We start from the raw sequence: 57,139 nt of genomic DNA, 5'->3' as shown, positions 1-57,139 counted from the left end.
CCGTGCTGTCAACCTGCCGCATGCGATGCCCGCGATCTTCTCCGGCCTGAAAGTGTCGGTTACGCTGGCGGTGGTTGGTACCGTCGTCGGCGAGTTCGTCGGCTCCAATTCCGGCATCGGCTATGTGATGCAGCGCTCGATCGGAACCTTTGACCTGCCCACGATGTTCGCCGCGCTGGTGATCCTGGCGCTGCTCGGCGTCATCCTGTTCTGGATCGTCGACCGCATCGAACGCCTGGTTATTCCCTGGCATGTCAGCCAGCGCGAGGACATTATTTTCGCTTCGTGAGTTATCCGGAAGGACAACAACAAGAGGTTTCGCCCGCAATGACGGGGAGAGGGAGGAGAACAAGATGCGATTGATAGCTGTGGTCTTGGCGACGCTGACCTGGACGGCGATGTCGGTGCTTCCGGCATCGGCCGCCGACAAGGTGGTGCTGATGCTCAACTGGTATGTCTATGGCGAGCACGCGCCGTTCTATTACGGCAAGGCCAAGGGCATCTATGCCGCCGAGGGCATCGATCTCGAGATCCAGGAAGGCCGCGGCTCGGCCGCGACCACGCAGGCGGTGGCCGCCAAGACCGCCAATTTCGGTTATGTCGACATTCCCACCATGATGCGCGCGGCGGTGAAGGGCGCGCCCGTCATCGCGACCGGCGTACTCCTGCAGACCAGCCCGATGTCGGCGATGGGCTTCGTCGACAAGAACATCAGGAAGCCGGAGGATATCAAGGGCAAGACGGTTGCGATCACGCCGGCCGATTCGATGACGCAGATTTGGCCGCTGTTCCTGAAGAAGACCGGCCTGAAGGAGAGCGACTTCCAGACGGTTGCCGGCGACGGCCAGACCAAGCTGAATGCGGTCATCAACGGTCAGGCCGATATGTTGCTCGGCTATGTCATGGACCAGTCGATGAAGATCAAGGACGCCACCGGCAAGGACGTCTATCCGATCAAGTTCGCCGATTACGGTATCCATCTGGTCTCCTCGGGCATCATCGCCAACAGCGACTATGTCAAGGCGAATGCCGATCTCGTTCGCCGCTTCATGTCGGCGACGACCAAGGCGGTGGAAGCCGCCGAGAAGGAGCCGAAGGCGGCGGCGCAGTCGATCCTCGATGCCAACCCCAAGGGCGGCAAGATCGACACGCTGACGCAGGGCTTTGAACTGACGATCCCGCTCTATCGCACCGATGAAACCAAGACCAAGCGGCCGTTCCAGGTCACCGACCAGAACATGAAAGACTCCGTCGACCTCATGGTCGAATATGGCGGGCTCGATGCCAAGGCCAAGGACAATCCGAAGGCCTTCTACACTAACGACTATCTGCCGAAGGGCGACTCGTGAAAGCACCTGCAATGAAGCCGGCGACACAGAGCCAGGTGGATCAACCAGCCGCGCATCTGCGGCTGGTGTCCGACCGTGCCGCCGCCGAGACGTCCGGCATCAAGCTGTCCGGAGTCTCCAAGACCTACCGCTCGCGCGACGGCGATGTGCCGTCGTTGCGGCCGCTCGATTTCCACATCAACCAGGGTGAATTCTTCGTCGTGGTCGGCCCGTCCGGCTGCGGCAAGTCAACCTTGCTGAAGATGATCTCCGGGCTGCTGCCGCCGACGACGGGCGAGATCCTGGTCGAGGGCGAGCCTGTGACGAAGCCGCACGGCAATGTCGGCATCGTGTTCCAACACGCGCTGCTGCTGCCGTGGCGGAACATCCTCTCCAATGTGATGCTGCCGATCGACATGAAGAAGCTGCCGCGGGAAAAATACCTGCCGCGCGCGAAGGAGCTTCTGAAGCTGGTCGGCCTCGAAGGCTTCGAGAAGAAGCTGCCGTGGCAGCTCTCCGGCGGCATGCAGCAGCGTGCCTCGATCTGCCGCGCGCTGGTGCATGACCCGAAGATCATGCTGATGGACGAGCCGTTCGGCGCGCTGGACGCGATGACGCGCGAGCGCATGAATGTCGAGCTGATGCGGATCCAGCGCGAGACCGGCAAGACGGTGCTCTTGATCACGCACTCGATTCCCGAGGCGGTTTTCCTTGCCGACCGCGTGCTCGTGATGACCGAGCGTCCCGGCGCGATTGCGGCGATCTACGACGTGCCGCTGCCGCGGCCGCGCTCGCTGGATGCAATGTCCGATCCGGTCTTCACCGAGCTGGTGCAGCGCATCCGCAAGCACTTCTTCACCCAGGGATCGCTGGACTAGGACATGCAGGGATCGAGTCACCCTGGCGCGGCATCCTCCCACCTCTCCCCAGCGGGGAGAGGTGGGGGCCCGCGGATCCGTTCATCCAAAATGCATCAGACTGCCGAGGTTTGAAGCTGATGCCGCCCCGTCTCGTTGTCCGAGATATTGCCCTGTTCGAACGTCCGGTCAGCTTTGCCCGGCCGTTCCGCTTCGGCGCGATCGTGGTCAATGCGACGCCGCAGGCTTTCGTGCGGGTCGAGATCGAGGTGGAGGGGAAGAGCCGGGCGCTAGGTGCGAGCGCCGAATTCCTTGTGCCGAAATGGTTCGACAAGCGGCCAGAGCTTACGCCGGACGAAACGGTGCAGGAGCTGCGGCGGTCGCTCTTGATCGCGCGCGAGTTCTATCTCGCCCATTCCGGTTTTGACACCGCGTTCGGCCTGCATGCGGCCTGCATCGGCGCGCAAGTCGCGGCGTGCGCACGCGAGGACATTCCACCGTTGGCGGCAGCCTATGGACCGGCGGAAATCGACAAGGCGATCCTGGATGCGCTGCTCCGCTCCGTCGGCGTCAATTTCTTCGACGGCATGGCGCAGAACGTTGCCGGCATCGATGCACGGCTATCGCCCGATCTGGCTGACGGTGAAATCGCGGCTTTCCTCGCCGGGCGCAAGCGGCTTGAGCGGGTCGCGATCCGGCACACCGTTGGTCTCGACGACAAGATCGAAGGCGAGGGCGGTGTTGCCGACGCAAGAGAAAACGCCGGCGCGCGCTATTTCAAGCTCAAGCTCAACGGCGATCCCGAACATGATGCGGCGCGGCTGATCCGGATCGGCAATGAGCTGGCGACGCTTCCTTACGACTACGAGGTTACGCTCGATGCCAACGAGCAATATGCCGACCTTGCGGCGCTCGCCACTCTGGTCGACCGCCTCGACCGCGATCACGCAATGCAGCCGATCGCTGCAAAGCTGCTCTATATCGAGCAGCCGATGCCGCGCGACATCACCAAGGCCTCGCCGCTCGGCGCGCTGGCTAAAGGTGGCTTCATCATTGACGAGGCCGATGATTCCTACGATGCGTTTCCGGCGGCGCGGGCGCTCGGCTATCGCGGCATCTCCTCGAAATCCTGCAAGGGCCTCTACAAGTCGATCGTCAACGCGACGCGCGCGGCGAAATGGAGCGCGGATGGCGATGCGTTTTTCGTCAGCGGCGAGGACCTGACCTGCCAGGCGGGGCTTGCCGTGCAGCAGGACCTCGCGCTCGGCGCGCTGATCGGCGTCACCCATGCCGAGCGCAACGGGCATCACTATGTCGACGGCTTTGCCGAGACGCCCACTGCCGAGGCAGAGGCATTCCTGTCGGCGCATCCCGATCTCTACGTCCGCGACCGCAAAGTGCGCCTCGCTATCCATGACGGCGATCTCATGACGGGATCGCTGACGACGCCGGGCTTTGCCACATCAGTGCATCCGGACTGGTCCACCCTGTCGCCGCTGGCGCCGCCAATAGCAAGAATTCTGCAGGAGCAAGCATTATGACCACCAAACGTCTCGGCCTGATCATGAACGGCGTCACAGGCCGGATGGGGCTCAACCAGCATCTGATCCGCTCGATCGTCGCGATCCGCAACCAAGGCGGAGTGCTGCTGTCGAATGGCGACCGCATCATGCCCGATCCGATCCTGGTCGGCCGCGACGCCGAAAAGGTCGGCGCGCTTGCCAAGCGCTTCGATATCGCGCGGGTCACCACCGACCTGGACAAGGCGCTGGCGGATCCCAACGACACGGTGTTCTTCGACGCTGCGACCACCCAGGCGCGGCCCTCGCTGCTGGCCAAGGCGATCAATGCCGGCAAGCATGTCTATTGCGAGAAGCCGATCGCGACCAATCTGGAAGAGGCGATCGCGGTGGTGAAGCTCGCCAACGCCAAGGGCCTCAAGCACGGCACGGTGCAGGACAAGCTGTTCCTGCCGGGCTTGAAGAAGCTCGCCTTCCTGCGCGACTCCGGTTTCTTCGGCCGCATGCTCTCGGTGCGCGGTGAGTTCGGCTACTGGGTGTTTGAGGGCGGCTGGCAGGAAGCGCAGCGACCGTCGTGGAATTACCGCGCTGAGGACGGCGGCGGCATCATCCTCGACATGGTGTGCCACTGGCGCTACGTGCTCGACAACCTTTTCGGCGAGGTGCAGAGCATCTCCTGCCTCGGCACGACAGATATCCCCGAGCGCTATGACGAGAAGGGCAAGGCCTACAAGGCCACCGCCGACGATTCCGCCTATGCGACGTTCCAGCTCAAGGGCGGCGTGATCGCGCATATCAACATGAGCTGGGTGACGCGCGTCTATCGCGACGACCTCGTCACCTTCCAGGTCGACGGCACCCATGGCTCGGCTGTGGCGGGGCTCACCGACTGCGTGATCCAGGCGCGGCAGGCGACGCCGCGGCCGGTGTGGAATCCGGATGAGAAGCGGCTGCACGATTTCTATGCCGACTGGCAGAAGCTGCCTGAGAATGCCGTCTACGACAACGGCTTCAAGGAGCAGTGGGAGATGTTTATCCGCCACGTCTGCGAGGACGCGCCCTATAAATACACGCTGCTCGAAGGCGCCAAGGGCGTGCAGCTCGCCGAATGCGCGCTTCGGAGCTGGAAGGAGCGGCGCTGGATCGACGTCGAACCGATCAGGCTGTGAGGACAGGATCATGAACAGGATCGTCCCGCCGATCTCTTCGCTCTCCCTGAAACTGCCGACCTCCGGCGGCGGCCTCGAGACCTATCGTCTCGCGGCGTCGCGGACCTTTCCCGCCAAGCTCGAGGGAACGCTGAGCCGCGTCGCGTTCTCGGCGGCGCATGTCGTCGCCGACCCGCGCGCCGATGTCGATCCGTGGCTGACCGCCGCGGTCGACTGGGACAGGACGATCGCGTTCCGCGAACATGTCTGGGATCTGGGACTGGGCGTCGCGGAGGCGATGGACACCGCGCAGCGCGGCATGGGACTGGACTGGAATACCTCGCTGGAATTGATCCGGCGCTCGGTGAGCGCGGCGAAGGCCAAAGGCAATGCGCTGGTGTTTTCCGGCGCTGGCACCGACCACCTCGCGGTGGAGGACGCCAGGACGCTGGACGATGTGATCCGCGCCTATGAGGAGCAGATCGCCGCGATCGAGAAGGTCGGTGGCCGCATCATCCTGATGTGCTCGCGGGCGTTGGCAAAGCTCGGGCGGAGTGCGGACGACTACGCCAAAGTCTACGGCCGCGTGCTGTCGCAGGTCCGCGAGCCCGTGATCATCCACTGGCTCGGCGATATGTTCGATCCGGCGCTTGCGGGCTATTGGGGTACGAGCGATCTCGACAAGGCGATGGACACCGCGGTTGCCATCATCAACGCTCACGCAGGCAAGGTCGACGGCGTCAAGGTTTCGTTGCTCGACAAGCAGCGCGAGATCGACATGCGCCGGAGGCTCGATCCGCGCGTCAAGATGTATACCGGCGACGACTTCAACTATGCCGAACTGATCGCCGGCGACGAGCAGGGTTTCTCGCACGCGCTGCTCGGCATCTTCGATGCGATCGCTCCGGCTGCATCCTATGCGCTGTCGCGATTGGCCGCGGGCGATGAAGCCGGCTTCCACGACGTGCTGGGGCCGACGGTGCCGCTGTCGCGCCACATCTTCAAGGCGCCGACGCGGTTCTACAAGACCGGCATCGTGTTCATGGCCTATCTCAACGGTCACCAGGATCACTTCACCATGATCGGCGGGCAGGAGAGCACGCGCTCGACGCTGCATCTCGCCGAACTGTTCCGCCTCGCCGATGCTGCGGGTCTGCTCGCCAATCCGGAATTGGCGACGCGGCGGATGAAGACGGTGCTGGCAACGCGCGGCGTTGAGCCCTGATGCGCGATTTTTCTTCCGATCACCGCTGGCTGTCGCTGAACACGGCGACGGTCCGCAAGCAGCGCAACCTGGTCGAGATCATCGAAGCCTGCGCGCGCCACGGCATCCGCGCCATCGATCCCTGGCGCGATCAGGTCGCGTCGATCGGCCTCGATCGCGCTGTGCGCGCGCTGCGCGACGCGGGGCTCGAATTGTCGGGCTATTGCCGCGGCGGCATGTTCGTTGCCGACGCTGCGCATCGGCTTGAGGCGCGCGACGACAACCGCCGCGCGATCGATGAGGCCGCCGCGCTCGGCGCCTCCTGCATCGTCCTTGTGGTCGGCGGCCTGCCGCAATATTCGCGGCCGGGCAGCGCGGCCTCGAAGGACATAGCGGCAGCGCGCACGCAGGTGCATGACGGCATCGCCGAGATGCTGGAATATGCGAGAGGGGCAAAGCTGCCGCTTGCAATCGAGCCGCTGCACCCGGCCTATGCCGGCGACCGCGCCTGCGTGAACACCACCAGGCAGGCGCTTGATATCTGCGACGCGCTGGACCCGCAGCGCAGCGGCATGCTCGGCGTCGCGCTCGATGTCTATCACATCTGGTGGGATCCGGAGTTGATGGGCCAGATCGCACGTGCGGGCAAGGACCGGTTGCTTGCGTTCCATGTCTGCGACTGGCTGGTGCCGACCAAGGACATCCTCAACGACCGCGGCATGATGGGCGACGGCGTGATCGACATCAAGTCGGTGCGCGCGGCGGTCGAAGCACAAGGGTATGCGGGCTATTCGGAGATCGAGATCTTTTCCAACGACTGGTGGAGCCGGCCGATGGACGAGGTCTTGCGGATCTGCATCGAGAGGCACCGGACCGCGGTTTAGGGGCGGTACTCAAGGCTCCCTGAAAGCGTGGTCATTGGCCTGCAGTCTGCTGCAGCGTGTTGAACCGCGCTTTCTGCTCGCTGCTCAGCGTGGCATAGAACTCGTCCAGTCTGGCTTGCACCCAATCGGCTGCCTCCAGCATGGCCTCTAGCCGCTTTTCCATCGCCTCAAGCCGTCCGACCGGCGTCAGTGGCACCTCGTCCGGGCAGGCAGCTTGCAGCCCTGCAACCGCTTTCTTCGTCGCGTTGCTCAAGCGGTCGAGCGCATCCTTTTGCTTGCCTGCGGGGCGTATCACCGCTTCGATCCGTTCGATCGGCAGCTGCGTCAGGCTGGACTTCGGATCGCCGCAGGCCTCGGACGCTTCCCGCGGCGGCTGCTGTTGCGAACGATCGCCGACATTGGGACCGAGCGCATTGAAGCGCGCCTTTTGCTCGTCGCTCAGCGAGTCATAGAACCTCTCCAGCGCCGGCCGCACGATCTTCACCGCCTCGAGCGTGGCGGTGATGCGGTTCGTCATCGCCCGCAAGCGGCCGGGCGGCGTCAGCGCATAGGATTCGCTGCAGGATTGCTTGAACACATCGGCAGCCTTTGCCGCCGCAATCTTCAATTCATCGAGCAAAGCACGCTGCTCCGGAGTCGGTTGGACGGCCCGCGTGATGTCGGCGATCGGCCAGGCGGTCACGCCCTTGTCCGGTGCTTCGCACACTTGCCGCAGAGTCTCTGGGCTCGCGCTTGGGCGTTGGCGGCCTCGGTAACCGGTGATCGCCTCGCCGGGCTCCGGGTATCGGGCGTAGGCGGAATACGGACTGTCCGCACCCCAGAATACGGTGTCGACGAAGTCGTCGTAAGCGTAAGCCCAATAGCCGGGCTCGTAGGCATAGGGCCAGAACGTGTAGTTGAAGATGTCGGAATAGGCATAGGGCCAGAACACCGGGCCGAGCCAGGCAACAAACACCGCGTGCTCGCCGTGCCGCCAGGCACGGTGGGGCGCCCAGGCCTGCTCCCGGGCCGCGAGCGCCGCTTGGGCTTGCAGAGCATCACTGCGGAAGTGCGCGGCAAATCGTCCGCGTGCTGCAGCCTCAAGGGCCGCGGCAGCGGCAGGTCGCTCGGCCGAAGGCTGCGGTGCCAACCGCTGCAGCCGCGCCTGATCACGTTGCTGCATAAGCTGCTCGCGCTGGATCTGGCGGTTCTGGGTCTGGAGCAACCGCTCTTGCGCGCGTTGCGCCCGCACGCCTTCCGGCTTTTGCGACTGCAATTGCTGCACGCGCTGCTGCAGGCGATCGATGCGGGTCTGGCGCTCTGCGCTCTGGCGCGAAAGCATCTCACGCTGCCGTTCCTGCACCATCTGCTGTTGCTTTTGGATTCGCTGCTCACGCGTTTCGATCTGCTCCTGTGGCGACGGCCGCGCGCCCACAGCGGGCGATGGGGCCGGGCGCGACGGTGCGGCGATGTCGGGCCCGTGACGCCCTGCCGTGGCCGGACGCTGCGGTGGCGCAGCCGGGCCAGGACGGATGTCGGGTCGGCGGATCTCAGGTCGTGGCCCGGCTACGCGTGGTGCGGCCGCGCGCGGAGGTGCGGCAATATGCAGCGCCGGACGCGGTGCCATGGTCGGCCGCTGTGGCGGGGGAGCGGCACGGATCGCCGGTGCGGCCGGCCGCGCCATCGCCGGAGGTCGCGCCATCGCCGGCGGCGGTGCGGGGCGGGCCATGGCGGGGGGTGGTCCTGCTGGTCGGGCTGCTGGTGCAGCCCCGCCACCCCGGAAAGCCTTGGTCCCCTGGGCGAACGAGCCGCCGCTCCAAGCGATTGCGCAGACACCAACTAAGAACGCTGTAAGGCGAACGCCGTGCGGAAGCATGATGGCAGCTCCCTCCTACTGGCTCTGGTCGCCCGCAAACATCAACGCGCAAGCGCAGACATCGTTCGTTTATCGCTTGTATGGCCCACATCGATTGCAATGCAGGGTGACGGGCGAGCACAAGCCGCGCACGCGGCACCGCAAGGGGAGGGCTGGCTCACCCCCAGATGCTCCTCGGAGTGCACTATTCCGGCGAGGCCACGGGGCGGCGGTGGGACGGTGTTGAAGAATGGGTCGCAGAAAAGCTGCAGCCCCAGCTGATCAGCCGCTAGGCATTGACCGTGCACGGCACGCTGAGGAATCCGCGGAAACGGACGCGGCCGCCGCGCACTGGTTCGCCGGCGAGTACATAATTCGGGAAGCGGGCAAGGAAGCGCGAGATCGCGATGGCGCCTTCGAGCCGCGCGAGCGCCATGCCGGCGCATTGATGCGCGCCGGTGCCGAAGGCGAGATGGCGGTTCGGCGTACGCGCGATGTCGAAACGCTCGGGGTCCGGGAACTGCGCGGGATCGCGGTTGGCGGCGCCGATGCAGAGCGTCACCGGCGTGCCCGCGGACATCTTGATGCCGCCGAGCTCGACCTCTTCCACGATCATGCGGTTGCCGAGCTGGTTCGAGCTCTCGTAGCGCAGCATCTCCTCGACCGCGGTCTTGATCAGGTCGGGCTGCGAGATCAGCCGCTGCTTTTCCTTGGGATAGCGCAGCAGCGTCACCAAGCCGTTGCCGATCAGATTGGTCGTGGTCTCATGGCCGGCGTTGAGCAGAAAGATGCAATTGTGCAGCAGTTCCTGCTCGGTCAGTCGCTCGCCATTGTCCTCACCATTACCTTCGCCTTGGATCAGCCGCGTCAGCACGTCGCGTTCGGGATTGCCCGGCTTGGCGCGCCGTCGCTCGACCAGCGTCTCCAGATAGGCGAGGAAGTCCTTCACGGCCTTGTTGCCGCGCGCAAATTGCTCCGATGAGATCACCGGCTCAAGCGCGCCCAGGATCGCGAGCGACCAGTCACGCAAGGGGCCGCGCTCGTCGTGGGGCACGTCGAGCAGATTGCCGATCACCTCGACTGGGATCGCAGAGGCGAAATCCTCGATCAGCTCGACCTTGCCTTTGGCGGCGATCGCATCGAGCAGGCCGTCGATCAGGCAGATCAGGTCGGGCTCCATTGCGGCGATCGCGCGCGGCGACAGCGCACCCATGATCAGGCGCCGCACGCGGGTGTGCGCCGGCGGGTCGTTGAAGACGAGGCTCGTGGTGTGATGCTCGTAGAGGAGGGAGTCGCCGTATTTCGGCGAAAACTCCTTCTTCTTGTCGGAGGAGAACGCTTTCGTGCTTTTATAGGCGGTGACGAGGTCGTCGTAGCGGGTCAGGAAGTAGGAGCCGTTGGGCAGGCGCTTGACCGGCGCGTTATCCCGCAGTGCACGATAGGTCGGGTAGGGGTTGGCATAGAATTCCGGCGTCAGCCGTTCGAGGTCGAAATTCTCCGCCAGTTCTCGTGCGTTTCCTGTCATGCTGCCATTCTCTTTTTGAGAACTGATATGCCGTTTTTGTTCTTCCGGAAAGTGCTGCCCGCTTTACAGTCTGCTTGCCTCGCTTATTCCTTCGGAAACGCCCATGCATGCCCGCACTGAAACTGCCTCCGATAGCCAGCCGGCCTGGCCGGAAGAGATTTTCTCGACATTGCAGCGCTTCGATGTCCGCCAGGTGCCTTACGTGCCCGACGCCGGGCACTCGCAACTGATCGAGCGCGTGCTCGGCTCCTCCACCATGCGCGGCATTCCGCTGACGACGGAGGAGGAGGGCATCGCACTGCTGCTCGGCGCCTGGGCCGGCGGCCAGCGCGGCGTGCTGTTGATGCAGTCGAGCGGTGTCGGCAATTGCATCAACATGCTGTCGCTGACGCAGATCTTCCGCTTTCCGTTCCTGACGCTAGTGACGATGCGCGGCGAATGGGGCGAGTTCAATCCGTGGCAGGTGCCGATGGGATCGAACACGCAAGCCGCCTTCGAGCTCTGCGGCGTCAAGGTATTGCGGGCGACGCATCCCGAGGAAGTGCGCGAGGTCGTCGAGGCCGGCGCGGCGCAGGCCTATAACGCGTCGACGCCGACCGCTGTGCTGCTGTCGCAGCGGCTGATCGGGGCAAAGGTATTCGTGAAATGAGCAAGGCCAATCTTCTGGACCGCCGCGCAGTCGTCGCCCACCTGCTGAAGGACCGTAACGGCGCGATCGCGGTCGGCGGCCTCGGCGCCTCGACCTATGACATCGCCGCCGCCGGCGATGATGCCCGCAATTTCTATCTCTGGGGCGCCATGGGCGGTGCGGTCATGATTGGACTCGGGCTCGCGCTGGCGCAACCCAAGCTGCCGGTGATCGTCATCACCGGCGATGGTGAGATGCTGATGGGGCTCGGGAGCCTCGCCACCGTCGGCGCGCAGAAGCCCGCCAACCTCTCCATCGTCGTGCTCGACAACGAAGCCTATGGCGAGACCGGAGGACAGGTCAGCCATACTGCCACTTCGGTCGACCTGGTCGGCGTCGCCAAGTCCTGCGGCATCGCCGACAGCCGCGCGATCACCACCATGGCCGAGGTCGAAGCGTTCGCGCTGTCGTTGAAGGAAGCGGACGGTCCGCGCTTCGCCAATGTGAAGATCGACGGCGCCAATCTGGAGCGGGTGTTGTCGAACCGCGACGGCACCTTCGTCGTCAACCGCCTGCGCGGCTCGCTGGGCTACCAGCCGATTTAGGGAGTTTCGTAACCCGGATGGAGGGCAGCGCAACCCGGAATCCCTGAGTCAACGTTGAGGGAGCGGCCCCGGGTTATGCTGGCGCTCCACCCGGGCCACGGCATTCGTTCAAATTGCTTGCGACTCGACCCTCTCCGTGGGAGGAGTACGGTTCCCGTAGCGGTCGGCGGGCGCGCCTGCCGATTTTTGTCAAGTGTGACATCGCGTTATCTTCCTGACGGTACAAGACCTTATCGGGAGGTGGGGGCGTAACCCAACCTTAAGTTCTATTTTTGCACTGCCGTAAATTCTTGACAATCTTTAAGGTGAGTGATTACTCACGCGCATGTCTACCCTGCGCATGACAAGTGACTTGCGGCGTCAGCTGATCCTCAGCGCCGCCAAGCGGTGCTTCGCCCGCCATGGCTTTGCCGGCACCACGACCAAGAGCGTGGCGGCCGCCGCTTCCATTTCGGAAGGGCTGTTGTTCAAGCACTTCCCGTCCAAGGCGGCGCTTTACGCCGAGATCCTCGCCGAAGAGTGCGAGGCCGATCCGGATCTCGCGCACCTGCTCGGGCAGGACCCCTCGACCGCAACCCTGGTCGAACTTGTGAAGGGCATGGTCGGGCATTTCCTGGAGGTATCACAGGGGCCGGACGAGCAAGAGGCGCAGCGGTTGCGGCTGATGACCTCCAGCCACCTCGACGACGGTGAGTTCGCGCGCCTGCTATACGGCAAGGTCGGCGAACTGATCGCGCCGGTCTTCACCGCATCGATGGAACGCGCCGTCGCCGCCGGCGACGCCACCCGCATCGGCAGCGTGCCGCTCAACCTGTTCTGGTTCGCGCACCACGTCGTGCTGATGTCGGCGCTAACGCGGTTGCCGACGACGCCGTGCCTCAGCTACGGCGACGCGCCCGACCTCGAGCGCCAGCTTTCCGAATTCATCCTGCGCGGCATCGGGCTCACCGAAGCCGCGATTTCCTTTTATTTGAACCGTCAGCCGTCACCGAGCCGGGGACAATCGGTAACAGCAGAAAGTGCATGACATGAACATCGTCACCGAAACCAACATCAAGGGCGAACCGATCGATAAAAAGCCGCACAAGCGGCCGGTCAGGATGGGGCGCTGGTTCATCATCGTTGGATTGCTGCTGGCGCTCGTCGTCGGCGGCCTGGTCTGGTTCAACTATTTCCGCGCCAAGATGATCGGCGAGTTCTTCGCCAACATGAAGCCGCCGCCGGTGACGGTGAATGCGGCCGAGGCGAAATCGGAAGTCGTGCCGAACCTGTTGACCGCGGTCGGCGAACTCGCCGCCGTGCACCAGGTCAACGTCACCTCCGACGTCTCGGGACGCATCACGGATATCCTGTTCACCGCAGGCGCCGAGGTAAAGGCGGGTGCGCCGCTGCTCCAGTTGTTCGACGGGCCGGAGCAGGGCGATCTCGCCAGCTTCAAGGCGCAGGCGACGGTGGCGCAGCTTTCGCTCGATCGCGCCAAGCAGCTTGCCGCGCGCAATTTTGGGCCGCAGGCTACGGTCGACCAGACCCAGGCTGCGTATGACCAGGCCCTGGCCGGTATTGCCAAGACCGAGGCGCTGATCTCGCAGAAGCTGGTCCGCGCCCCCTTCAATGGCGAGCTTGGCGTGCGCAGGGTCGAGGTCGGTCAATATCTGACCGCTGGCAACCAGATCGTGTCTCTGACCGATCTGTCGATGCTCTACGACAATTTCACGGTGACCGAAAAGGACAGCGGCCAGCTCAAAGTCGGCCAGACCGTCCGCATCAAGGTGGACGCCTATCCGGATCGCGTCTTCGAGGGCAAGCTGACCACGATCGAGCCGCAGGTCGCGACCGACACCCGCAACATCCGCGTGCAGGCCACCGTCGCGAACCCCGAAAAGATCCTCAAGCCCGGCATGTTCGCGACCACCACGGTGGTGCTGCCCGACAAGCCGCCGGTGATCACGGTTCCGGAAACCGCGGTCGACTACTCGCTCTATGGCGACTCGGTCTACCTGATCACCGAGAAGAAGGAGAACGACGGCAAGACCAGCCTGACGGCGGTGCGTACCTTCGTGCAGACCGGCAAGCGATTTGGCGGCCGCACCGAGATCGTCCGCGGCCTGAAGGCCGGCGACCGTATCGTGGCGCTCGGTCAGATCAAGCTTCAGTCAGGGGCTGCCGTTGCGATCTCCACCGAGCCGACGCCGCCGATCCCGGCCGAACCGCCGCGCTACTGAGAAGCAGGACCCCGTAATGTCCTTCACCGACATCTTCATCAAGCGGCCGGTCCTGTCGGTCGTCGTCAGCCTGCTGATCCTCCTGATCGGCTTGCGGGCTGCGACCGTGCTGCCGATCCGGCAATATCCGAAACTGTCGAACACGGTGGTCAACGTCACCACCAGCTATCCCGGTGCGTCGGCCGACCTGATCCAGGGCTTCATCACGACGCCGATCGAGCAGGCGGTCGCCTCGGCCGAAGGCGTCGACTACATCACCTCGTCCTCGGTGCTCGGCACCTCCACGATCCAGGTCTACATCAAGCTGAACTTCGACCCGAACCAGGCGCTCACCGAGGTGCTGGCCAAGGTCAACTCGGTCAAATACCTGATCCCGAAGGAATCAAACGACCCGGTCGTCACCAAGACCACCGGCCAGACCACGGCCGTGATGTATCTCGGCTTCTCCAGCGAGGAGCTGTCGGGATCGGCGATCTCGGATTACCTCACGCGCGTGGTCCAGCCGTTGCTGTCGACGGTTGACGGCGTGGCTTCCGCCGACATCCTCGGCGGCCAGACTTTTGCGATGCGATTGTGGCTCGACCCGATCAAGATGGCGGGGCGCGGCGTGTCGCCCACGGATGTTGCGCAGGCGATTGCGTCAAACAACTTCCAGGCCGCCGCCGGCCAGTCCAAGGGCTACTACATCGTCTCCAACGTTTCGACCAACACCGATCTGCGCAACATCGACGAGTTCAAGCGCATGATCGTGAAGTCGAGGGAGGGCGGCTTCGTCCGGATGGAGGATATCGCGCAAGTCGAACTTGCCGCCCAAAGCACGGACGCGAGCGTCGCGTTCAATGGCGAGCATGCGATCTTCATCGGTATCAACGCGACCCCGCAAGGTAACCCGCTGACCCTTGTGAAGGGCGTCCGCGCCCTGTTCCCGGAACTCGAGCGCAACCTGCCGCCGTCGCTGAAGATGAAGGTGGCCTACGATTCCACCAAGTTCATTCAATCGTCGATCGACGAGGTGGAGAAGACGCTCGGCGAAGCCGTCGTGATCGTCATCGTGGTGATCTTCCTGTTCCTGGCCTCGATCCGCTCGGTCATCATCCCCGTGGTGACGATCCCGCTATCGCTGGTCGGCGTCTGCAGCCTGATGCTGGTCATGGGTTTCAGCATCAACCTCCTGACCCTGCTTGCGATGGTGCTCGCGATCGGTCTCGTGGTCGACGACGCCATCGTGGTGGTGGAGAACATCCACCGCCATCTCGAGGAGGGCAAGACGCCGGTACAAGCCTCACTAGTAGGCGCGCGCGAGATCGTCGGTCCGGTCATCTCCATGACCATTACGCTCGCGGCGGTGTACGCGCCGATCGGCTTCCTTGGCGGCCTCACCGGTGCGTTGTTCCGCGAATTCGCCTTCACGCTGGCGGGCTCGGTGATCGTGTCGGGCGTGATCGCGCTGACGCTGTCGCCCATGATGTGCTCGGTGCTGCTGAAGAACACCGAGGAAGGGCGTTTCGCGCGAGCGGTTAACCGCGTGTTCGGTTCGTTGACGCGCTGGTACGGTCGCAAGCTCGACCGCTCGCTCGATTACCGACCGATCACCGGCCTGTTTGCGCTGACCATGCTCGGCCTCGTCGGCTTCCTCTACATGCACACGATGAAGGAGCTCGCGCCCGAAGAGGACCAGGGCATCGTGTTCGCGCTGACGAAGGCGCCGAAATACGCCAACATCGACTACGTCGACTTCTACGGCGAGAAGATGGACAAGGTGTTCCAGAAGTTTCCGGAGACGGATCTGCGCTTCATCCTGAATGGCACGCCGAGCGCGCAAAGCGGCATCGCCGGCATGCTGCTCACCCCGTGGGATGAGCGCAAGCGTTCGGCCATTGCGTTGAAGCCGCTGGTGCAGGCGGAGCTGTCCAAGATCGAAGGCGTCAACGCCTTCGCTTTCAACCTGCCGCCGCTGCCGGGTGGTCCGGGCGGCCTGCCGGTGCAGATGGTGATCAATTCGACCGTCAGCTTCCAGGCCATCTATGAGCAGATGGAGAAGTTGAAGGCAGCCGCCCGCAAGAGCGGTATGTTCATCGTCTCCGACAGCGATCTCGATTTCAACCAGCCGGTGGTGCGCGTCCGCGTCGACCGCTCCAAGGCAAGCGACCTCGGCATCAACATGCAGCAGGTCGGCGCGACACTGGCCACGCTGCTCGGCGGCAACTACGTCAACCGCTTCAATCTGGAGGGACGCTCCTACCAGGTGATCCCGCAGGTGCCGCGTGCCGTCCGCCTGTCGCCGGAGGCGCTTGGCGGCTACTACGTGCCGACCAACACCGGGCAGTTGGTGCCGATCTCGACCGTCGTCTCGATCGAGACGGGCACCGATCCGAACGCGCTGACGCACTACAACCAGCTCAACTCGGCGACCTTCTCGGCGGTGCCGATGCCGGGCGTGACGGTGGGCCAGGCGGTCGACTTCCTCGAAGGCGAGGCCAAGAAACTGCCGGCCGGTTTCGGCCATGACTATCTGGCGGACTCGCGGCAATATGTGCAGGAGGGCAACCAGCTCGTCATCACCTTCGCGTTCGCCGTGATCATCATCTTCCTGGTGCTGGCGGCGCAGTTCGAGAGCTTGCGCGACCCACTGGTCATCATGGTCTCGGTGCCCATGGCGATCGTCGGCGCCCTGATCCCGCTGTTCTTCGGCGTCGCGACGATGAACATCTATACCCAGGTCGGGTTGCTGACGCTGGTCGGCCTCATCACCAAGCACGGCATCCTGATGGTGGAGTTCGCCAATGAACTGCAGCTCAACGAGGGGCTCGACCGCCGCTCGGCGATCGAGATGGCGGCCCGCATCCGGCTGCGTCCGATCCTGATGACGACGGCGGCGATGGTCACCGGCCTGCTTCCGCTGTTGACCGCGTCGGGTGCCGGTGCGGCCAGCCGGTTCTCGATCGGTCTCGTCGTGGTCGCGGGCATGCTGATCGGTACGCTGTTCACGCTGTTCGTGCTGCCCGCGGTCTATGTCACGATCGCCACCGATCACCGGGCGAAAGCGACTTCAGAGCGCAACAAGCAGATCGCCGACTACGAGCTCGGCGATAGCGGAGCGCTCAAGCCTACCTGAGACTTCTTGGCCCCAAAGTCTCAGCGAAAGGGCGGCGACGGTTCTACCGTTGCTGCCCTTTTGGTTTTTGTGGACAGCATGTCTGCTGTCGTCCCGGGCTTGACCCGGGACCCATAACCACAGGGAGGTGTTGTACGCGAGCAAGCGGTTATAGCTTGGCCCATCGCATGGGCCTGTGGTTATAGGTCTCGGATCGGCGTTCGCTTCGCTCACTTGTCCGGGACGACGGCGAGTTTCCTTGCTAGAAAGTCGCCAAGCTCTTCAGGATGCGCGCATAAACAACTGAGCTTTAGGGGGAAACAGACATGGTGAGCGATTTCGCGCCCGGCAATTATCGTTTCATTCCGGCCGTATTCCAGTATTCGAGCGGCGCGGCCGCCAATCCCGGATTCGAGGTCGAACGCGTGCGCTTTGACAGGCTGGTGCCGCTTGCCGAAGGCTTTGCGCGGATCGCAAGTCATATCCAGGCGGCGGGTCGGCCGCTGACCTCGTTCTGCGCCTGCGAATTGCGTTCGCCGGCGGCGGTGTCGGAGCAGGGCTTTCGCGCCTTCAACGAGCATTATGTGAAGACGCTCGCGGAATGGGGGTTGTTCGATGGCAGCACCAATCCGGTGGCGCGCAGCAATGTCTGTCCCGAAATCGATCCTCCCGCCGAGCCGTCATTCTACGCATTCTCGTTCACACGCCCGAGCACGGGAACCTCGCCGTCCTTCGTCATCGCCGGCGGCGCCGAGGCGCGCGGCGGTACCGGCAGCTATCCCGAGCGCATCGTGCGCTATCGCGACATGAGCGCGGAAGCCTGGAAGGAGAAGGTGCGCTTCACCGTCGGCGAAATGGAGCGGCGGCTCGCCGAATTCGGTTCCACCTGGCAGGACACCACCGGCGTGCAGGTCTACACCGTGCACGATTTCCATCCGCATCTCGCCGATGAACTGGTGCGCCGCGGCGCCACCCGCGCCGGCCTGACCTGGCACTTCGCCCGGCCGCCGGTGGTCGATCTCGAATACGAGATGGATTGCCGCCGCGTGCTGCGAGAGCTGGTGATTTAAGGCGCGTCTCTCTCCTCGTCATTGCGAGCGGAGCGAAGCAATCCATCTCGCCGCTTGTGGAGGCATGGATTGCTTCGTCGCTTTGCTCCTCGCAATGACGCGCAGAGAGGCGTGAGCGCCCGCTACCTTCCGGCGGCGTAGCCCTGCATGCCGCGCGGGTTGGCTGCAGCGCGGCGCTTGCGGCCCAACCGTGAAGCCGCGGTCAGCCGTCCTTCCGACCAGTCGGGACCGACTTCGACGATGTGGCCGCGACGCTGCAACTCGTCGATGCTCGCCTTGGGCACGCGGCCCTCGACCACAAGCACCCCGGGGCGCGCGGTGCGTGGCCAGAACGAGATCGGGAAATGCTCGGAGTGCCAGGCTGGCGCGTCGATCGCCTCCTGCAGATTGAGCTCGGCATGGACGTGGCGCAGGAAGAATTGCGTGATCCACTGGTCCTGCTGGTCGCCGCCCGGCGAGCCCCAGGCCAGATACGGCTCGCCGTCGCGCAGCGCCATGGTGGGCGAGAGCGTGGTGCGCGGGCGCTTGCCCGGCGCCAGCGCGGCCGGATGGTTCTCCTCCAGCCAGAACATCTGCGCGCGGCTGCCGAGGCAGAAGCCGAGCTCGGGGATCACAGGTGAGGATTGCAGCCAGCCGCCGGAGGGCGTCGCCGAGATCATGTTGCCGGCCTTGTCGATGATGTCGAAATGCACAGTGTCGCCGCGCACCTCGCCGAAGCGGCCGACGGTGGGCTCGCCCGCGCCCATCGCGCCGACCGCCTCGCGATGGCCCTCGGCGCGGCGCAGCTTGACCATCGCGCCAAAGCCTTCGACCGAGCCGGGGATGAAGTCGAGCGAAGCCTTGTCCTTCGAGATCAGCTTGCGGCGCTCGTCGTTATAGGCATCCGACAGCAGCGTCTCGATCGGGATATCCGTGAAGTTCGGATCGCCGTAGAACGTCTCGCGATCGGCGTAAGCGAGCTTGGCGCATTCGATCTGCAGATGGATGAAATCGGCGCTGGTGGGATCGAGGCCGTCGAGGTCAAAGCCTTTCAGCAATGCGAGCTGCTGCAGCATCACCGGGCCCTGGCTCCAGACACCGGCCTTGCAGACGGTGTAGCGGCCGTAATCGTAGGTCAGCGGCGCTTCGATCGTCGGCTGCCAGCGCGCCATGTCGTCAGCCGACAGCACGCCGCGATGCGGCGAGCCGGAGACGTCCATCACGTCCTGGGTGCGACAGAACTTGTCGATCGCTTCGGCGACAAAACCCTTCGACCACGCCCGGCGCGCGCGCTCGATCTGCGCGACGCGGTCGCTGCCAGCGCTTTCCGCCTCTTGCAGGATGCGGGCGTAGGTTTCGGACAGGCGCTTGTTGGTGAAGATCGTGCCGGGCTTGGGCACCTCATTGTTGGGCAGATAGAGTTCGGCCGACGTCGTCCAGTATTTCCGGAACAACTGCTCGACGGTCTTGATAGTGGCGGAGGCGCGTTCGACCAGCGGAAAGCCTTCGCTGGCATAGGCGATCGCGGGCTCCAGCACGTCGCGCACCCGTAGCGTGCCGTAATCGCGCAGCAGCAGCATCCAGGACTCGAATGTGCCGGGCACGCAGGCGGCGAGGAGGCCGGTGCCGGGGACCATCTCCAGCCCCTCGCTGCGATAATGCGCGATCGTCGCCTTCGCCGGCGCGGGGCCCTGGCCGCAAATCACCTCGGTCTTGCCGCGCCTGACATCGTGCACAATGACAGGCACGTCGCCGCCGGGGCCGTTCAGGTGCGGCTCGACCACCTGTAGCGTGAACGCAGTGGCGACGCCGGCATCGAAGGCGTTGCCGCCTTTTTCCAGCGTGGCCATCCCGACCGCGGTCGCGATCCAGTGCGTGGAGGTGACGACGCCGAACGTGCCTTCGATCTCGGGACGCGTCGTGAACGGATCGGGATTGATATTGCTCATCGATGGCCACCAGTTGTTCTTTGCGGGCGCACTTGATCACAGGCGCGGGCCGCTGCCAACGGCGCGGCCGGCATGGCTACCTCGCATCGTTGTGTTCACACGGGTGCGGCAGCTTCGACGGGGGCGTTCACCGCATGGCAGGCCACGCCGTCGATCAATTCCGGCGCCTTTTGGCGGCACAGGTCAAACGCCAGCGGGCAGCGCGGGTTGAAGGCGCATCCCGGCGGCGGATCGATCGGGTTCGGGATTTCGCCTTTGACGGGAATGCGCTGGCGGCCGCTCATTGCGAGATCAGGAACCGCGCCGAGCAGCATCTTGGTGTAGGGCATGCGTGGATTGTTGAACAGCGCGCGGCCCTCCGCGACCTCCACGATGCGGCCGAGATACATCACGCCGATCCGGCTCGCCATATGGCGCACGACGGCAAGGTTGTGACTAATGAAGAGGTAGGTGAGGCCGAACTTGTCCTGCAGATCGCGCATCAAATTGAGGATCTGCGCCTGCACGGAAACATCCAGCGCCGAGGTCGGCTCGTCGCAGACGATGAACTCGGCCTCAGAGGCGAGCGCGCGGGCGATGGCGATGCGCTGGCGCTGGCCGCCGGAGAATTCATGCGGATATTTCAGCCCGTCATCGGCATGCAGTCCGACCAGGGAGAGCAACTCGCCGACGCGGGCACGGATGTCGCGCTCGCTTTGGATCAGCTCGAAGGCGCGGATCGGCTCGGAGACGATGGCATCGACCCGGAAGCGCGGATTGAGGCTCGCATAGGGATCCTGGAAGATCATCTGGATCCGGCGGCGCAAGCGCTGGCGCGCCTGCGCTTGCCTCGGATCGGTCATCGAGACGCCGTCGATCACGACCTCGCCCGAACTCGGCGGCAACAGCCCGACCACCATGCGCGCCACCGTGGTCTTGCCGGAGCCGGACTCGCCGACAAGCGCAAAGGTTTCGCCTTTGCGGATATCGAAGGTGACGCCGTCGACCGCCCTGAGGAATTCGAGATGGCCGCCTTCGAGCACGCGATTGAGCCACGGTTTTGATACGTCGAACACGCGCCGGAGATTCTTGACCTCGATGAACGATGTCATGCCGCACTCTCCTTCGCGGCGTGGTCGTAGAGATGGCAGGCGACGGCCTGCGCGCCCTGGCGGATCGGTTCGGGACGCTCGACCCGGCAGCGGTCGAAGGCAAAAGCGCAGCGCGGGTTGAACGGGCAGCCCGGCGGAATCGCCGACAATCGCGGCATCGAGCCAGGAATCTGCACCAATCGCTTGTCCTCGCCGGCAAGCGTCGGGATCGCGCCCATCAGGCCCTTGGCGTAGGGATGCAGCGGATTGCGGACGACGTCCTGCACCGGGCCGATCTCGGCGATGCGGCCGGAATACATCACCGCGACGCGGTCGCAGGTCTCGGCGATCACGCCCATGTCGTGGGTCACCAGCATCACCGCGGTGCCATGATCGCGGCCGAGCCGCTTGATCAATGCGATGATCTGCGCCTGTACGGAAACGTCGAGCGCGGTGGTCGGCTCGTCGGCGATGATCAGTTCCGGCTCGGCGCAGATCGCGAGCGCGATTACGACGCGCTGGCGCATGCCGCCGGAGAATTCATGCGGATAGCCGTCGACGCGCTTTTCCGGCGCGGGGATGCCGGCCTCGGCGAGCAGGTCGACGGCGCGCTTTCGCGCGGCACTTTCCGACAGGTTGGTATGGGTGCGGATAGTTTCGACGATCTGGTCGCCGATCCGGTACAGCGGGTTGAGGCTCGTCAGCGGATCCTGGAAGATCATGCCGATGCGTTTGCCCCGCACGCGCCGGATTTCCTCCGGCGGCAAATGATCGATGCGCATGCCCGAGAGCAGGATCTCGCCGCCGGAGATGCGGCCGGGCGGATCGATCAGGCCAATGACAGCAAGGCCCGTGACCGACTTGCCGGCGCCGGATTCGCCGACCACGCCCAGCACCTCGCCCTTGGCGATCTCGAAGGAGACGCCGTCGATCGCGCGCAACGTCGCACGGCGGGTGACGAACTCCACCTTCAGGTCACGCACGGAGAGGACAGGCACGGTCATCGGAGTTTCGGATTGAGCGCGTCGCGCAGCCAGTCGCCGAGCAGGTTGATCGAGAGGATCAAGCCGGCCAGCGCAATGCCGGGAAAGGCGACGATCCACCATTCGCCGGCGAAGAGATAATTGTTGCCGATCCGGATCAACGTTCCGAGCGAGGGCATGGTGTCGGGCATGCCTGAGCCCAGGAACGACAGCGTCGCCTCGGTGATAACAGCGAGCGCCAGGTTGATGGTGGCGATGACGAGGATCGGGCCCATCGTGTTGGGCAGCACATGGCGCAGCATGATCTTGGGCGCGGGCAGACCGATCAGTTGCGCGGCGGCGACATAATCCTTGTTCTTCTCCACCATGACCGAGCCGCGCACGGTGCGGGCATATTGCACCCAGAAACTCAGCCCGATCGCGACCACGAGGACGGCGAGCATGCTCATCGGATCGAGCCGGTTGCCGAACACGGATTTGGCAACGCCATTGACGATCAGCGCGATCAGGATCGCCGGGAAGGTGAGCTGCACGTCGGCGATCCGCATGATCGCGGCATCGACAGGGCCGCCGAGATAGCCCGCGATCAGCCCGAGCGTGATCCCGATCGCGGCGGCGAAGACGACGCCGAGCACGCCGACGCTAAGCGAAATCCTCAAGCCATAGAGAATGGCGGAGAACACGTCGCGGCCCTGTTCGTCGGTGCCGAGCAGGAACGGGCTCTGGCCGTCCGCGGTCCAGAGCGGCGAGATGCGTGAGTTCATCAATTGGAGCTGCGCCGGATCGAACGGGTTCTGCACGGCGAGTACGGAAGCAAGGATCGCGAGCAGGAAGAACAGCAGGGTGACGGCGGCCGCGAGCATCGTCAGCTTCGAGCGGCGGAAGGAATAGAACAGGTCGCTGTCGATGGCGCGACGGAACCAGCTTGCACCAGCGTGCGCGGCTTCGGTCTGGTGTTGGACGACTGAGTCGGACATGCTGTGGCCCTCAAGCCGGACGGCTGACGGTGGCGCGCAGGCGCGGGTCGACGATGGTGTAGAGGATGTCGACCACGAGGTTGATCGTGACGAAGATCAGCGAGACCATCAGAAGATACGCCGCCATGATCGGGATATCGACGTTTTGCACCGCCTGCACGAACATCAATCCCATGCCCGGCCACTGGAACACGGATTCGGTGATGATTGAGAATGCAATAACCGAGCCAAATTGCAGGCCGGCCACGGTGATGACGGGAACCAGCGTGTTCTTCAGCGCGTGACCGAAATGAATGGCGCGCGTGGTCAGTCCACGGGCGCGGGCAAAGCGGATATAGTCGGCGCGCAGCACTTCCAGCATCTCCGCGCGCACCAGCCGCATGATCAGCGTCATCTGGAACAGGCCGAGCGTGATCGAGGGCATGATCAGCGCCTTGAGTCCGGACACCGTGAGCAGGCCAGTGGTCCACCAGCCGATCCGCACTACTTCGCCGCGGCCGAATGAAGGCAGCCAGCCCAGGGTCACCGCGAACAAATAGATCAGGAGGATGCCGATCAGGAAGGTCGGCAGCGAGATGCCGATCAGCGACACCGCCTGGCATAGTTTGGCAAGCAAGGTGTCGCGCCTCAGCGCGGCATAGACGCCCATGAGGATGCCGAACACCATCGCGAAGATGGTGGCGCAGACCGCGAGCTCCAGGGTCGCCGGCAGCCGCTCGGCCAGCAGCGTCGAGACCGGCTGCCGGAACTGATAGGAGACGCCGAACTTGAACTGCGCCGCGTTGACGAAATAGCGCGCGAACTGGATCAGCACGGGATCGTCGAGCCCGAGCGATTTGCGCACCGCCTCGCGCTCGGCCGCGGGCGTGTCGATCGAGACGATCTGGCTGACGGGGTCGCCGGCGAAACGGAACATCGCGAAGGCGATGATCCCGACGGCGATCATCACCCCGATGGCTTGAACGGCGCGGCGAAGCGTGAAAGCGAGCATCTGTTCCTTTCACCCGAAGCGTTGGCGATTTCCCGCCACTAAGCAAAAGGTCCCGGAAGCGCGGGGCTGCCGGGACCTTGGAGTGACGAAGCTTTATTCCGATTTGACCATCCAGTAGGGCAGCACCTGGTTGTCCGGGCGCTGCACCACTTTCAACTTCTTCGAGACACCCCAGGCCAGCGCCTGCTGATGCAGCGGGATATAGGCCCAGTCCTTCATCGCGATCTCGAAGCCGGCCTTTATCAACTGGTCGCGCTTGGCGGTGTCGGTCTCCTGCAGCACCTTGTCGGCGATGGCGTCGAATTCCTTGTTGCAGTAGCCGCCGAGATTGGTCTCGCCGCGCGCCGATTTCGGATCGTCGCGGCAGCCCATGATGTCATACATCACGTTATGCGAGTCGAGCGTGCCCGGCGTCCATCCCAGCATATAGAACGAGGTCTGGTAGCCGCCGGGCTTCAGGATTTTTGCAAAATACTGCGCTTTCGGCTGCGCCAGCAGATTCACCTTCACGCCGATGCGGGCGAGCATGCCGACCACGGCCTGGCAGATCGCGGCGTCGTTGACATAACGGTCGTTCGGGCAATCCATGGTGACTTCGAAGCCGTCGGGATAGCCGGCTTCGGTCAAGAGCTTCTTGGCGCCGTCGGGATCGAATTTCGGACGGGTGAAATCCTTCGACAGCGTGAACAGTTGCGGCGCGACCATCAGCGCCGACGGCGTCGACAGCCCGCGCATCACGCGGTTCTTGATCAATTCGATGTCGATCGCCTTGTAGAAGGCTTCGCGGATACGGACATCCTTGAACGGGTTCTTGCCCTTGATGTTGGAGTAGAGCAACTCGTCGCGGCTCTGGTCCATGCCGAGGAAGATGGTGCGGAGCTCCGGTCCCTTCAGCACCTGCGCGTTCGGACTGGAATCGACGCGCGAGATGTCCTGGATCGGAACCGGCTCGATGATGTCGACCTCGCCCGAGAGCAGCGCGGCGACGCGGGTCGCATCGGAGGCGATCGGGGTGAAGACAATTTCCTTCAAATTGTGTTCGGGCTTCTGCCACCAGTTCGGATTGACCTTGAACACCGTCTTCACGCCGGGCTGATGGCTTTCGATCATGAAAGGCCCGGTGCCGTTGCCGTTGAGCGAGGCAAAGCTCGGCGTGGTCGCGGATGCCGGCGTGGGCTGCGTGGCGTTGTTCGCCTCAGCCCACTTCTTGTCCATGATGTACCAGGTATCCCATTGCGAATTCAGGATGGGATTGGGCGAGGTCAGGATGAAATCGACGGTGTAGTCGTCGACCTTGACGACCTTGGCATCGGCAGGAATGCGGGTCTGCAGATTGGAGCCCTTGGCGCGGACGCGGTCGGCAGAAAAAACCACGTCGTCGGCGGTGAAGGGATCGCCGTTCTGGAATTTCACGTTCTTGCGCAGATGAAAGCGCCAACGGGTCGGCTCCGGCGTCTCCCAGCTTTCGGCGAGCGCCGGGATGATCTTCAGATCCTTGTCGCGCGCGGTGAGACCTTCATAGACTTGGCCGAGATGGGCATGGGTGGTCGTCTCGTTCAGCGTATGCGGATCCAGCGATTTGAGATCGCCCTGATTGGCGTAGCGCAGCGTCTGGGCAGAAACAGGTGTCGTCGCCGCAACGATGGCAAGACTTATTGCCGCAAGCAGATGATGACGTACCGACATTTGAACCTGTTCCCCGTCTTGGTCCCACGATGCGCGCTGTTGGTAGGATATTGCATGCCAATGTTGCCAAAGTTTACCGGGTGCGCAAGCGCGATTTCCCGTAAGACGTGAGATCAGTTTGCGCAGCGGTGCCGCAATCATTAGCTTGACGCTCGCTGGTCGGGCGTGCGCGTAACATTGAACTTTCGGAGTACTGATGGCGGAACTGAGGGCCGACGTCGTTGTCCTGGGGGCTGGCATGGTCGGTGTTGGTGCCGCCTTGCATCTGCAAAAACGAGGCCGCGATGTCGTCCTCGTCGACCGGCATGATGTTGCCGGCGAGGAGACGAGTTACGGCAATGCCGGCATCATCGAATGCGCCTCGGTTTTTCCCTACATGTTCCCGCGGGATTTCGGGGAGCTGCTCCGCTATGCGATGAACCGCGCGCCGCAGGTGCGCTACCGCTTCGCCGACCTGCCGATCTTCCTGCCATGGCTCGCGCGCTATTACTTCGCCTCCTCGGCTGAGGGTGCATTGCACAGCGCGCTCGCCGAGATGCCGTTGATCCGACAGAGCCTGATCGAGCACGAGGCGTTGATTGCAGAAGCCGGCGTTCCGGAATTGCTGCGCAAGACCGGCTGGATCAAACTCTATCGCAGCGAAGCGACCTTCGCCAAGGCCGTGCGCGATACTGAGCGTGCGAAGCAATATGGCGTCACCAACGAAGTCCTCGATGCCAACGGCATCGCCGCGCGTGAGCCGAACCTGTCGGGTGACTTCGCCGGCGCGGTATATTCGCCGGCGCCGGGCTCGATCGTCGATCCCGGCGGGCTGGCAAAGGCCTATGCCGCGTTGTTCGGCCGCAGGGGCGGCCGCTTCTTTGTCGGCGATGCCCGCACGCTCGAACAGTCCGGCGGACGATGGCGCGTGGCCATCAGCGAGGGCAGTGTGACCGCCCGCGAGGTGGTGGTCGCGATGGGCCCGTGGTCCGACCAGGTATTCGGCCCGCTCGGCTATGCGATCCCGCTTCAGGTCAAGCGCGGTTATCATTTGCACCTGAAGCCGGGCGGTAACGCCGTGCTCAATCATCCCGTGCTCGATTCCGATCTCGGCTATTGTCTGGCGCCGATGAACCGCGGCATCCGGCTCACCACCGGTGTCGAGTTCGCCCATCGCGACGCACCGGCGTCCCCGGTGCAGGTCGAGCGGGCGGTGCCGCGGGCGCGCAACCTGTTTCCGCTCGGCGATCCCGTCGAGGCAAACCCTTGGAAGGGCGCGCGGCCCTGCCTGCCGGACATGCTGCCGGTGATCGGCAAGGCGCCGCGCCACCCCGGGCTCTGGTTCGATTTCGGCCATCAGCACCACGGATTGACGCTAGGGCCCGTGAGCGGCCGGCTGCTTGCGGAGATGATGACCGGCGAGACGCCGTTTGCGGATGCGAAGCCGTTCGCGGTCGAGCGCTTTGGTTGACCCTGGCAGGCGACGCCGGCCGCCTGCCGTCATCGTCCCGCTTGCGTGACCAGCCCTCTCGCGGCGATACTGCACCACGGCACGATCCTTTCGAAGAATCGATTCCGGGTCATGTTCTTGCGTCAACTGCATTGAGGAGCGGTCATGAAGGTCAATGTCGAAATAGATTGCACGCCGCTCGAAGCCCGGCAGTTCTTCGGCCTGCCGGATGTCGCGCCGATGCAGACGGCGGTCATGGAAAAGCTGCAGCAGCAGATGACCTCGAACATCGAGAAAGTATCTCCGGAAGCTTTGATGCAGAGTTGGCTCGATCCCAAGCTGGCCGAGCGTTTCCAGGACATGTTCGTGGCGATGGCGGGCCTCGGCAGCACCTCGAAGAAGGACAGGAAATAGATGACGGCCGTGGATGGCAGTCGTGAGGAGAGCGAACGCCGGCTGCGTCCACCGAACATCTGTCTGATGCTGGCCGAGGGCAGGGGCCTGTTCGAGTTCAATTCGAGCCTCCTGCTGCTGCCGCTTTTGATGCGTGCGCCGAGAGGGGACGGCCATCCGGTGCTGACGCTGCCGGGATTCCTGGCAAGCGACCTGTCAATGGCGCCGATGCGGCGGTACCTGAAGGCGCTCGGCTATGACACCTATGCCTCGAGCTTTGGCCGCAATGTCCGCGGCCTCAGCCGGATGCGCGCGTCGCTGCGCGATCTGTTGCGGCGGATCACTGACTCCAGCGGACGCAAGGTGAGCGTTATCGGCTGGAGTCTTGGCGGCGTCTATGCGCGCGATCTGGCGCTGAACGCGCCGGAGATGGTGCGCTCCGTCATCACGCTCGGCTCCCCCTTTGCCGGCGATATCCGCGCCACGAACGCGACGCGGCTCTACGAGGCGCTGACAGGCGAGAGCGTCGATGACATTCCCGAGGTCCGGCGGGCGATCGCCGGCGACATGCCGGTGCCGACGACCTCCATCTACTCGCGCGCCGACGGCATCGTGAACTGGCGCACCAGCGTGCTGCGTCCGTCGGCAACAGCCGAAAATATCGAGGTGCTGCTCGCAAGCCATATCGGGCTCGGCGTCAATCCCGCGGCGCTCTGGGCGGTGGCCAACCGGCTGGCGCAGGCGGAGGGCGAGTTCAGGCATTTTGATCGGTCCGGCCCCTTTGCCATTGCCTATCCACCCCCGGAACAGGCACAATCCTGATCGACGCCGCAGCAAGCGGCCGTCCGAATGAGAGCGCCACCAAGGCGCCGCGCGACAATCACTGGGAGGGAGCCATGGCCGACGCCAAGAAACTGTCGTCGCTGGACGCGTCGTTTCTCTATCTGGAAACGCCGGAAATGCCGATGCATGTCGGAAGCATGGCGATCTTCCGCCTGCCCGACGACTACAAGGGCGACTTCTTCGAAGACTTCAAGGCGATGATCGCCTCGCGACTGCACATCGCGCCGATCCTGAAATCGCGCCTGGAGAAGGCACCGCTCGACATCGACCACCCTTCCTGGGTGGAGGACGACCAGTTCGACATCGACCGCCACATCTTCCGCGGCAGCCTGCCGGCGCCGCATGACCGCGCCACGCTGGAGCGCCTCGTCGGCTGGATCCATGCCAAGCTGCTTAATCGCGCCCGGCCGCTGTGGGAGTTCTACGTCTTCGAGGGTATGCAGAACAACGAGATCGGCCTCTACTCCAAGATGCACCATGCTTGCATCGACGGCGGCGCGGGCGCTGCGCTCACCAGCATGATCTACGACGTCTCGCCGATCCCGAGGAAGGTCGAGCCGCCGGCCGCGCGGAAGGTCGCGCAGGAACCACGCGACATTGCGGCCAACCTGATCGATTCCTATCAGCTGCTCTGGACCCAGCCGTTCGATGCAGCGGCTGCGCCAAGGACGATCGAGCTGCCGCGCTCGGGCAAGAGCGATCTCGGCTCGATCCTGTTCGACAACGCCATGTTCCAGATCGAGAACGCAATCAAGTTCGCAAGCGCCGTGCCGGCGATGCTGAAAAGCGTGTCGGAAGTCGTGACCAAGGTCTCCGATCCAAAATCGCGCGAAAGCCTCGCCAGCATGGTGTCGCCGCCGACCATCCTGAACAAGGCGATCTCCTCGGAGCGCAGCTTTGCCGGCACTTCGGTTTCGCTGTCGCGCGCCAAGGCGGTGGCAAAGGCGGCCGGCGGCAAGCTCAACGACGTCGTGCTGGCGCTCGCGTCCGGCGTGGTGCGCCGCCATTTGATCAGCCAGGGCGCGCTGCCGAGCAAGTCGCTCACCGCGGCGGTGCCGATCTCGCTGCGCGAGGAGGGCAATACCGAGTCGAACAACCAAGTGTTCGGGATGATCTGCTCGATCGCGACCAATGTCGAGGATCCCAGGGCGCGGCTGGAAGCGATCATCGCGCAATCCACCAAGGCGAAGGAGATGTCGCATCCGCTGCGGGCGTTCATGCCGCAGGTCTCCAATGTCTCGATGCTGGGCGCGCCGATCCTGGTGCAGATCCTGGCGCTGCTCTACAGCCGCTCGGACCTGTCGAACGTGCTGCCGCCGGCGGCCAACCTCACCGTCTCCAATGTGCCGGGACCAAGACAGACGCTCTACGCGGCGGGCGCGGAGCTGCTGCACATCTTCCCGGTGTCGATCGCGACCCACGGCCTTGCGCTCAACATCACCGTGCAGAGCTATCGCGACCAGCTCGATTTCGGTTTCGTCGCCGGAGCCAATATCATTCCGCATGTGCAGATTTTGTGCGACATGCTGCCGGCCGAATTCGAGGCGCTGGAGGCGGCGTTCGTGCCGCCGCCAGCCGAGACCAAAAGCGCCGCTGAATAAGGATTGTCTCGATGTTGGAAATGCCCCCGCTGCAATTCGCCCAGACCAACGGCATCCGCATGGGCTTCTATGAAGCCGGACCCAACACGGACAAGCCGCCGATGGTGCTCTGCCACGGCTGGCCGGAGCTCGCGTTCTCCTGGCGCCACCAGATCAAGGCGCTGAGCGAAGCCGGTATCCGCGTGATCGCGCCGGACCAGCGCGGCTATGGCGTCACAGACCGGCCGGAGCCGGTCGAGGCTTATGATATCGAGCAACTGACCGCCGATCTCGTCGGCCTGCTCGATCATCTCGGCATAGACAAGGCTATCTTCGTCGGCCATGACTGGGGCGGCTTCGTGGTCTGGCAGATGCCGCTGCGGCATCCGGGCCGCGTCGCCGGTGTGGTCGGCATCAATACCCCGCATACCAACCGTGCCTGGGCCGATCCGATCGAGCTTTTGCGCAAGCGCTTCGGCGAGCACATGTATATCGTCCAGTTCCAGGACCCCGCGCATGAGCCGGACAAGATTTTTGGCAGCCGGGTCGAGCAGACCTTTGATGCCTTCATGCGCAAGCCCGCACGGCGGCCCGACGCTCCGGCGGAGGAGGTCGTGGCTGGCGTCGGCGCCTCGCCGCGGCTCAACCTGGCTTTCCCGCAGATGATCGCGAATTACGATGCCCAGCACGATCCGCGCACGCCGATCCTGTCGCCGGAAGAAAAGCAGGTGTTCGTCGATGCCTTCACCAAGACCGGCTTCACCGGCGGCATCAACTGGTATCGCAACATGTCGCGCAACTGGCAACGCTCCGAAGGGCTCGATCACATTGTGCGCGTGCCGTCGCTCATGATCATGGCCGAGAACGACGCGGTGCTGCCGCCGTCGTCGGCCGATGGCATGGACAAGCTCATCCCGGATCTCGAGAAATACCTGGTCAAAGACAGCGGCCATTGGACGCAGCAGGAGAAGCCGGAAGAAGTCAGCGCCAAGCTGATCGAATGGCGTAGAAGGCGGTTTGGGTAGAGCAGGCGCTTCCAGCATCCTCGATGGTCATTCCGGGGCGCGCGCGTAGCGCGAGCCCGGAATCCATCGGGCCGCATGCGAGGAGGCGCAATGGATTCCGGGCCTGCGCCAAGAGGCGCATCCCGGAATGACAGGATGAGAGATCGAGAATAGGGCAGGAGACATTCCCATATGCCATCCGGCAACCGACTGGCTCCGATCCCGCATCCGCCGACCATGCCCGTGGTCGGCAACATGCTGTCGCTGGATTCGACCGCTCCGGTGCAGCATCTGGTGCGGCTCGCCAAAGAGCTCGGGCCGATCTACTGGCTCGACATGATGGGCGCCCCGCTCGTGATCGTCTCCGGCCATGACCTTGTCGACGAGCTCTCGGATGAAAAGCGCTTTGACAAAGCGGTGCGCGGCTCGCTGCGGCGTGTGCGCGCGGTCGGCGGCGACGGCCTGTTCACCGCCGACACCAAGGAGCCGAACTGGAGCAAGGCGCACAACATCCTGCTGCAGCCGTTCGGCAACCGCGCCATGCAGTCCTACCATCCGAGCATGGTCGATATCGCCGAGCAGCTCGTGAAGAAATGGGAGCGGCTCAACGCCGACGAGGAGATCGATGTCGTCCACGACATGACGGCGCTGACGCTCGACACGATCGGGCTCTGCGGCTTCGACTATCGCTTCAATTCGTTCTATCGCCGCGATTATCACCCCTTCGTGGAGTCGCTGGTGCGCTCCCTCGAGACCATCATGATGACCCGCGGCCTGCCGCTGGAGCGCCTGTGGATGCGCCAGCGACGCAAGACGCTCACTGAGGACGTCGCGTTCATGAACAAGATGGTTGACGAGATCATCGCCGAGCGCAGGCGGAGCCAGTCCGATGTCGGCGAGGGCCAGAAGGACATGCTGGCGGCGATGATGACCGGCATCGACCGCGTCACCGGCGAGCAGCTCGACGACGTCAACATCCGCTACCAGATCAACACATTCCTGATCGCGGGCCATGAGACCACGAGCGGTCTGTTGTCGAGCACGATCTATGCGCTGTTGAAACATCCCGAGGTGCTGAAGAAGGCGTATGAAGAGGTCGACCGCGTACTCGGCCCCGATATCAACGCCAGGCCGACCTATCAGCAGGTCACCCAGCTCACCTACATCACGCAAGTCCTGAAGGAGGCGCTGCGGCTGTGGCCGCCGGCGCCGGCCTATGGCATCGCACCGCTGCAGGACGAGACCATCGGCGGCAAGTACAAGCTGAAGAAGAACACGTTCATCACTGTTCTCGTGATGGCACTGCATCGCGACCCCAACGTGTGGGGACCGAATCCTGATGTCTTCGATCCCGAGAATTTCAGCCGCGAGGCCGAGGCCAAGCGCCCGATCAACGCCTGGAAGCCGTTCGGCAACGGACAGCGCGCCTGCATCGGCCGCGGCTTTGCGATGCATGAGGCAGCGCTCGCACTCGGCATGATCCTGCAGCGCTTCAAACTGATCGATGTGCATCGCTACCAGATGCATCTGAAGGAAACGCTGACGATCAAGCCCGAGGGCTTCAAGATCAAGGTGCGCCCGCGCGAGGACAGGGAGCGCGGCGTCTTCGCTGGCGCGGCCGCGGCGGCGTCGGCCGCGCCGAGGGCGCCTCGGCCGAAACCGCGCCTGGGACACAACACGCCGATGCTGGTGCTCTACGGCTCCAATCTCGGCTCGGCCGAAGAACTGGCGACACGGATGGCCGATCTCGCCGAGGTCAATGGCTTCAACACAAAGCTCGGTCCGCTCGACGACTATGTCGGGAAATTGCCGAAGGAAGGTGGCGTTCTGATCATCTGCGCCTCCTACAATGGCGCGCCGCCCGACAACGCGACGGAGTTCGTCAAATGGCTCGGCAGCGATCTGCCGAAGGACGCGTTTGCCGGCGTGCGCTACGCAGTGTTCGGCTGCGGCAACAGCGATTGGGCGGCGACGTACCAGTCGGTGCCGCGCTTCATCGACGAGCAGCTCACCGCCCGCGGCGCCCGCGCCGTCTATCCGCGCGGCGAGGGTGATGCTAGGGCCGATCTCGACGGCCAGTTCCAGAAGTGGTTTCCGGCTGCCGCGCAGGTCGCGACCAAGGAATTCGGCATCGACTGGAACTTCACCCGCACGCCAGAGGACGAGCCGCTCTATGCGGTCGAGCCGGTAGCACCGGCCTCGGTCAACGCCATCGTCGCGCAGGGCGGCGCGGTGGCGATGAAGGTGCTGGAGAATGCGGAACTGCAGAACAAGTCCGGCGCCAATCCGTCCGAGCGTTCGACACGGCACATCGAGGTGCAACTACCGCCCGGCATCACCTACCGCGTCGGCGATCATTTGAGCGTGGTGCCGCGCAACGATCCGACGCTGGTGGACCAGGTCGCGCGCCGCTTCGGCTTCCTGCCGGCGGACCAGATCAGGCTGCAGGTGACGGAAGGCCGTCGCGCGCAGCTGCCGGTCGGCGATGCGATCTCTATCGGGCGGTTGCTCACCGAGTTCGTGGAGCTGCAGCAGGTCGCAACCCGCAAGCAGATCCAGGTGATGGCCGAGCATACGCGCTGCCCGATGACGAAGCCGAAGCTGCTCGCCTACGTCGGCGACGACGATGCGTCCGGCGAACGTTATCGCGGCGAGGTGATGGACAAGCGCAAATCGGTGTTTGATCTCCTGGAGGAGCATCCGGCCTGCGAATTGCCGTTCCACATCTATCTGGAAATGCTGTCGCTGCTGGCGCCGCGCTATTATTCGATCTCGTCCTCGCCCTCGGGCGATCCCGCGCGCTGCAGCGTCACCGTCGGCGTCGTGGAGGCGCCGGCGAATTCGGGCCGCGGCATCTATAAGGGCATCTGCTCAAACTATCTTTCCGGCCGCCGCGCCGGCGACACCATCCATGCCACCGTGCGCGAGACCAAGGCCGGCTTCCGCCTGCCCGACGATGCGTCGGTGCCGCTGATCATGATCGGCCCCGGCACGGGCCTGGCGCCGTTCCGCGGCTTCCTCCAGGAGCGCGCGCATCGCAAGTCGCAGGGCGCCAATCTGGGGCCGGCAATGCTGTTCTTCGGCTGCCGCCATCCGGATCAGGATTTCATCTATGCCGACGAGTTGAAGGCGTTCGCCGCCGATGGCGTCACCGAGCTGCACATCGCGTTCTCGCGGCTCAATGGCTCGAAAACCTACGTGCAGGACCTGATTGCCGCCCAGAAGAACCGCGTCTGGGACCTGATCGGGAAGGGCGCGATCATCTATGTCTGCGGGGACGGCAGCAAGATGGAGCCGGATGTCAAGGCGACCCTGATGTCGATCCATCGAGAGCACAACAGCGGCGATGCGAATGCCGCCGCTCGCTGGATAGAGGACCTCGGCGCGAAGAACCGTTACGTGCTCGACGTCTGGGCGGGCGGATAGCCACAAATTGTAGGATGGGTAGAGCGAAGCGAAACCCATCGCGTCTATGCGCTTGGTGGCAATGATGGGTTTCGCTGCGCTCTACCCATCCTACGATTCCGTCACACCGTCCTTCCCACAGCTCCATGCGCGTGCTCAGCGATGGCGTCGATGATCTCTGGCCACATCGGGATCGGCAATGCGTGGCCCATGCCCTCGATCATCAGGAGTTTCGCGCCCGGGATCGAGGCCGCGGTGTCCTTGCCGCCGGCCGGGTGCACCAGCGGATCGACGGTGCCGTGGATGACGAGTGTCGGCGCTTTCACCGCGCCGAGGCGTTGCTTGCGGCTGCCGGAGGCGAGGATGGCGCGGAGCTGGCGGCCGACGCCGGCGGGATTGAGGCCGCGTTCATAGGTGCGCAGCGCCCGCGAACGATCGAGCGCCTCATCCTCCGGGAAGGAACCGACGCGCAGCACCTTCCAGGTCTTGGCGAAGCGCTCGATATATTCGTCCTTCGTCCTTGGCGGCGGCGCCATAAGTATGGCCCCGGCCTCGCGGGTCGGCGGCGGGATCTTCGGATTGCCTGTCGTCGACATGATCGAGGTGAGCGAGCGCACGACTTGCGGAAACGAGATCGCGACTTCCTGCGCGATCATGCCGCCCATGGAGGCGCCGACCAGATGCGCAGACTTCAGCCCGAGCCCGTCCATCAGGCCGACCGTGTCCTTGGCCATATCGATCAGTCTGTAGGGTGCGGCGACGGGGATCCCGAACAGACGCAGTCTCAGCATTTCGAACGCCGTCAGCCGCTTGCCGCCTGTGAGCTTGCCGGACTGGCCGATGTCCCGGTTGTCGAAGCGGATCACGCGAAAGCCGCGCGCGGCGAGCTGTTCGCAGAACTCATCGTCCCAATGGATCATCTGGGCGCCGAGCCCCATGATCAGCAGCATCGGTTCGGCGCTCTCGTCGCCGAAGATCTCGTAGCAGATGTCGATGCCATTGGCGCGGATCATCTGCGGCGGCCGGTGGACGAGGGTGGTCACGGGGCCTCCTCGGCTGGGTTCTTGATGGACGACTGTATGCCACGCTTTGCCGCAGCGCAGAAGCTTTCTGACGCGGCGTTCAATGTCAGCTTGGGTTGACCGGCTGCCTGCAACGGTGTCGTATGGAGCGCAAAGAGAAGCGTGGCAAGCGCTCGCAAGCACGTGGGAGAGCGCCAATGGCCGACAAGGGCAACGATCCTGCTGTCGTCTGGCAGACGATGATCGGCGAGCTGGAAAAGGGATTCAATTCCTTCGCCAACAAGGCAATGGGAACGCCGGAATTCAGCCGGATGATGAACCAGGCCGGCGGCGTCGCGGCCGGCGCGCAGAAGCAGTTCGCGGAGCTCATGGAGAAGTATCTGGTGGGCATGAACCTGCCGAGCCGGGCGCAACTCGTCGGCATGGCCGAGCGCCTGCAATCGATCGAAGGCCAGCTCAATGAGATCAAGGCGCAGCTCGACCAGATGAACCGCAGCGCGGGCAATGCGGAAAGTGCGACAGCCGGCAAGCCGCGGCCGCCGCGCACCAAACGTCCGCCTGCGGAGAAACCGCAAAAATGAACGCGCCCTCGATGAACGCGTCCTTGGGGATCGATGCAGCGTCGATCGCGGAGCACATTCAGTCCGAGGTGCAGCGCGCGATCCAGCGCAGCATCAAGGGCGTCGAATATCTCTCGACCTCGGGTCCCGCGCTCGGCTCCACGCCAAAGGATGTGCTGGCCAGCCGTGGAACCATGCAGCTCTACCACTATCGACCGCTGGCGGATGAAATCTATCGCGTGCCGGTCCTGATCGTGATGGCCACCACCAATCGCGGCTATATCCTCGACATGGTGCCCGGCCAGAGTTTCATCGAATTCCTGCTCAGGCGCGGCTACGACGTCTACATGCTCGACTGGACCGCGCCGAAACCGGAAGAGAAGAATCTCAGGATGGAGGATTACGTCCTCGACTTCATTCCGGACTGTGTTCGCCGGGTGCAGCAGGATTGCGGCGAGACCGATGTCTCCGTCATCGGCTATTGCTTCGGCGGCGTGCTGTCGCTGCTCTATGGCTCGATCTTCCACGACGGGCCGATGAAGAATTTGATCTGCTTCACCACGCCGATCGACTTCCGCGAGATGACGCTGTTCTCGAATTTCGCCGACCGCCGCTATTTCGACGTCGACCGCCTGATCGATAGCGTCGGCAACATGCCGCCCGAACTGATCCTGTCATCGTTCGAGATGCTGCGACCGGCTTCGCGCGCGGCAAGCCAGGTGCAGCTCTGGGACAACATCTGGAACGACGAGTTCGTGAAGTCGTACCGGATGTTCGACCGCTGGGCGACCGACACGCTGCCGCTCGCCGGCGACTATTTCCGGACCATCACCAAGGACCTGATGTGGGACAACAAGCTCTATAACGACGCCATGTCGGTCGGCGGGCGTCCGGCGAAGCTTGCGAACGTCAAGGTGCCGATTCTGCACGCTGTCGCCGAGCACGATCACATCGTGCCCTATGAGGCGGCGCGACACTTGATCGCGAAAGTCGGCTCGACCGACAAGGAGGAGGTGGTCCTCAAAGGTGGCCATGTCAGCTTGGTCGCCGGCGCCAATGCGATCAAGCGGCTGTGGCCGAAACTGGATTCGTGGCTGGGGCAGCGATCGACATGAGTGAGACACGTCCCTATCCACGGCGCGTCAAGACCGAGGCCGGCGAGATCGAATTCCGTCTGATGTCGCGCGCCGACCAAGCCGCGGTGCTGGCTTTCGCGCAAAAGCTGCCGACGCATGATCTGCTGTTCCTGCCGCGCAACATCAGCGAGCCGAAGGTGCTATCGGCGTGGCTCAACGAGATCGACCGCGGCGACATCATGAGCCTGCTGGCGCTGAGGGATGGCGTCGTGATCGGTTGCGGCACGCTGGTGCGCGACCGTCACTCCTGGTCGCCCCATGTCGGCGAGATCCGGATGGTGGTGTCCTTGGACGTCCGCGGGCAGGGGGTGGGGCGGGCGCTGGCGCAGGAGACGTTTGCCATTGCGCTCAGCGCTGGCCTCGAGAAGCTGTCGGTGCAGATGACGGTCGACCAGCGCAGCGCGATTGCCCTCTTCGAGGGCCTCGGCTTCCGGGCCGAGGCGCTGCTGCGCGACCATGTCCGGGATGTCGCCGGCGCGACCCACGACATCGTGGTGCTCGGGCACAATGTGGCGCAGGTCCGGGCTCAGATGGAGGCCTACGGCCTGCCAGGGGCGGTCGAGCCGCAGGTTTGACCAGCCTGCAGCCTGCCTGACGGGCAATTCGCCCGATATTACGGCTGTTCACAGATTTGTGATATTGCACCGCAACATATATATTGCGATGCACCATTAACCATGGCATAAGGATGACGCCCTGGGCCAGATTTGGACGGGGTGAGCCCATAGCTCTAACCGAGGATGGAGAGACCCTATGACCACCGAGACCAATTCCGTTTTTGATAGCGTCAAGCAGGCCTTTGCGCCTGTGACCGAAGCTTTTACCAAGCTGCAGAACCTGGAAGTGCCGGAAGCCGCCCGTGAGTTCGTGAAGAAGCAGGCCGAGACCGCCAAGGTTCGTGCCGCAGACTTGCACGCCGGCTCGGAAAAGGTGACCGCCGTGATCGAATCCGCCGTTGCCGGTTCGGTTTCCGAGGCCGCCAAGATCAGCCGCAATATCCAGGAGGCGATCTATCAGGACGCGGAAGCGTTCTTCAACGGTATCGACAAGCTGGCTTCCGCCAAGTCGCTGAACGAAGCGGTGCAGATCCAGTCGGACCTGGTGCGTGCGCGCGGCGAAGTGTTCGTCTCGCGGGCCAAGTCTGCGACCGAATATGTCGGCAAGCTCGTCACCGAAGGTGCGAAGTCCGCGCAGGACAATTTCGCCAAGGTCTACAACAAGACGGCCTGATCGCGTCAGGCCTGCCAACTCTGGTTTTCCGAAGGGCCCGCCGGTTGCGGGCCTTCTTTTTTGTTGCTCCGTCATGCCCGGGCTTGTCCCGGGCATCCACGTGCTTTCTTGCCGCATGCACTGAAACGTGGATGGCCGGGACAAGCCCGGCCATGACGGCGGTGGGTGTGGCGCGATATGATCGCAGCCAACCAACTGTCGTTGAGCCGTCATGACCCTTCCCGCCACCTTCACCATCGCCACTCCCGCCGACGCGATCCGCGCGGCGGAGTTGCGGCGCGTGAAGTGGCTGGCGACCGGGGTGCTCGTGGCGACGTTCGTGCTGTTCCTCGTCGCGAAAGCGTTGTTGCCGGTGCATCCCGTGTTCGGCTTCATCGCGGCCTTTGCGGAAGCGGCGACGATCGGCGGGCTCGCCGACTGGTATGCGGTGGTCGCCTTGTTCAAGCGTCCCTTGGGATTGCCGATCCCGCACACCGCGATCATCCAGAGCAATCAGGGCCGCATCGCCGAGAAGCTCGGCGAATTCATCGAGAAGAATTTCCTCGAAGCAGGGCCGGTGGAGGCCAAGCTGCGCGAGATCGATTTCGGCGCTTTCATCGCCGACTGGCTGCGCGACCGCAAGCGCTCGACCGATCTCGCTCGCTTTCTGCTGCGTCTGTTGCCGGAGGCGTTCTCGGCGACGGAGAATTCGGGATTGATGAAGTTCGTCAGCCGCCGCGTCACCGCGCAACTGCTGGCGATCGATCTGGCGCCGCTTGCCGCCGGCACGCTGCGCGGCTTCGTGCAGGAGGGAAAGCACGAGGGCCTGCTCGACGACATCCTGCGCGTCCTGCACCAGACGCTGACGACGAAGGAGACCATGGCTGTCATCCGCGACAAGGTCCGCGCGGAAATGCCGACGCTCCTGAGGCTCTATCGCGCCGACAAATTCGTCGTGAACCGGATCATCGCCTCCGCGACGAAATTCTTCGAGGAAGTCCGTGACGATCCGAAGCATCCGTTCCGCGGCGAGTTCGACCGCATGCTGCTGTCGTTCGTCGAGCGGCTCGGCAGCGATCGTGCCTTTGCCGATCGCATCAACCGATTGAAGCGCGATCTGCTGGCGCGGCCGGAACTTGAAGGCCTCGCGCGCAACATCTGGTCGAACCTGAAGGACTTCATCGAACGCAGCGCCTCTGGAGAGACGCAGGTCCTGCAGCAGTATCTGGCCAGGATGTTCGTGGAGGCGGGTGAAGCGCTGGCCGGCGACACTGAGCTGCGCGCCGAGATCAACGAGGGGTTGGTCGCGATCCTGCGGACAGTGGTCGCCGACCAGAAGAGCGGCGTTTCGACCTTCATTGCCGATCAGATGAAGGCCTGGGACATGCAGCAATTGATCTCGCTGCTCGAGATCAACGTCGGCAGGGACCTGCAATATATTCGCTTCAATGGCTCGCTGATCGGCGGCCTTGCCGGATTGATCTTGTACACCATCGAATATTTGCTGCGGCTGGTGTGACCGATCGGGTACGCGAGCGTTTTTGTTGTGATCTGTGTGATCTGGTTAGCTTGAAAGTAGAAAGCCGTTTCCCTAGCTTTAATTGCCTATTGATCCGTTGGCCGGCTGCCGCAATGCGAAGGCCGGCGGGAAGGAGATGCCGTGCCCCTTGCCGCAGAGACGCTTCGCCCGCCGTCCAGGACGTTGATGCTGTTGGAGGGGCGCGCCATCCACGAACTCGGCGCCTTCCTCGGCGCTTTGCCGCTGTTGAGCCTCGCGCCGCGCGGCGATGGTCATCCGGTGCTGGTGCTGCCCGGCCTCGTCGCATCGGATCTCTCGACCCGGCCGCTGCGCGAGTTCCTGAGCAGCAAGGGCTACGCGGTCAGCGGCTGGCGCCAGGGCCGCAATCTCGGCCTGCGCGCGGGCGTGCAGCAGGCGATGGTCGATCTCGTGCAGGAGATGAACGACAGCCATGGCCGCAAGGTCTCGCTCGTCGGCTGGAGCCTCGGCGGCCTCTATGCTCGCCAACTCGCCAAGATGATGCCTGAGCGCGTGCGCCAGGTGATCACGCTCGGCAGCCCCTTTGCGGCCGGGCCAAAATCGACCAACGCCTGGCAGGTCTATGAGATCGCGAGCGGCCGCCGCGCCGAGGAAGAGGACCCGCGCTTCGGTGGATCGCTGGCCAGCGCGCCTCCGGTGCCGACCACGGCGATCTTCAGCCGCACCGATGGCATCTGCGCCTGGCAAGGCTGCCGCGAGCAGGCCTCGGCGATGTCGGAAAGCATCGAGGTCGAAAGCAGCCATTGCGGCATGGGCCACCATCCCGCCGCCGTCTACGCGGTCGCCGACCGGCTGGCGCAGCGCGAAGGGGAGTGGGCGCCGTTCGATCGTGGCGGCTGGCGCGCCATGGTTTATCCGGATCCGGACCGGTAGTGCGTCGGGGCCTCATGGTTCGAGACGCGGCCAAGAGGCCGCTCCTCACCATGAGGGTCTAACAGCGCGCGCCCCCTGCCAGACCTCATCCTGAGGAGCGGCCTCTTGGCCGCGTCTCGAAGGATGCGGCCCGGCTGCCTACCACAAGCAACATTGTCGCCCCAACGCGAAACGCGGTATGCGTGGACGCATGCCGCAGCCGCTTGACCGCATCATCGACCAGTTGAAGCGCGAGCCCTCGCGCACTGGCTCCATCGTCATCACCGTGTTCGGCGACGCTATCGTCCCGCGCGGCGGCTGCGTGTGGCTCGGCACGCTGCTGGATTTCTTCGCCTTCCTCGACATCGACGGCGGCGTGGTGCGCACCGCGATGTCGCGGCTCGCCGCCGACGGCTGGCTCGAGCGCAACAAGGTCGGCCGCAACAGCTTCTACCGACTGAATGAGAGGGGCCGGCAAACCTTCGACACCGCGACCAGGCACATCTACGATCCGCCGCCGTCGGACTGGACCGGGCGTTTCGAACTGCTGCTGATCGGCAATGGCGAGGATCGCGATGCCGCGCGCGAGGCGCTGAAGAACGCCGGCTTCGGCAGTCCGCTGCCGGGCGTGTGGGTCGCGCCGTCGGGCGTGCCGATCCCCGAAGAGGCCGCTAGCGCCATCCGTCTGGACGTTTCGGCCGAAGATCAAAACGGGCGGCGGCTGCTCAGCGAGAGCTGGCCGCTCGATCGCACCGCGGATGCCTATCAGAAATTCATCAGGACGTTCGAGCCGTTGCGCGGCTGGCTCGCGCGCGGAGAGGAACTCACCGACGCCGACGCGTTCACGGCCCGCATCCTCCTGATCCATTACTACCGCCGCGTGGTGCTGCGCGATCCGCTGCTGCCGACCGCGCTATTGCCGAAGGACTGGCCGGGGAGTGCAGCGCGAAAGCTCTGCGGCGAAATCTATCGCGGCGTGCTGGCCTTATCCGAACAATGGCTTGACCGGCATGCGACCACTGAGGATGGGCGGCTGCCGAAGCCCGGCGTGGAACTTTCACGGCGGTTCGAGGATGCGTAAATATATTACAAGAATGCTTGCAAGAATTAGAATTTTGATATAGATCAAAGACAATAAAATTCGGGAGGTCGGGCATGTACACGCAGGCGCTGAATACGTCTGATGCAGATGACCGCAATGTCGAGGACGCCGCGCGCGCCGCCGCGTTTCAGGCGCGCATCGATGCCGACGAGCGCATCGAGCCGAACGACTGGATGCCCGCGGCCTATCGCAAGACACTGACGCGGCAGATTTCCCAGCACGCTCATTCCGAAATCGTCGGCATGCTGCCCGAGGGCAACTGGATCACGCGCGCGCCGACGCTGCGCCGCAAGGCCGCGCTATTGGCAAAAGTGCAGGACGAATGCGGCCACGGGCTTTATCTCTACGCCGCCGCCGAGACGCTCGGCACCGCGCGCGAAGAGCTCGTCGATGCGATGCTGACGGGCAAGGCGAAGTATTCCTCGATCTTCAACTATCCGACGATGACCTGGGCCGACATCGGCACCATCGGCTGGCTGGTCGATGGCGCCGCCATCATGAACCAGATCCCGCTGTGCCGCTGCTCCTATGGCCCTTATGCGCGAGCGATGATCCGCGTCTGCAAGGAAGAGTCGTTCCATCAGCGCCAGGGTTTCGAGATCATGCTGACGCTGTGCCGCGGCACCGATGAGCAGAAGGCAATGGCGCAGGATGCGCTGAACCGCTGGTGGTGGCCGGTGCTGATGATGTTCGGCCCGCCCGACAAGGTGAGCCAGCACAGCGACACCTCGACCAAATGGAAGATCAAGCGCTTCTCCAATGACGAGCTACGGCAGAAATTCGTCGATGCGACCGTGCCGCAGGCGCAGTTCCTGGGCCTCACCATTCCCGATTCCGAGATGAAGCAGGACGAAGCCGGCCACTGGGTGCCTGGCCCGATCGACTGGGAGGAATTCAAGCAGGTGCTCGCGGGCAACGGCCCTTGCAACCGCGATCGTCTGGCGGCGCGCCGCAAGGCGCATGAGGCAGGGGCGTGGGTGCGCGAAGCGGCGGCTGCGTACGCCGAGAAGCGCAAGCGCCGGCAGTTCGCGCAGGCAGCCGAATAGGGAGGCCGAGATGGCCACGCCGAATAGTCCGCTCTGGGAAGTCTTCATCCGCAGCCGCAACGGGCTTGCGCACAAGCATGTCGGCTCGCTGCATGCCGCCGACGCTACGCTGGCGCTGCAGGCCGCGCGCGACATCTACACCCGCCGCGGCGAGGGCCTTTCGATCTGGGTGGTGCCGTCGAGCGCGATCACCGCCTCCGACCCGGCCGAGAAGGGCATGATGTTCGAACCGGCGGAGTCGAAGATTTACAGGCACCCGACGTTTTACGACGTGCCCGAGGAAGTCGGACATATGTAGCCGTCATTGCGAGCGAAGCGAAGCAATCCATAGTGCCACTTGCGGAGACGTGGATTGCTTCGTCGCTTCGCTCCTCGCAATGACGACTGAACAAGCAGGTGGATCGCTATGGCCGTCGCCAACATCCAAATCTCCGAAACGCCGCTCGTGCTCTACACATTGCGGCGCGCCGACGATGCGCTGATCCTGGGCCACCGTCTGTCGGAATGGTGCGGACACGCGCCAACGCTCGAAGAGGACATGGCGCTCGCCAATATGGGGCTCGATCTCCTCGGACAGGCGCGCGAGCTTTACAGCTACGCCGCCAAGGTCGAGGGCAAGGACAACGACGAGGACAAGTTCGCTTATCTGCGCGACGTCAGGCAGTACCGCAATCTCCTCCTGGTCGAGCAGCCGAACGGCGATTTCGCGCGCACCATGGTGCGGCAGTTCTTCCATGCCGCCTTCGCCGATCTCTATTGGCGTGCGATGATGCAGTCGAAGGATGCGACGCTCGCGGCGATCGGGGCGAAATCCGAGAAGGAGAGCGCCTATCATCTCAGGCATTCGTCGGAATGGATCGTCCGGCTCGGCGACGGCACCGAGGAAAGCCATCGCCGCGCACAGACGGCGATTGAGGATCTCTGGTCCTTCACCGGCGAGATGTTCGCCGCCGACGACTCTGAGCGCGGTCTGATCGACGCCGGTATCGCAGTCGACCCGGCGCTGCTGCATCCGCAATGGCTGAAGACGATAACCGCTGTGGTGGACGAGGCGACGCTTCGCTTGCCGGCGAGCAACTGGATGCAGCAGGGCGGCCGCAGCGGCCGGCACAGCGAGCATCTCGGCCATCTCCTCAGCGAATTGCAGTCGCTGCAGCGAACCTTTCCGGGGGCGACATGGTGAGCGCTGTCATCAGCAATGCCGATCTGCGCCGGCGCGCCTGGGACGCGGCCGCGCAGGTGGTCGATCCCGAGATTCCCGTGCTGACCATCGCCGATCTCGGCGTGCTGCGCGACGTCGCGGTTCAGGACGGGCGGGTCGAGGTCGCGATCACGCCGACCTATTCCGGCTGCCCCGCCATGAACGTGATTGCGCTGGAGATCGAGCTGGCGCTCGAGCGCGAGGGCATTCGCGGCCCGAAGATCCGCACTGTGCTATCGCCGGCCTGGACCACCGACTGGATGAGCGAGGATGGCCGCCGCAAGCTGAAGGAGTACGGTATCGCACCGCCGCTGCCCGGCAGCTCACGCCGCGCGCTGTTCGGCCGGCAACGGGTGGCGTGTCCGCAATGCGGGTCCGAAGACACCGAATTGCTGTCCGAATTCGGCTCGACCTCCTGCAAGGCGCTGTGGCGCTGCAGGAGTTGCCACGAACCATTCGATTATTTCAAGTGTCATTGACCCATGATGCCGTCATTGCGAGCGAAGCGAAGCAATCCATCTCTCCACACGTGGCGCCATGGATTGCTTCGTCGCTTCGCTCCTCGCAATGACGGAAAGAGATGAACCATGTCGCTCGCACCCCGATTCCATCGCCTTGCCGTTAACGGCCTGCGCCGCGAGAGCGCGGACGCGATATCGATGACGTTTGCGATTCCGAAGGAACTCGCAAGCGATTACAGCTTTGCGCCTGGTCAATATCTGACCCTGCGCACCATGCTGGACGGCGAGGAAGTACGCCGATCCTATTCGATCTGTTCCGGCCCTGATGATGGCGAATTGCGCATTGCCGTGAAGAAGGTCGATGGCGGCGCGTTCTCGAACTGGGCGGCGGAAGACCTTAAAGCCGGCGACGAACTCGATGTGATGACGCCGACCGGCCGCTTCGGCGTCGCGCCGGCGCCGGAGGAGGCCCGGATTTACGTCGGCTTTGCCGCGGGAAGCGGCATCACGCCGATCCTGTCGATCGTCAAGGGCGTGCTGGCGCGCGAGCCGCAAAGCCGCTTCTTCCTGTTCTACGGCAACCGCTCGACCTCAGGCATGCTGTTCCTCGAAGAGCTGGAGGAATTGAAGGATCGCTTCCTGCAGCGGTTCTCGCTGTTCCACGTCATCTCGGGCGAGGAGCAGGACATTCCGATCCTGCACGGCCGGCTCGACGGCGAGAAGGTGAGGGTGCTGTTGCGCTCACTGGTGCCGGCGGCAAGTGTCGATCACGTCTTCATCTGCGGCCCGATCGGGATGAGCGAGGAGATCGAGGCGACCTGCCGCGACCTTGGCCTCGGCGATGACAAGATCCACGTCGAGCGCTTCGTCTCCGAGTTCGGCGGCAAACCGCGGCCGAAAAAGATCGTGGAGCCGGGCGCACCGCCGAAGGCGCTGGCCTCGCTGATCATCGACGGTAAACGGCGCGAGGTGCCGGTTGCGGACGGCGAAGCCATCCTCGACGCGGCGCTGCGTGCGGGCATCGATCTGCCCTTCGCCTGCAAGGGCGGCATGTGCTCGACCTGCCGCGCCAAACTGGTCGAAGGCAAGGCGGAGATGGAGCTGAACTATTCGCTGGAGCCGTGGGAATTGCAGGCCGGGTTCATCCTGACCTGCCAGGCGCGGCCGTGCTCGGACAAGGTCGTGGTCGATTACGACCACGTATAGAGCTTCAAGTCGCGTTGACAGGTAGGGCAGCGCGTCTCACAAATCATGCCAAGAGGCCCATGTAACGGGCCCGCCGACAGGGAGTTGAACGTGAACGTCAAGGCCACGCTTTCGCCTGAGGACCTCGCCCGCGCCTGCGCCGAGGCGATGTGGAAGGAGGACGACGCCAGCAAGGGCCTCGGCATGGAGATCGTCGAGATCAAGCCGGGGCAGGCGACGCTTGCGATGACGATCGCGCCGCACATGGTCAACGGCCAACGCATCGCCCATGGCGGCTTCATCTTCACGCTGGCCGATTCCGCGTTCGCCTTTGCCTGCAACAGCCACAATGAACGCGTCGTCGCCGCGCAAGGCAGCATCACCTTCATCCGGCCCGGCAGGCTCGGCGACCGCCTGATCGCCACCGCACGCGAGATCTCGCGCAACGGACGGTCCGGAATATATGACGTCCGCGTCACGGCAGGCGATGATGTGATCGCCGAATTTCGCGGCCATTCTCGCGTGATCGGCGGCTCATGGCTGCCGACAGCGGACAACGAGACCAAGCAAAAATAGACGATCGAAGGAAACGCGCCATGGCCGTGCCAAAGCTCAAGTCGACGGGAAGTGGTTACAGCGCTGAGATGGAGGAAACTGAGGGCGCCTCGCGTGATGCGATCATGGCACTGCAGACCAAGCGGCTGGCATGGTCGCTGCAGCACGCCTATGACAACGTTGCGCATTACAAGCGCGTCTTCGATGCGGCCGGCGTGCATCCGTCCGATTTCAGGGAGCTTTCCGACCTCGCGAAATTCCCGTTCACGGCCAAGACCGACCTGCGCGACAATTATCCGTTCGGCATGTTCGCGGTGCCGCGCGAAAGACTGGTGCGCGTCCATGCCTCCTCCGGCACGACAGGCAAGCCAATTGTGGTCGGCTACACGCAGGCCGATATCGACATCTGGTCGGACGTGATGGCGCGCTCGATCCGCGCCGCCGGCGGCCGCCGCGGCATGATCATCCACAATGCCTACGGCTATGGCCTGTTCACCGGTGGCCTCGGCGTGCACTACGGCGCCGAGCAACTCGGCTGCACCGTGGTGCCGGTCTCCGGCGGCATGACCGAACGTCAGGTGCAGCTCATCAACGACTTCCGGCCCGACATCATCACGGTGACGCCGAGCTATATGCTGGCGATCCTGGACGAGTTCAGGCGACAGGGACTTGATCCGCGAAACTCCTCGCTGAAGTTCGGCATCTTCGGCGCCGAACCCTGGACCAACGCGATGCGCGCCGAGATCGAGCACGCCTTCGACATGGACGCGACCGATATCTATGGCCTGTCGGAGGTGATCGGCCCCGGCGTTGCGCAGGAATGCGTGGAGAGCAAGGACGGGCTGCACATCTGGGAAGATCATTTCTATCCTGAAGTGATCGATCCCGAGACCGGACAAGTGCTGCCCGACGGCGAGAAGGGCGAACTGGTCTTCACCTCGCTGACCAAGGAAGCCTTTCCCGTGATCCGCTACCGCACCCGCGACCTCACGCGCTTGCTGCCGGGCACCGCCCGGCCGGGCATGCGGCGGATGGAGAAGGTGACCGGCCGCTCCGACGACATGATCATCCTGCGTGGCGTCAACGTGTTTCCGACCCAGATCGAGGAGGCGCTGCTCGCGACCGATTGGTGCGGCGGCCATTTCATCATCGAGCTGTCGCGCGAAGGCCGCATGGACGAGATGACGGTGCTCGCCGAAGCCCGCCCCGAAAGCTGGGACGGCAGCGGCCTTGCCGTGCATGCCGAGAAGGTCTCGATTTTCATCAAGAATACGATCGGCATCACTGCGCGCGTTCAAGCCGTCGCCCCCGAAACCCTGGAGCGTTCGCTCGGCAAGGCCAAACGGGTTTACGACAAGCGACCGAGGGGGTAACTCTCAGCGTAGCCGCCGCTCTTTCCCCGTCATTGCGAGCGGAGCGAAGCAATCCATCGCGCCGCTTGTGGAGATATGGATTGCTTCGCCCCGCTCGCAATGACGTGGCTGGTACCCCCAACCTGCATAACGGACCGACACCTCGATGCCGACACCCAGCACCCAAGTAGTCCAAGCCCGCTGCGTTCGCCTGCTGGCCAAAGCCGACAACCCTGCCGCGCTTGCGCCGACCGTGGAAACACACGCGCTCTCACGCGCCGCGAACGAGGTGCTGATCGAGATCAAGGCTGCCGCCGTCAATCCATCCGATGTGAAGGCCGCGACCGGGCTGATGCCTTACGCGGTGTTTCCGCGCACGCCGGGCCGCGACTATGCCGGTGTCGTGATCGACGGGCCCGAGGGATGGATCGGGCGCGAGGTGTTCGGCTCGTCCGGCGATCTCGGCATTCGCCGCGATGGCACGCATGCGACGCATCTCGTGGTCGAGGCAGACGCAGTGGTGGAAAAACCTAAGGGCATTTCATGGGAGGAGGCCGCCGGCATCGGCGTGCCCTTTGTGACCGCGATCGAAGGCTTTCGCCGCGCCGGGCTGCCGAAGCCAAGCGAGACGGTGCTGGTGATGGGCGTCAATGGCAAGGTCGGGCAGGCTGCGGTGCAGATCGCGACCTGGCAAGGCGCGCGTGTCATCGGCGTGGCCCGCAAGAGCGAGCCTTATGAAGGGCACAGCAACGCGAAGGTCGAGATGATCGATGCCTCAAGCACCGATGTGGCGGCGCGCGTGCGCGAACTCACCGGCGGCAAGGGCGCCGACGTCGTCTTCAACACGGTTGGCGATCCCTATTTTCAGGCCGCACACAAATCTCTGGCGCTGCGTGGGCGGCAGATCCTGATCGCGGCCGTCGACCGCATCGTGCAGTTCAACATCCTCGAATTCTATCGCGGTCAGCACACCTATGTCGGCATTGATACGCTGGGCCTGTCGTCGATTGCGACCGGCGCAGTCCTGCGCGAACTCGGTCCGGGATTTGCGAGCGGGCACCTGAAACCGTTTCCGATCAAGGCGAGCGCGATCTATCCGCTGGAGCAGGCGCGATCAGCGTTTTTCGCCGTCGCCGGCTCCTCGCGAGACCGCGTGATCCTGCGGCCGTGATGGATTGACGCCGTCATTGCGAGGAGCGGAAGCGACGAAGCAATCCATGCCTCAGCAAGTGGCGAGATGGATTGCTTCGCTTCGCTCGCAATGACGCCAATGTCCGGCGGCTAGCTGGTGCAAGACTTTCTCAATCCGCGGCCTTCGTCACGATCCGCACCTCTGACGTCAGCGTGCGGTGCACCGGGCACTTGTCGGCGATCTCCATCAGCCGCTTGCGCTGGTCGTCGTCGAGCGAGGGGCCATCGATCTTGATGACACGGTCGATCTGGTCGAGCATGCCTTCGCGCGTCTCGCACTCCGCGCAATCCTTGGCGTAGATCTTGCTGTGCGTCAGCGTCACCGTGACGCGATCGAGCGGCAGCGCCTTGCGGTTGGCATACATGCGCATCGTCATCGAGGTGCAGGCGCCAAGGCCGGCGAGCACGAGATCGTAGGGGCCGGGACCTGAGTCCTCGCCGCCGACCGTGGCCGGCTCGTCCGCCAGCAATCGATGCGGGCCGGCGGTGACGATCTGCTGGAATTTGCTGTCGCGCGTCTCGCGCACCACGACATGGCGCGGCGCCTCGGTGATATCGACGGCAGACCCGAGCACCGCCGGCCCGACATAGCGCTCCGACCAGGCCGCGATAACGTCGGCGGCATAGCTGGTGTCTCGCTTGTCTGCGAGGAGATGATCGGCGTCGGCGAGCGAGACGAAGCTCTTGGGGTGCTTTGCCGCGATGAACAGCTTGGTGGCGTTCTCGATGCCGACGGTGTCGTCGGTCGGCGCATGCATGATCAACAGCGCCTTGTGCAGCTTTGCGACCTGCGCCAGCAGATTCTGCTCGGCGATGTCATCGAGGAATTCGCGCTTGATGCGGAACGGCCGGCCGGCGAGCGAGACCTCGACTTCACCTTGCTCACGGATGTTCTCGACCTGGTCCTTGAGCAAGTGGGTGACGTGGGCGGGATCGGACGGCGCGGCGATGGTGACGATGGCCTTCGCCTCCGGAATCTGCGCGGCCGCGGCGAGGATCGCGGCACCGCCGAGGCTGTGGCCGATCAGGAGATCGGGCGCTTTGCGGGTTTCGCGCAGGTGATCGGCGGCGCGGACGAGATCGGCGACGTTGGAGGAGAACGTCGAATTGGCGAAATCGCCTTCGCTGGAGCCGAGCCCCGTGAAATCGAAGCGCAGCACCGCGATGCCTTTGGCGGCAAGCGCGACCGCGATGCGCTTGGCGGCCAGCACGTCCTTGCCGCAGGTGAAGCAATGCGCAAACAGCGCATAGGCGTGAATCTCGCCGTCAGGCGTGTCCAACGCGGCGGCGAGCTGGTGTCCTTCCGAGCTTGCGAACTGGAAGCGTTCAGTCGGCACGGCTACCCTCCATCACGGTTTCCCTTCACCTCTCCCATAGGGAGAGGTCGGCGTGCAGCGCCGGGTGAGGGGTTCAGGTCCCTCGATAGAGCGTAACCCCTCACCCGAATTTCTCGCTACGCTCTAAATTCGACCTCTCCCTACGGGAGAGGTGAAGAACGCCACCGACAACAGTCAATCACCCGAATAACGTTCTTCCTTCCAGGGATCGCCGCGGTTGTGATAGCCGCGGACTTCCCAATAGCCGGGCTTGTCCTGCGTCACGAATTCGATCGCCTGCAGCCATTTGGCGCTCTTCCAGAAATAGAGATGCGGCACCACGAGCCGCACGGGGCCGCCATGCTCTTCGGTCAGCGGTTTGCCTGACCAGCCATGCGCAAGCAGCGCGTCCTCGGCGGCAAAATCCTCAATCGCCAGATTGGTGGTGTAGCCGTCATAGGAATGCAGCACCACGAAGCGCGCATCCTCATGTGGCTGGCAGGCGGCCAAGAGATCGCGGGTCGCAAGACCCTGCCATTGATTGTCGTAGCGCGACCAGGTGGTGACGCAATGGATGTCGGAGACGAATTGCGATTGCGGCTGCGCGGTGAACTGCGCCCAATCCCAGAACACCGGATGTTCCACCGCGCCATAGACGTCGAGCCGCCAGCGCTCGCGGGGAATCTCGGGCGTCAATCCGAGATCGAGCGTCGGCCAGTCGCGGGTGAGATGCTGGCCCGGCGGCAGGCGTTGCTCGTCGGGACGCGTGATCCTGCCGGTGAGGAAGCGGCCTTCGCGCGCCCAGCGCTCCTTGCTGCGCGTCAGCTTGCTTTCCGGCGGCGGCTCCTGGTCGTCAGCCATTTGTCGTCACTCGTGGCGATGCATCGCTGATTCATGCTTGGTGTCGCGCATGGTTGCATAGATCAGGAGCGAGAGGAAGATCATGCCGCTGAGGTAATAGTAGAACCATTGTTCGTGCCCAAGGCTCTTGAAATAGAGCGCGATCGCCGGCGCCGTGCCGCCGAACAGAGACACTGTGATCGCATAGGGCAGGCCGACGCCGAGCGCGCGGACATTGGTCGGAAACAGTTCGGCCTTCACCACAGCGTTGATCGACGTGTAGCCGGCGGTGAAGATCCAGGCGCCGCAGATCAAGAGGAACGCGATGAAGGGCGATTTGGTATCTTTCAGCGTGGTCAGGATCGGAACGGTCGCGAGCGTGCCGGCGACACCGAAGAAGATCAGGAGCGGCTTGCGGCCGATGCGATCAGACAGCGCGCCGTAGAGCGGTTGCAGAATGGTCGCAAAGATCAGCGAGCCGAAGATCACGAAAGTGGTCTGGTCCTCGGTGAGGCCGACCGACAATTTGACGAAGGTCTGCATGTAGGTGGTGAAGGTGTAGAACGCCGCGGTGCCGCCCGCGGTCAGCCCGACCACCAGCAGCAGTTCGCGCGGATAGTTCAGAAGCTTCGTGATCGAGCCGGTCGGCTTGCTGACCTTCTTTGCTTCCTCGAAGGCGTCGGTCTCCTGCAGGCTGCGCCGCATCACCGCTGCGATCACGGCAAGCGCCGCACCGATCGCGAAGGGAATCCGCCAGCCCCAGTCCTTGAGCTGTTCCGGCGTCAAGAACACCTTCTGCAGCAGGAGCAGCACGATGATCGCGGTGAGCTGGCCGCCGATCAAGGTGACGTATTGGAAGCTCGAATAGAACCCGCGGTTCTTGGCGTCGGCGACTTCGCTGAGATAGGTGGCGCTCGCGCCATATTCGCCACCGAGGCTGAGACCCTCGATCACGCGCGCCAGCGCAAGGATCACGGGCGCGGCAAAGCCGATCGTGGCGTAGGTCGGCGTCACCGCGATGATCAGCGAGCCGAAACACATGCAGACCACGGAGATCGTGAGCGACAGCCGCCGTCCGTAACGGTCGGCGATGAAGCCGAACAGCCAGCCGCCGAGCGGCCGCATCAGGAAGGTCGCGGCGAATATCACGGCCGCATTGAGCTGTTGCACCACCGGATCGTTGCCGGGAAAGAACGCTGGCGCGAAATACAGTGCAAACGCCGTGTAGGCGTAGAAGTCGTACCACTCGACGAGATTGCCGACCGAGCCGATGAAGATCGCCTTGATCCGTCGTTCGACGTCACGAATGTCGAGGGGCTCGTCGGCGATCCTGGCGGCCTGATCTGTCATATTGGAACTCCACGCACGGCAATTTGATCATCCGGCCCGACATACTTCACGAGGTCGGGAACTGGTTGCGGCCCCGGTAGCACGTCAAATGTCGCCAGCGCAATTGCCGATGGGCGTGTCTTTCTCCTCTCGATAGCCCTCATCCTGAGAGCCTGCGGAGCAGGCGTCTCGAAGGATGGACCCCGGGTGAGATCGGGGCCTCATGGTTCGAGACGGCGCTGCGCGCCTCCTCACCATGAGGGGAGAGATCTTTATCTCACCGTCCTCGGATCGATCGGCGTCGCACCGCGCACGCCCAAAATATCCTCCAGCACTTTCGCGCCGGCCAATAGCTGAGCTTCGCCGCGTGGCGGTGCCACCATCTGCAATCCGACCGGCAGGCCGGAGGCGGTGAAGCCGCAGGGCAGGGACAGCGCCGGACAACACGCAAGTGTGATCGCATAGACGATACCGAGCCACTGCACGTAATTCTCGAACTTCTTGCCGTCGCATTCAGCGACATAGCGGTTCTCGATCGGGAACGGCGCGACGATGGTCGCAGGCGTCAGCAACAGGTCGTAGCTACCGAAGAATTCGAGGGTGCGTGCCGTCATGGCGACGCGCTGGGCCTCTGCGCGCTCGAGTTGCTCGACCGTCAACTTCAGGCCTTCCTCGATGTTCCAGATCACCTCCGGCTTGAGCATGTCGCGCTTGGTGCGAAGCAGCGCCGCCTTGGTTACAGCGAAGTCGAACGCGCGCAGCACGTGGAAGCATTCATGAGCTTCGCTGAGGTCGGGATACGCTTCCTCGACGATGGCGCCTGCTTCGGCAAAGCGTTCCGCCGCGCTGCGCGTGATCGCCTTTACTTCGGGATCAACCGGGGTGATGCCGAGGTCGGGCGAATAGGCGATGCGTTTCGGCCTCTTGCCGGAGCGCGTCGCTGACAGGAACGACGCCGTCGGCGCCGGCAGCGACAGCGGGTCGGCGGCATACTCGCCGCTCATCGCGTCGAGCAGCAGCGCGAGATCCTCGACGTTGCGCGCCATCGGGCCGTGAACGGTCAGGTTGCGATCGATCATGGCGCTCGGCGTGTGGGCGACGCGGCCGATGCTGGGCCGCATTCCGACGATGCCGCAGAAGCTGGCTGGATTGCGCAGCGATCCACCCATATCGGTGCCGTGAGCAAGCCATGCCATTCCGGTCGCCAGCGCGACCGCCGCTCCGCCGGAAGAGCCGGCTGCCGAGCGCGACGTATCCCAGGGGTTCAACGTCGCCCCGAACACTTCATTGAAGGTGTTGGCGCCGGCCCCGAATTCCGGCGTGTTCGACTTGGCGTAGACCACACCGCCATTCGCTTCCAGATTCGTGACGACGATATCGGACCTGGTGGCGACGGTATCCTTGAAGATCGGCGATCCCTGCGTGGTGCGCACATCAGCGACATTCGTGAGATCCTTGATCGGCACCGGCAGGCCGGCGAGCAGGCCACGCTCAGCGGCCGGCTTCTGCATCAACGCCTTGGCGTGCTGCCGGGCACGGTCGAAGCACAGGATCGGGAGCGCGTTGACCTTGTCGTCGACTTCGGTGATCCGTTTTTCCAGGACATCGAGCAGGTCGAGCGGGGTGACCTCGCCAGATCGCAATTTGTCGACGACTGTGCAGGCGCTCTCCCGCACCAGGCCTTGATCCGTCACTCGCATCTCCATTGATTGCAGTTCGTAATAGCGGAGGGAATAGTGCTCTAGACCAATTTCCGGAAAAGTGGAAACGTGCTGGGGGAATGGCTGGAACCGGAGATCTGCTGATGACGACACCCTTCTCTGCGCTCGATTGGCGCGACATGAGCCAGGAGGAGCGAGACCGCGGCCTTAACAACGGTGCCGCAGTTTTAGGCAGCGGTGACATCGTTGCGGGCTGGGGCGAGCGCTCCGCCGAGCTGCGCAAGCGCTATCCCAATCACATCGATCTCCGCTATGGCCCGCGTGAGCGCAACCGCATCGATTTCCTCAAAGCGGGAGAGCGCGCGCCGACGCTGCTGTTTATCCATGGCGGTTATTGGCAGATGCGGTCGAAGGAGTTCTTCACGGTGATGGCTGAAGGAGCGATGGCGCATGGCATCAATGTCGCGCTGATCGGCTATACGCTCGCACCGGAGGCGACGCTCGACGAGATCGTCGCCGAGATCCACGCCGGCATCGACTTCCTCGCGAAACAGTTGCCGGCGCTGGGCGCGGCCGAAACCGAGCTTGTGGTGTCCGGCTGGTCGGCCGGCGGTCATCTGACCGCGATGGCGCTGTCGCATCCGCATGTGCGGGGCGGGGTCGCGATCTCTGGCATCTATGATCTCGAGCCGATCCGGATGAGCTATCTCAATGTCAAGCTCGGGCTCGACGAGGCGGCTTCCCACCGCAATTCTCCGATGGAGCAGGCGGGCGGGCCGCCGAAGCCGCTGTCGCTGGTGGTCGGCAGCGGCGAACTGCCGCTCTTGCGCAAGCAGACCGCCGATTTTGCCGGGCACCGCGCCAATTATGGATTGCCGGTGACGTATGAGGAGATTCCCGGCGCTGACCATTTTTCAATCATGGACGAGATGATGTCGCCGAAGGGACGGATCACGACGCTGATCCGGCGGCTGTGCGAGGGCGAGTGAGGCCCACCCGTCATTGCGAGGAGCGTGAGCGACGAAGCAATCCATACTGTCTCCGCGGATGCGATGGATTGCTTCGCTTCGCTCGCAATGACGGTGGTAGCCATCACCACCCCGCGCTAATGCCGCCGTCGACCGTATAGATCACGCCTGAGGTATAACCCGCGCGGTCGGACGCCAGGAACGCCATGAGGTCGGCGATCTCGCGCGCGTGGGCCGGGCGGCCGAGCGGCAGGCTCTTCTGGAATTCCTTATAGCGGTTCTCGTCGCCGAACTGATGTCTGGCGCGGGTCTTGAGCAGCGTGACATGCCGGTCGGTGCCGACGGGACCGGGGTTGATGCCGACGACGCGGATGTTGTCGGCAAGGCTCTTGCCGCCGAGCGCGCGGGTCAGCGCCATCAGCGCGGCGTTGCCGGCGCTGCCGGCGATGTAGTTGGCATCGAATTTCTCGCCGGCGGCGCCGATGTCGTTGATGATCACGCCGCCGCCACGCGCCTTCATCTGTGCGTAGATCGCGCGGGTGAGATTGATATAGCCGAACACCTTGAGTTCCCAGGCGTGTCGCCAGGTCGCCTCATCGATCTTGTCGATCGAGCCGCCGGGAATATCGCCGGCATTGTTGACGAGGATGTCGATGTCGGCTGCCTCTTTGGACAATCGCGCAAGATCCTCCGGCTTGCGCAGGTCGATGACCGACGTGGCGGCATCGATCTGGTGGGCCGAGCGCAGGCGGCCGGCCAGCGCCTTCAACTGGTCGCCGCTGCGGGCGGCCAGCAGCAGATGGCAGCCTTCCTCGGCAAAGGCTTCGGCGGCGGCCGCGCCGATGCCCTTGGAGGCGCCGGTAATCAGAACGCGCTTGCCGCGCAGATGCAGGTCCATGGCAATACTCGCTGTTGCTGGAGGGGATCGGAGAAAAGTCGGCGGAATTGGTAGGTGGATCACGCCTTGACCGTCAACATTGCACTGCAGCGTTGCGCCGGGGCGAAGTTTGGTCCATTGCAGGGCGCGAGAATAGACGGCGCCTCAAGCCGGGCAAATCACAAGGGTGTTCTTCATGGCCAACGCAAAGAGACAGTATCGGATCGCGGTCATTCCCGGCGACGGCATCGGCAAGGAGGTGATGCCGGAGGGGCTGCGTGTGCTCGAGGCCGCCGCGAAGAAACATGGCGTCGCCGTGCAGTTCGACCATTTCGATTTCGCCTCCTATGACTATTACGAGAAGCACGGCCAGATGATGCCGGATGACTGGAAGGAGCAGATAGGCAAGCACGACGCGATCTATTTCGGCGCGGTCGGCTGGCCGGCCAAGATTCCGGATCACGTCTCGCTGTGGGGCTCGCTGATCAAGTTCCGCCGTGAGTTCGACCAGTATGTCAATTTGCGCCCGGTGCGGCTGATGCCCGGCGTGCCGTCGCCGCTCGCGAACCGCAAGCCCGGCGATATCGATTTCTGGGTGGTGCGCGAGAACACCGAAGGCGAATATTCGTCCGTCGGCGGGCGGATGTTCCCGGACACCGAGCGTGAGTTCGTGACGCAGCAGACGGTGATGACCCGCATCGGCGTCGACCGCATCCTGAAATTCGCCTTCGACCTCGCGCAGTCGCGGCCGAAGAAGCATCTGACCTCCGCGACGAAGTCGAACGGCATCTCCATCACCATGCCCTATTGGGACGAGCGCGTGGAGGCGATGGCGAAGAAGTATCCGTCGGTGAAGTGGGACAAGTACCACATCGACATCCTGACTGCGAACTTCGTGCTGCATCCGGACTGGTTCGACGTCGTGGTCGGCTCCAATTTGTTCGGGGACATCCTCTCCGATCTCGGCCCGGCCTGCACCGGCACCATCGGCATTGCGCCCTCGGGCAACATCAATCCGGAAGGCGATTTCCCGTCGGTGTTCGAACCGGTGCACGGCTCGGCGCCCGATATCGCGGGCCAAGGGATCGCCAACCCCATCGGCATGATCTGGTCAGGCGCGATGATGCTGGAGCATCTCGGCGAGAAGCCGGCGGCGGACGCGGTGGTCGGCGCGATCGAACGCACGCTCGCCGAACGCACGCTCCGCACCCGCGACCTCGGCGGCAATGCGGATACCGAGGCTTGCGGCAAGGCAGTCGCGGAGATGGTGGATTAAGACGCCGTCCATCGTCATTGCGAGGAGCGAAGCGACGAAGCAATCCATGTGTCAGCAAGTGGCGGGATGGATTGTTTCGTTTCGCTCGCAATGACGGCGCTGGATGGTCCGTAGATGGGGTAACGGGCCGCGGTCTGCCCTCCAAGCAAGCCGCGCTTGCTACGGCGCTATGGGTGGCGCGCTGCGCGCGGCTTGCTTGGAGGGCGGGCGGTCGTCCCTCACATTGATGGTGTG

Annotated in this window: 50 protein-coding genes (1 of these 50 cut by a window edge); 36 read left to right on the top strand and 14 right to left on the bottom strand. The window is 63.9% G+C overall.

All coding sequences use genetic code 11. From position 1 onward, the window contains the following. The 7 genes from ACZIRK_RS33125 to ACZIRK_RS33095 all read left to right on the top strand — a co-directional run. Window positions 1–289: the 3' portion of an ABC transporter permease gene (locus tag ACZIRK_RS33125; protein WP_474418879.1), read on the top strand. The gene continues 521 nt to the left of window position 1, outside the view; the window shows 289 of its 810 coding nt (coding positions 522–810); its start codon lies off the left edge, out of view; the stop codon is at window positions 287–289. 64 nt (window positions 290–353) lie between these two features. Continuing rightward, on the top strand, window positions 354–1,349 hold the full coding sequence (locus ACZIRK_RS33120) for an ABC transporter substrate-binding protein (protein ID WP_051396830.1): 996 nt from the start codon (window positions 354–356) through the stop codon (window positions 1,347–1,349). An 11-nt stretch (window positions 1,350–1,360) separates the two neighbouring features. Beyond that, entirely contained in the window at window positions 1,361–2,206 is an 846-nt protein-coding gene (locus ACZIRK_RS33115; protein ID WP_474418895.1) for an ABC transporter ATP-binding protein, read from the top strand. A gap of 119 nt (window positions 2,207–2,325) precedes the next feature. Next, window positions 2,326–3,726 (top strand): hypothetical protein, encoded by a 1,401-nt coding sequence (locus ACZIRK_RS33110; RefSeq protein WP_474418878.1) that lies wholly within the window; start codon window positions 2,326–2,328, stop codon window positions 3,724–3,726. Then, window positions 3,723–4,874 carry a Gfo/Idh/MocA family protein gene (locus ACZIRK_RS33105; protein WP_474418877.1) on the top strand — a complete coding sequence of 384 codons (1,152 nt, stop codon included), beginning with the start codon at window positions 3,723–3,725 and terminating at the stop codon, window positions 4,872–4,874. Before ACZIRK_RS33110 ends, ACZIRK_RS33105 begins: the two co-directional genes overlap by 4 nt. A gap of 10 nt (window positions 4,875–4,884) precedes the next feature. After that, window positions 4,885–6,078: a dihydrodipicolinate synthase family protein gene (locus tag ACZIRK_RS33100; RefSeq protein WP_474418876.1), complete on the top strand. Its 1,194-nt coding sequence runs from the start codon at window positions 4,885–4,887 to the stop codon at window positions 6,076–6,078. Further along, on the top strand, window positions 6,078–6,941 hold the full coding sequence (locus ACZIRK_RS33095) for a sugar phosphate isomerase/epimerase family protein (protein WP_474418875.1): 864 nt from the start codon (window positions 6,078–6,080) through the stop codon (window positions 6,939–6,941). Before ACZIRK_RS33100 ends, ACZIRK_RS33095 begins: the two co-directional genes overlap by 1 nt. Before the next feature lie 31 nt (window positions 6,942–6,972). Here the strand turns inward: ACZIRK_RS33095 and ACZIRK_RS33090 are convergent, their stop codons facing one another. Then, window positions 6,973–8,649 (bottom strand): Spy/CpxP family protein refolding chaperone, encoded by a 1,677-nt coding sequence (locus tag ACZIRK_RS33090; protein WP_474418874.1) that lies wholly within the window; start codon window positions 8,647–8,649, stop codon window positions 6,973–6,975. 415 nt (window positions 8,650–9,064) lie between these two features. Next, window positions 9,065–10,300: a cytochrome P450 gene (locus tag ACZIRK_RS33085; protein WP_474418873.1), complete on the bottom strand. Its 1,236-nt coding sequence runs from the start codon at window positions 10,298–10,300 to the stop codon at window positions 9,065–9,067. A 103-nt stretch (window positions 10,301–10,403) separates the two neighbouring features. On the opposite strand from ACZIRK_RS33085, the gene ACZIRK_RS33080 reads away from it, so the two are divergent. The 6 genes from ACZIRK_RS33080 to cnbZ all read left to right on the top strand — a co-directional run bounded on the left by ACZIRK_RS33080 (window position 10,404) and on the right by cnbZ (window position 17,919). Then, entirely contained in the window at window positions 10,404–10,949 is a 546-nt protein-coding gene (locus tag ACZIRK_RS33080) for a phosphonopyruvate decarboxylase (protein ID WP_474418872.1), read from the top strand. Further along, window positions 10,946–11,533 carry a thiamine pyrophosphate-dependent enzyme gene (locus ACZIRK_RS33075; RefSeq protein WP_474418871.1) on the top strand — a complete coding sequence of 196 codons (588 nt, stop codon included), beginning with the start codon at window positions 10,946–10,948 and terminating at the stop codon, window positions 11,531–11,533. Before ACZIRK_RS33080 ends, ACZIRK_RS33075 begins: the two co-directional genes overlap by 4 nt. 325 nt (window positions 11,534–11,858) lie before the next feature. Further along, window positions 11,859–12,560 (top strand): TetR/AcrR family transcriptional regulator, encoded by a 702-nt coding sequence (locus ACZIRK_RS33070; RefSeq protein WP_130228932.1) that lies wholly within the window; start codon window positions 11,859–11,861, stop codon window positions 12,558–12,560. A 1-nt stretch (window position 12,561) separates the two neighbouring features. Then, the gene (locus ACZIRK_RS33065; RefSeq protein ID WP_130228931.1) at window positions 12,562–13,755 is read left to right on the top strand and encodes an efflux RND transporter periplasmic adaptor subunit; all 1,194 of its coding nucleotides are present in this window, start codon (window positions 12,562–12,564) and stop codon (window positions 13,753–13,755) included. Window positions 13,756–13,771: 16 nt separating this feature from the next. Further along, window positions 13,772–16,870, top strand: a complete 3,099-nt coding sequence (locus tag ACZIRK_RS33060) for a MexW/MexI family multidrug efflux RND transporter permease subunit (protein ID WP_474418870.1) — start codon at window positions 13,772–13,774, stop codon at window positions 16,868–16,870. 305 nt (window positions 16,871–17,175) lie between these two features. Further along, window positions 17,176–17,919 (top strand): 2-amino-5-chloromuconate deaminase CnbZ, encoded by a 744-nt coding sequence (gene cnbZ / locus ACZIRK_RS33055; protein WP_456641068.1) that lies wholly within the window; start codon window positions 17,176–17,178, stop codon window positions 17,917–17,919. A gap of 122 nt (window positions 17,920–18,041) precedes the next feature. Here cnbZ and ACZIRK_RS33050 read toward each other — a convergent pair whose 3' ends face one another. From ACZIRK_RS33050 to ACZIRK_RS33025, 6 genes are all read right to left on the bottom strand, one after another. Continuing rightward, window positions 18,042–19,847 (bottom strand): gamma-glutamyltransferase family protein, encoded by a 1,806-nt coding sequence (locus tag ACZIRK_RS33050; protein WP_474418869.1) that lies wholly within the window; start codon window positions 19,845–19,847, stop codon window positions 18,042–18,044. Window positions 19,848–19,942: 95 nt separating this feature from the next. After that, a complete protein-coding gene (locus tag ACZIRK_RS33045; protein WP_130228927.1) occupies window positions 19,943–20,938 on the bottom strand; it encodes an ABC transporter ATP-binding protein in 996 nt (331 codons plus the stop codon). Further along, the gene (locus ACZIRK_RS33040; protein ID WP_474418868.1) at window positions 20,935–21,921 is read right to left on the bottom strand and encodes an ABC transporter ATP-binding protein; all 987 of its coding nucleotides are present in this window, start codon (window positions 21,919–21,921) and stop codon (window positions 20,935–20,937) included. Before ACZIRK_RS33040 ends, ACZIRK_RS33045 begins: the two co-directional genes overlap by 4 nt. Next, a complete protein-coding gene (locus ACZIRK_RS33035) occupies window positions 21,918–22,877 on the bottom strand; it encodes an ABC transporter permease (protein WP_474418867.1) in 960 nt (319 codons plus the stop codon). Before ACZIRK_RS33035 ends, ACZIRK_RS33040 begins: the two co-directional genes overlap by 4 nt. A gap of 10 nt (window positions 22,878–22,887) precedes the next feature. Then, the gene (locus ACZIRK_RS33030; protein WP_130228924.1) at window positions 22,888–23,868 is read right to left on the bottom strand and encodes an ABC transporter permease; all 981 of its coding nucleotides are present in this window, start codon (window positions 23,866–23,868) and stop codon (window positions 22,888–22,890) included. A 93-nt stretch (window positions 23,869–23,961) separates the two neighbouring features. Next, window positions 23,962–25,554, bottom strand: coding sequence for an ABC transporter substrate-binding protein (locus ACZIRK_RS33025; RefSeq protein WP_474418866.1), 1,593 nt, complete (start codon window positions 25,552–25,554; stop codon window positions 23,962–23,964). A gap of 196 nt (window positions 25,555–25,750) precedes the next feature. Here ACZIRK_RS33025 and ACZIRK_RS33020 point away from each other — a divergent pair, with 196 nt between their 5' ends. The 6 genes from ACZIRK_RS33020 (at window position 25,751) to ACZIRK_RS32995 (ending at window position 34,229) form a co-directional block, all read left to right on the top strand. After that, window positions 25,751–27,004, top strand: coding sequence for an NAD(P)/FAD-dependent oxidoreductase (locus ACZIRK_RS33020; protein WP_474418865.1), 1,254 nt, complete (start codon window positions 25,751–25,753; stop codon window positions 27,002–27,004). A 144-nt stretch (window positions 27,005–27,148) separates the two neighbouring features. Beyond that, window positions 27,149–27,397, top strand: coding sequence for a DUF6489 family protein (locus tag ACZIRK_RS33015; protein WP_028164994.1), 249 nt, complete (start codon window positions 27,149–27,151; stop codon window positions 27,395–27,397). Continuing rightward, window positions 27,398–28,198 (top strand): esterase/lipase family protein, encoded by an 801-nt coding sequence (locus ACZIRK_RS33010; RefSeq protein ID WP_474418864.1) that lies wholly within the window; start codon window positions 27,398–27,400, stop codon window positions 28,196–28,198. A gap of 74 nt (window positions 28,199–28,272) precedes the next feature. After that, complete coding sequence (locus ACZIRK_RS33005; protein ID WP_474418863.1) at window positions 28,273–29,820, top strand: WS/DGAT/MGAT family O-acyltransferase; 1,548 nt, start codon at window positions 28,273–28,275, stop codon at window positions 29,818–29,820. A gap of 11 nt (window positions 29,821–29,831) precedes the next feature. Further along, window positions 29,832–30,824 (top strand): alpha/beta fold hydrolase, encoded by a 993-nt coding sequence (locus ACZIRK_RS33000; protein WP_130228919.1) that lies wholly within the window; start codon window positions 29,832–29,834, stop codon window positions 30,822–30,824. A gap of 171 nt (window positions 30,825–30,995) precedes the next feature. Next, window positions 30,996–34,229, top strand: a complete 3,234-nt coding sequence (locus tag ACZIRK_RS32995; protein WP_474418862.1) for a bifunctional cytochrome P450/NADPH--P450 reductase — start codon at window positions 30,996–30,998, stop codon at window positions 34,227–34,229. 101 nt (window positions 34,230–34,330) lie between these two features. Here ACZIRK_RS32995 and ACZIRK_RS32990 read toward each other — a convergent pair whose 3' ends face one another. Continuing rightward, window positions 34,331–35,221, bottom strand: coding sequence for an alpha/beta fold hydrolase (locus tag ACZIRK_RS32990; RefSeq protein ID WP_474418894.1), 891 nt, complete (start codon window positions 35,219–35,221; stop codon window positions 34,331–34,333). A gap of 206 nt (window positions 35,222–35,427) precedes the next feature. Here ACZIRK_RS32990 and ACZIRK_RS32985 point away from each other — a divergent pair, with 206 nt between their 5' ends. From ACZIRK_RS32985 to ACZIRK_RS32915, 15 genes are all read left to right on the top strand, one after another. Continuing rightward, the gene (locus ACZIRK_RS32985) at window positions 35,428–35,811 is read left to right on the top strand and encodes a hypothetical protein (RefSeq protein ID WP_474418861.1); all 384 of its coding nucleotides are present in this window, start codon (window positions 35,428–35,430) and stop codon (window positions 35,809–35,811) included. Between the two features lie 11 nt (window positions 35,812–35,822). Next, the gene (locus ACZIRK_RS32980; RefSeq protein ID WP_474418893.1) at window positions 35,823–36,905 is read left to right on the top strand and encodes an alpha/beta fold hydrolase; all 1,083 of its coding nucleotides are present in this window, start codon (window positions 35,823–35,825) and stop codon (window positions 36,903–36,905) included. Then, window positions 36,902–37,501, top strand: a complete 600-nt coding sequence (locus ACZIRK_RS32975; RefSeq protein ID WP_474418860.1) for an N-acetyltransferase family protein — start codon at window positions 36,902–36,904, stop codon at window positions 37,499–37,501. The genes ACZIRK_RS32980 and ACZIRK_RS32975 overlap by 4 nt, the downstream gene beginning before the upstream one ends. A 178-nt stretch (window positions 37,502–37,679) precedes the next feature. Then, window positions 37,680–38,156, top strand: a complete 477-nt coding sequence (locus ACZIRK_RS32970; protein WP_208819848.1) for a phasin — start codon at window positions 37,680–37,682, stop codon at window positions 38,154–38,156. A gap of 211 nt (window positions 38,157–38,367) precedes the next feature. Further along, window positions 38,368–39,654, top strand: a complete 1,287-nt coding sequence (locus tag ACZIRK_RS32965) for a DUF445 domain-containing protein (RefSeq protein WP_463331338.1) — start codon at window positions 38,368–38,370, stop codon at window positions 39,652–39,654. Between the two features lie 186 nt (window positions 39,655–39,840). Continuing rightward, the gene (locus ACZIRK_RS32960; RefSeq protein WP_210384848.1) at window positions 39,841–40,566 is read left to right on the top strand and encodes an esterase/lipase family protein; all 726 of its coding nucleotides are present in this window, start codon (window positions 39,841–39,843) and stop codon (window positions 40,564–40,566) included. Window positions 40,567–40,756: 190 nt separating this feature from the next. Beyond that, entirely contained in the window at window positions 40,757–41,626 is an 870-nt protein-coding gene (gene paaX, locus ACZIRK_RS32955; protein ID WP_474418859.1) for a phenylacetic acid degradation operon negative regulatory protein PaaX, read from the top strand. Window positions 41,627–41,700: 74 nt separating this feature from the next. Then, on the top strand, window positions 41,701–42,693 hold the full coding sequence (paaA, locus tag ACZIRK_RS32950; protein WP_474418858.1) for a 1,2-phenylacetyl-CoA epoxidase subunit PaaA: 993 nt from the start codon (window positions 41,701–41,703) through the stop codon (window positions 42,691–42,693). 10 nt (window positions 42,694–42,703) lie between these two features. Next, window positions 42,704–42,991, top strand: coding sequence for a 1,2-phenylacetyl-CoA epoxidase subunit PaaB (gene paaB / locus ACZIRK_RS32945; protein WP_027581720.1), 288 nt, complete (start codon window positions 42,704–42,706; stop codon window positions 42,989–42,991). A 108-nt stretch (window positions 42,992–43,099) separates the two neighbouring features. After that, window positions 43,100–43,876: a 1,2-phenylacetyl-CoA epoxidase subunit PaaC gene (paaC, locus tag ACZIRK_RS32940; protein WP_474418857.1), complete on the top strand. Its 777-nt coding sequence runs from the start codon at window positions 43,100–43,102 to the stop codon at window positions 43,874–43,876. After that, on the top strand, window positions 43,870–44,373 hold the full coding sequence (paaD, locus tag ACZIRK_RS32935; protein WP_474418856.1) for a 1,2-phenylacetyl-CoA epoxidase subunit PaaD: 504 nt from the start codon (window positions 43,870–43,872) through the stop codon (window positions 44,371–44,373). The genes paaC and paaD overlap by 7 nt, the downstream gene beginning before the upstream one ends. A 108-nt stretch (window positions 44,374–44,481) precedes the next feature. After that, a complete protein-coding gene (paaE, locus tag ACZIRK_RS32930) occupies window positions 44,482–45,561 on the top strand; it encodes a 1,2-phenylacetyl-CoA epoxidase subunit PaaE (protein ID WP_474418855.1) in 1,080 nt (359 codons plus the stop codon). A gap of 90 nt (window positions 45,562–45,651) precedes the next feature. Continuing rightward, entirely contained in the window at window positions 45,652–46,116 is a 465-nt protein-coding gene (gene paaI / locus ACZIRK_RS32925; protein ID WP_208819865.1) for a hydroxyphenylacetyl-CoA thioesterase PaaI, read from the top strand. Between the two features lie 20 nt (window positions 46,117–46,136). Then, window positions 46,137–47,468: a phenylacetate--CoA ligase PaaK gene (gene paaK / locus ACZIRK_RS32920; protein WP_474418854.1), complete on the top strand. Its 1,332-nt coding sequence runs from the start codon at window positions 46,137–46,139 to the stop codon at window positions 47,466–47,468. Between the two features lie 145 nt (window positions 47,469–47,613). After that, on the top strand, window positions 47,614–48,618 hold the full coding sequence (locus ACZIRK_RS32915; protein ID WP_474418853.1) for a quinone oxidoreductase family protein: 1,005 nt from the start codon (window positions 47,614–47,616) through the stop codon (window positions 48,616–48,618). 130 nt (window positions 48,619–48,748) lie between these two features. Here the strand turns inward: ACZIRK_RS32915 and ACZIRK_RS32910 are convergent, their stop codons facing one another. The 4 genes from ACZIRK_RS32910 to ACZIRK_RS32895 all read right to left on the bottom strand — a co-directional run bounded on the left by ACZIRK_RS32910 (window position 48,749) and on the right by ACZIRK_RS32895 (window position 53,823). Further along, window positions 48,749–49,975 (bottom strand): bifunctional alpha/beta hydrolase/OsmC family protein, encoded by a 1,227-nt coding sequence (locus ACZIRK_RS32910; protein WP_474418852.1) that lies wholly within the window; start codon window positions 49,973–49,975, stop codon window positions 48,749–48,751. 174 nt (window positions 49,976–50,149) lie between these two features. After that, window positions 50,150–50,815, bottom strand: coding sequence for a sulfite oxidase-like oxidoreductase (locus ACZIRK_RS32905; protein ID WP_028164973.1), 666 nt, complete (start codon window positions 50,813–50,815; stop codon window positions 50,150–50,152). A gap of 6 nt (window positions 50,816–50,821) precedes the next feature. Further along, entirely contained in the window at window positions 50,822–52,144 is a 1,323-nt protein-coding gene (locus ACZIRK_RS32900) for an MFS transporter (protein ID WP_130226589.1), read from the bottom strand. Window positions 52,145–52,395: 251 nt separating this feature from the next. After that, window positions 52,396–53,823 (bottom strand): amidase, encoded by a 1,428-nt coding sequence (locus ACZIRK_RS32895; RefSeq protein WP_474418892.1) that lies wholly within the window; start codon window positions 53,821–53,823, stop codon window positions 52,396–52,398. A 104-nt stretch (window positions 53,824–53,927) separates the two neighbouring features. Here ACZIRK_RS32895 and ACZIRK_RS32890 point away from each other — a divergent pair, with 104 nt between their 5' ends. Beyond that, complete coding sequence (locus tag ACZIRK_RS32890; RefSeq protein WP_456641048.1) at window positions 53,928–54,773, top strand: alpha/beta hydrolase; 846 nt, start codon at window positions 53,928–53,930, stop codon at window positions 54,771–54,773. Window positions 54,774–54,876: 103 nt separating this feature from the next. On the opposite strand, the gene ACZIRK_RS32885 is transcribed toward ACZIRK_RS32890, so the two are convergent. Further along, window positions 54,877–55,650 carry an SDR family oxidoreductase gene (locus ACZIRK_RS32885; protein ID WP_474418851.1) on the bottom strand — a complete coding sequence of 258 codons (774 nt, stop codon included), beginning with the start codon at window positions 55,648–55,650 and terminating at the stop codon, window positions 54,877–54,879. A 175-nt stretch (window positions 55,651–55,825) separates the two neighbouring features. Here ACZIRK_RS32885 and ACZIRK_RS32880 point away from each other — a divergent pair, with 175 nt between their 5' ends. After that, window positions 55,826–56,905: a tartrate dehydrogenase gene (locus tag ACZIRK_RS32880; protein WP_130226586.1), complete on the top strand. Its 1,080-nt coding sequence runs from the start codon at window positions 55,826–55,828 to the stop codon at window positions 56,903–56,905. Window positions 56,906–57,139 lie beyond the last annotated feature (234 nt).

Source organism: Bradyrhizobium sp. Leo114, assembly GCF_055229415.2.
This window is presented reverse-complemented; position numbering and strand designations above follow the sequence as displayed.

What these genes read in the sequence shown, in the direction of transcription:
- ACZIRK_RS33120 (WP_051396830.1), top strand. Translation starts at nt 354, where the DNA reads ATGCGATTGATAGCTGTGGTCTTGGCGACGCTGACCTGGACGGCGATG.
- ACZIRK_RS33115 (WP_474418895.1), top strand. Translation starts at nt 1,361, where the DNA reads ATGAAGCCGGCGACACAGAGCCAGGTGGATCAACCAGCCGCGCATCTG.
- ACZIRK_RS33110 (WP_474418878.1), top strand. Translation starts at nt 2,326, where the DNA reads ATGCCGCCCCGTCTCGTTGTCCGAGATATTGCCCTGTTCGAACGTCCG.
- ACZIRK_RS33105 (WP_474418877.1), top strand. Translation starts at nt 3,723, where the DNA reads ATGACCACCAAACGTCTCGGCCTGATCATGAACGGCGTCACAGGCCGG.
- ACZIRK_RS33100 (WP_474418876.1), top strand. Translation starts at nt 4,885, where the DNA reads ATGAACAGGATCGTCCCGCCGATCTCTTCGCTCTCCCTGAAACTGCCG.
- ACZIRK_RS33095 (WP_474418875.1), top strand. Translation starts at nt 6,078, where the DNA reads ATGCGCGATTTTTCTTCCGATCACCGCTGGCTGTCGCTGAACACGGCG.
- ACZIRK_RS33090 (WP_474418874.1), bottom strand. Translation starts at nt 8,649, where the DNA reads ATGGCCCGCCCCGCACCGCCGCCGGCGATGGCGCGACCTCCGGCGATG.
- ACZIRK_RS33085 (WP_474418873.1), bottom strand. Translation starts at nt 10,300, where the DNA reads ATGACAGGAAACGCACGAGAACTGGCGGAGAATTTCGACCTCGAACGG.
- ACZIRK_RS33080 (WP_474418872.1), top strand. Translation starts at nt 10,404, where the DNA reads ATGCATGCCCGCACTGAAACTGCCTCCGATAGCCAGCCGGCCTGGCCG.
- ACZIRK_RS33075 (WP_474418871.1), top strand. Translation starts at nt 10,946, where the DNA reads ATGAGCAAGGCCAATCTTCTGGACCGCCGCGCAGTCGTCGCCCACCTG.
- ACZIRK_RS33070 (WP_130228932.1), top strand. Translation starts at nt 11,859, where the DNA reads ATGTCTACCCTGCGCATGACAAGTGACTTGCGGCGTCAGCTGATCCTC.
- ACZIRK_RS33065 (WP_130228931.1), top strand. Translation starts at nt 12,562, where the DNA reads ATGAACATCGTCACCGAAACCAACATCAAGGGCGAACCGATCGATAAA.
- ACZIRK_RS33060 (WP_474418870.1), top strand. Translation starts at nt 13,772, where the DNA reads ATGTCCTTCACCGACATCTTCATCAAGCGGCCGGTCCTGTCGGTCGTC.
- cnbZ (WP_456641068.1), top strand. Translation starts at nt 17,176, where the DNA reads ATGGTGAGCGATTTCGCGCCCGGCAATTATCGTTTCATTCCGGCCGTA.
- ACZIRK_RS33050 (WP_474418869.1), bottom strand. Translation starts at nt 19,847, where the DNA reads ATGAGCAATATCAATCCCGATCCGTTCACGACGCGTCCCGAGATCGAA.
- ACZIRK_RS33045 (WP_130228927.1), bottom strand. Translation starts at nt 20,938, where the DNA reads ATGACATCGTTCATCGAGGTCAAGAATCTCCGGCGCGTGTTCGACGTA.
- ACZIRK_RS33040 (WP_474418868.1), bottom strand. Translation starts at nt 21,921, where the DNA reads ATGACCGTGCCTGTCCTCTCCGTGCGTGACCTGAAGGTGGAGTTCGTC.
- ACZIRK_RS33035 (WP_474418867.1), bottom strand. Translation starts at nt 22,877, where the DNA reads ATGTCCGACTCAGTCGTCCAACACCAGACCGAAGCCGCGCACGCTGGT.
- ACZIRK_RS33030 (WP_130228924.1), bottom strand. Translation starts at nt 23,868, where the DNA reads ATGCTCGCTTTCACGCTTCGCCGCGCCGTTCAAGCCATCGGGGTGATG.
- ACZIRK_RS33025 (WP_474418866.1), bottom strand. Translation starts at nt 25,554, where the DNA reads ATGTCGGTACGTCATCATCTGCTTGCGGCAATAAGTCTTGCCATCGTT.
- ACZIRK_RS33020 (WP_474418865.1), top strand. Translation starts at nt 25,751, where the DNA reads ATGGCGGAACTGAGGGCCGACGTCGTTGTCCTGGGGGCTGGCATGGTC.
- ACZIRK_RS33015 (WP_028164994.1), top strand. Translation starts at nt 27,149, where the DNA reads ATGAAGGTCAATGTCGAAATAGATTGCACGCCGCTCGAAGCCCGGCAG.
- ACZIRK_RS33010 (WP_474418864.1), top strand. Translation starts at nt 27,398, where the DNA reads ATGACGGCCGTGGATGGCAGTCGTGAGGAGAGCGAACGCCGGCTGCGT.
- ACZIRK_RS33005 (WP_474418863.1), top strand. Translation starts at nt 28,273, where the DNA reads ATGGCCGACGCCAAGAAACTGTCGTCGCTGGACGCGTCGTTTCTCTAT.
- ACZIRK_RS33000 (WP_130228919.1), top strand. Translation starts at nt 29,832, where the DNA reads ATGTTGGAAATGCCCCCGCTGCAATTCGCCCAGACCAACGGCATCCGC.
- ACZIRK_RS32995 (WP_474418862.1), top strand. Translation starts at nt 30,996, where the DNA reads ATGCCATCCGGCAACCGACTGGCTCCGATCCCGCATCCGCCGACCATG.
- ACZIRK_RS32990 (WP_474418894.1), bottom strand. Translation starts at nt 35,221, where the DNA reads ATGATCCGCGCCAATGGCATCGACATCTGCTACGAGATCTTCGGCGAC.
- ACZIRK_RS32985 (WP_474418861.1), top strand. Translation starts at nt 35,428, where the DNA reads ATGGCCGACAAGGGCAACGATCCTGCTGTCGTCTGGCAGACGATGATC.
- ACZIRK_RS32980 (WP_474418893.1), top strand. Translation starts at nt 35,823, where the DNA reads ATGAACGCGTCCTTGGGGATCGATGCAGCGTCGATCGCGGAGCACATT.
- ACZIRK_RS32975 (WP_474418860.1), top strand. Translation starts at nt 36,902, where the DNA reads ATGAGTGAGACACGTCCCTATCCACGGCGCGTCAAGACCGAGGCCGGC.
- ACZIRK_RS32970 (WP_208819848.1), top strand. Translation starts at nt 37,680, where the DNA reads ATGACCACCGAGACCAATTCCGTTTTTGATAGCGTCAAGCAGGCCTTT.
- ACZIRK_RS32965 (WP_463331338.1), top strand. Translation starts at nt 38,368, where the DNA reads ATGACCCTTCCCGCCACCTTCACCATCGCCACTCCCGCCGACGCGATC.
- ACZIRK_RS32960 (WP_210384848.1), top strand. Translation starts at nt 39,841, where the DNA reads ATGCTGTTGGAGGGGCGCGCCATCCACGAACTCGGCGCCTTCCTCGGC.
- paaX (WP_474418859.1), top strand. Translation starts at nt 40,757, where the DNA reads ATGCCGCAGCCGCTTGACCGCATCATCGACCAGTTGAAGCGCGAGCCC.
- paaA (WP_474418858.1), top strand. Translation starts at nt 41,701, where the DNA reads ATGTACACGCAGGCGCTGAATACGTCTGATGCAGATGACCGCAATGTC.
- paaB (WP_027581720.1), top strand. Translation starts at nt 42,704, where the DNA reads ATGGCCACGCCGAATAGTCCGCTCTGGGAAGTCTTCATCCGCAGCCGC.
- paaC (WP_474418857.1), top strand. Translation starts at nt 43,100, where the DNA reads ATGGCCGTCGCCAACATCCAAATCTCCGAAACGCCGCTCGTGCTCTAC.
- paaD (WP_474418856.1), top strand. Translation starts at nt 43,870, where the DNA reads ATGGTGAGCGCTGTCATCAGCAATGCCGATCTGCGCCGGCGCGCCTGG.
- paaE (WP_474418855.1), top strand. Translation starts at nt 44,482, where the DNA reads ATGTCGCTCGCACCCCGATTCCATCGCCTTGCCGTTAACGGCCTGCGC.
- paaK (WP_474418854.1), top strand. Translation starts at nt 46,137, where the DNA reads ATGGCCGTGCCAAAGCTCAAGTCGACGGGAAGTGGTTACAGCGCTGAG.
- ACZIRK_RS32915 (WP_474418853.1), top strand. Translation starts at nt 47,614, where the DNA reads ATGCCGACACCCAGCACCCAAGTAGTCCAAGCCCGCTGCGTTCGCCTG.
- ACZIRK_RS32905 (WP_028164973.1), bottom strand. Translation starts at nt 50,815, where the DNA reads ATGGCTGACGACCAGGAGCCGCCGCCGGAAAGCAAGCTGACGCGCAGC.
- ACZIRK_RS32900 (WP_130226589.1), bottom strand. Translation starts at nt 52,144, where the DNA reads ATGACAGATCAGGCCGCCAGGATCGCCGACGAGCCCCTCGACATTCGT.
- ACZIRK_RS32895 (WP_474418892.1), bottom strand. Translation starts at nt 53,823, where the DNA reads ATGCGAGTGACGGATCAAGGCCTGGTGCGGGAGAGCGCCTGCACAGTC.
- ACZIRK_RS32890 (WP_456641048.1), top strand. Translation starts at nt 53,928, where the DNA reads ATGACGACACCCTTCTCTGCGCTCGATTGGCGCGACATGAGCCAGGAG.
- ACZIRK_RS32885 (WP_474418851.1), bottom strand. Translation starts at nt 55,650, where the DNA reads ATGGACCTGCATCTGCGCGGCAAGCGCGTTCTGATTACCGGCGCCTCC.
- ACZIRK_RS32880 (WP_130226586.1), top strand. Translation starts at nt 55,826, where the DNA reads ATGGCCAACGCAAAGAGACAGTATCGGATCGCGGTCATTCCCGGCGAC.